This window comes from Oceanibaculum pacificum, from assembly GCF_001618175.1.
GTDB classification, from domain to species: Bacteria; Pseudomonadota; Alphaproteobacteria; order Oceanibaculales; family Oceanibaculaceae; genus Oceanibaculum; species Oceanibaculum pacificum.
Genome location: NZ_LPXN01000103.1, coordinates 1 through 42,959 on the forward strand (window position 1 = coordinate 1; position 42,959 = coordinate 42,959).

The following is a 42,959-nucleotide window of genomic DNA, read 5'->3' on the forward strand; positions in this document are numbered from 1 at the left end:
GGACATTCGGCATCCTCCACTAAAGCTAACCGAGACAGTGCAATCGAAACAGATGGGGCAGGGACTACTTTCTGGACGGTTGGACCGGCAGCGCCACTCTACCGGTTAGCTTTTTCCATTGGTCATTGTCTATGAGCGTCGAGCGATAGACCTTTAGCATCGAGCACCCAGGTAGAGACTGCAAAGTTTCCTTTACGATAGGAACCAACGGCGGCGCGAGCCAAGGGCTGAGTGTGATACGGGTTATCGAATTAAGCCCAATTGGTACGGCATAGGTGGAGAGCTCTTCGTCCTTGTCGATATAGACCGCCCGGTACTCGCTCTCGTCGCCATACGGCCAACGCTTCATGAACGGCAAACGCTCAAGATCCACATTTGCCATTTTGCTGATTTGCGCGATCAGTTGGTAGTCCACCATCTGGTGACGCACACCCTCAGCGCAGTTGAAGGCCGAACACAGCTTCTCGCCGTCGAACTCTAAGCAGACTCCGTCCGCCCCATGGGAAAAAATCTGCCAATGGTGATAAGTCTCCTCTCTCACCGCGAGACAAATTGCCAAGATGGTCTTTGCCTCTTTTATCCTCTTGTATTCTGCCATGAAGAAAGCATCGTTCCTGTCGTCCCATGTAGCAGGGCTCAATAGCGTCAGGCATTTGTTGCGCAGGATGTGCAATGCCGATGCTAGATTGGTGTAGCGGCGATAAGTTCGCTCAGCCATCTTGCCTCCTAAAGCGCGTCTCTATGTCGATCGCAGCCAGCTGACCGGCACGAGCTTGATGTTGTCCCGCCACCGCTCGACCGTGGACTCACGGAACCAGTCCTCGAGCAGTTCGACATGGTCCATCACGATGATCTGCATGTCGGGGTAGTGCTCCACGCAAGAGTCGAAGAGAAGTCGATATAGCCTGGCGACGGCGGCTTGGTCCTCATCACTCTTGCCGTCAATTTCCCCGACGTCCCGTTCGGGCGGATAGTGCACCTGCGACGGCTGATCAAGCATCAGGAACGCTGGGACTGGCCGCTTTCGGGCCCGGAACAGGCCGTGGATTGCGAGGTGGGCGGCAACATGGTAGCCGACCCAATTTTCACCGCTTCCGATCTGCGGAAGGGCCAAGGGACCATCGATCGTGTCTGCGACCACGGTGAGGTTCTTTCGGTCGAGCCGCAGCGTATTGTCGCCATGCTCAAGGTCGAGCAAACGCGCGTATTTGGTGAGATCGCGCCCCACGAGGCCTAATGCGGTGGTGAGTCGTTCCTCGAGCGCCTCCAGGTCCAACAGCTTTTCCAACTCGGACACCTCGGCTCGGGCCCGCGCGATCGCCAGCCGGATGCCCTCGTCGGAAGTGATAGTCCGCGCATTCTCGATGTAGTAGCCGATCCGGCCAGCAGTACGGGCCTGTTCGGTGAACTGGTCCTGCTCAATCCTGAGCCGTTCGTTTTCCAATATCCGAGTGAGGATGTCTGCCTGGACGCTCTTCAGTTGTTCGTCGAGGGAGTTCCGGCGCGCCTCAAGCTCAGCCTGCCGGGCTTGCAGGCGCGGATTATCTCGGCGTACTGACTGCAACTGGCCCTCAAGCGCTGTGAGCGACCTGCGAACCTCGCTGACCGACGGGATGGGCGTGGCCAAGTGGCTGTCGCAAAGCGGACAGGTTTCAGCGTCCCCGCTGTCGTCGGCAAGCAGACCGATCGACGCCAGCCTGGCTTCCTGTTCTCGGGCCTCGACCTGAAATTCCGACGCCTCGCGTTCGAGCCGTTGAACGTCGGCAATCTCCTCGCGGACATCTTGCATTTCGCCGCGGAGACGCCGACGGCGATTCTCCAGATCTGTTAGGTCTGCGGCCGGGTCGTCATTGAGGGCGTAGGCGAGTTCGCGGGGCGCCGCAGCGGCGGCCAGAAGCACGCGCAGATCGGCGGGTGTGTCGGCGAAGGCACCCGCGGGCAACAGGCCAACGCGCTTGGCTTCCTGAAGAAGCGATTGGGCAGTGCCAGACGCCTCATTCGCCAAAGCACGAGCTTCGGCGTAGTCGCGTTCGAGCTTGCGCAGGCGCGCCCGAGCCTCGTCGTAGCGCTTGCGTTGCAGGTAATGGTCCTCCCCCATCGCGCCGACGAAATACGGCAGCGTGTCTTTAATGTGTGAGGGGATGAATTGTTCACCCTGGCGATGAAAAAGCAGGCGGCGATTGGCTATTTCATCTTGGGCTTGAAGGCAAAAGAAGATCGCCTGGCTGGCCGAAGCCTCCAACGGCGCTCGCATCGATCCGGGTTCGGGAACATGCGTGTTCTCAGCTATGCCCAACACCATCGAGAGCTGGGCGCGCAAGCCATCGGCAGTCACGTTCTTGGTGAAAGGCTCCAGGGTGTCCGGGAAACCTGCCACTCCACGTTCGAAAAAGATGTCGTCGCTTGCCTTGCCGGCCGGCCCTGGATTGCGTCGGGCGATCAGGATGCCTTCGCCATCTCGGTCCAGAAGGATAGCGAACCAAGACACGCCGCGTCGAATCTCGCCCTCGGGAATGGTACACTCACTGCGACCCCAGCAGTAGTCGACGATGTCGAGCAAGGCTGACTTGCCCGTCTTGGAAGCCCCGGTGACGATATTCAGCCGGCCGAGGACAAATTCGATGTCGCGGCGCTCGCCGGCATGGGAATAGATCGCGATGGCTCGCAGCTGCAGGGTCACGGCGTTACACCCATTGTCTGTAAGATTTGGACCGGCGCACCTTGGTTGGCGAACCACCGGCCGAGCAGGCCGGCAGCGCGGCGAATGTCGTCGACGTCTGGTGTACTCGCCGCCGTCTTCACAGTAAGCCTCATCGGTTTCTCGCCCGTTCGCAGCCCCCCGGCGCCGACCATTAGGGCCCTGTGTTGTGCGAGGAAGAGCATGGCTTCGCGACTGATCGGTCGAAGGCGCAGGGTCCGCTCCGGCAGATCGGCGAGCAATGCCTCATTATCTGCCGACCATGTGGCGAAGGTCGTATCGGCCCTGCCGGGCAATACGGCAAGAGTTGGTAGGTGCAGGACTAAAGGCAGAACCAAAAACCCCAAGGGAAGCGGAAATGCCGCGGCACGAAGCCTTTCGTATTCCTTTGTGGCGCGAGCGATCAACTCGCCACAGAAGGCCGGGTTGAGAAGCGCCGCTTCCTCGGAGGGGCGATCGCGCCACACTAAACTCCAACGCGAGGCCATGTTTAAACCTCTTCAGCGACGCAAGCCGTCTCATAGTCCGGATGCCATCCGACGCGGAGGTCATTGGCCAGGATATGGTAGGAGCCGACTGTCAGGAAGCGTTGGCTGACCGTTCGGAAGGGAAAGCGGGCGTCCGCCTCCACCCAGCTGTAGAGTTCCTGGCCGGCTTGACGACACCCCTCATCGGTCTTTTTTCTGTCGCCAATCTTGTCACGTATCTGCTGAAATCGGGGCTGCCACTCCTCGATGAGCGTCAACTCGTACTTTGCGATCTCGCCGTCGAACACTAAGTGCTCGCGGACCCATTTTGACCGCTGGGTGAACGCCCGGTAGTAGTCTCGCTTGGCGTATTCGATGCGAGTTTCACCAACGCCGATCACCTTCAACTGGCGGACGAAGGGGCGCCCTTCGTAGTCGGCGATCTCGTCAGTGGTAGGATCGACATGTTCTTGATCGGCGACCAGGACGTCGCGCTTCAAGCCATCACGGATGTCGTCAAGCTTCCCCTCGACCTCCAACACCGATATGGACTCTGCGGGGTTGGCCATGAGGGCCTTGCATACTCGCGGCCACCACCAGCCCTCCAATCGCTCGCGGGCTATTGCGGCTTGGCCCCGGGGCGCAAGCATGCGCAGGTCCTTCTCGATCACCTCGCCCAAATCCGTGACCAGCGGCTGATTATCTAGGATCTCGATCGAGCTTAGGAGCGAAATACGCATGGTTGGACCGAGCGTCAGGAATGCCGCGTAGGCCGCCTTCAGCTCTTGATTGCCCCCCGCTTCCGCGACCGCCCCGAGCAGGGCGGCGGCCGCCTTAGGGTCACGTGCTTTTCCGGCCGAGTAAGCTGCAGCCGGACGCAACATGGCAGCTGCACTATCGTCAGGCGCTGAGCCCGTGGTTACCAAAGCTAGGCGGGCACGCGCGGGGAGGGTCGGATCTTTCGCGGCAGCTTCACTCCAGACGCGCAGTGTCTTCCAGAGGTCGACACTCTTGTCCGTGAGACTGGCGATATGATCGATGTGGTGCTTCGCCTGAAGGAGCTCTAGCGCTGTCCCATTCGCTTCGAACGAAACGTCGTCCAATCGTTCAATTCCCACCTCCACCCCAACATCGACGTTCACGTACTTCAGGCACAGAGCTAGTGCTAAGCGGGCCTGGTAGAGATAGCCCGCAGCGGATGGAGCTGCGCTGAACTTAGTGGATGGTATGGTCAAGCAAATACCCCTTGAGGTGAGAGCTTAACTATTTTCGCTTGAACAGCAATCTCACTATTGTGACTGCTGCTCGGCAGCGAACTAATCGCTAAGGCTGGCGCTAAGCAATCAGGAAGGCTAAGACCTGCGGCGACCGAAGGTGCCGTTGCAGCAACCAGGATAGGAGCACGAGGGCGTTTTTTCGCGCCGCATAGGTTGACGAAGTTGAGGAAGCGCTTGAACAGTTTGAAACTCGTCCAATGTGGGCCCCTTGCTGCCATTGCCTCTCGTCTCCATCCGAGCGATCACTTTGTGCTACGGCACAGTATCGAACCGTACGAAGAATTCCTTAGCGTGGTCGATGATCTGGAACGCCTTCTCAAGCTCCTTCGGCACAGGAACATAGATGCGATCCGCTGTGACAATCGTCGTGGTCCGGAACATCGACCCGCCAGTTTCATGCGCACCGAGCGGCTCTCGTAGCTCAACATCGTAGTAGAGGCTTAGCTCGCCGGTCGCGTCGGTGAAGATGTAAACAACACGGTGTGACCCCCATATTACCTTAGTGGTGTGCGGGAAATGGAGAAACTCTCCTTCTCGCTTGTTCAAGCGATCCGACAGCGCCAGAAACATCTGGAAATTATTCAACTTCGGATGAGGGTCTGACACGGTCAGTACCTTCATATCGGTTTTCACTTCCTCCTTCATTATCGGAGGCGCTGCTTCAAATTCATTGGTTGCAGGCGGGGCGGTTACCGCGTCCGCTTCTATAATTCCCGGAAACTCCTGTTCAACGGTCCCGACTTGGTCGCGGCGAACTTCCTGGCGCTGGATGGAAGCCCGCCCACCACCACCAACCGCGCGCACGACTTCCGAGAATTCCACCTTGCCTGCGAGGTAGTCCGCCAAGAGAGACTCCGCTTCCCCGAAGTCGGAATAATCGACGCGGAAGAGCTCCTTGTTCTGCTGTATTCGCCGGAAGAGCGCGTCTCGACCTAGCTTAGTTGATGAGGGAACGTGGTCCCTGATCTGCTGATAGAGCTGCTCGCGAACAAAATCCTGGACAAAAGGATCAAAGGCTTCACGCGCAGAACGGTAGAATTCGAGGACGACTTTCACGGCGGGCATGTCGCGTGCGATAGCCACCCGCAGCGTGTCTCCCTTTCCGTCTACCTGAAAGGCGACTCCGTGGCTGATCGTGGCAAACTCGACTTCCACGTCTGGCATCAGGTACTGGTCGAGGAGCACCGCCCTAATGCGAATAAGGAATACAGTTTCGTCGAAGCCCAGCTTGCTCGCCGCTATTCTGTCGACAATCGGCTTGTCCGGCACTTCCTTGACTTTGGCAATCTCGTTTAGGTAACGCAGCTGCAGTTTGCGACGCGGGTTCGTCTGGCTTACGTGGAAGAGGTTGGCCTGCTCGCTCGCAAACCTCTTCAAGATCGTAGGGTCACGCTGGCTATAGAAGAGTTTCGATTTACCCGGCTCATAGGTGGCTACCTGGTTGAGTTTCACATCCGGCTTTTCCGGAAGAACTGTAATCCGGACGTTGCCCGCAAGCGCGATGCTGCCTTGGGCAAGGATATACTGCTGAAATTGCTGGTTCTGGTCGGCGTGGTCTGTCGGCGCCAGATCCGCTGATACCGAGGACTCAATGAGATTGAGCATGTTGGTGACGTGTTGAATGCTCTCCCGGCTTAGCGCCTCGCGCCCAGCCGTAGGATGCAGAATGTCGAGATTGACGAAACCGCCAAAACCGTACTGACCTGAGAGCGGTATGGGCGCCAGACCAAACAGGTTTCTGAATCCGAGTGTCTGGCCGCCCTGTTGAACCAGATAGAGTTCGCCTCTCAGCGGGTTTCCGCTTAGCGTCAGATTTGTCAGCCGTACGCGAACGCGAGACTGAGCGTTGACGGCGGTCTCCAACGTTCCGCCGTAGTTGCCGCCGGACACGCCGCGGGTCTTGATGACCTCGAATGCCGTGTCGTTTCCGCCAAGCGCTTCATCGAAGGTCTCCTGGCTGACCTTTGTCTCGTTGACGAATACAGGTGCCGGCAGGAAGCGCACATATTGTCGGAGGTAATCGCAGGTCGATTTCTCATCAATGGCAAACGACGGATCAAGTTCGGCTGTGATCGTCGTGCCAGGGCCACGGGTGTTTACCACGCGATCAAAGGTGATGCACTCCTGCGCGATCTTCAGGTCTTCGCGCCGTGCGCTGCTGACGAGGGTTTCCGTTGCATCGATGTGGCGCGTTTCAACACTGAGTGACGTACACACTCCGAAGTTGGCTAGTGCTCCGATGCCGAACGTTCCGATGACTCCGGATTTCTGCGCCAGTTCGGAACGTTTCCCGCTCGACCCGGCTTTCCAAAAGTTCTGACGCAGAACCTCTTCCGACATGCCGATGCCGTCATCCTCGACCTTCAGCACGCCGTTCCCGACGGTAATCTGAATGCGGCATTCCTCGACTTTCAGATCCTGCGCCGTGCAGCGCATGAGGATCGCGTCGTAAGCGTTCTGTACATTCTCCCGAAGGATCGCCTTCGGAGAATCGTAAATTTCAGCCGACAGAATCTGGAGGATGCGACTGGTCTCAACATCGAACATTATGCGTCCGGTTGCGGTCATGAGAGCCTCCGGGCATATTTGGTACGAACCTCGACAAGGGCGGGATCAACGGAACTGGCAATGAGGGACATAGCCAAGACCTCGGCCAATCTGACCTTGTCTTTCTCCGCCCACAGCGCATCCATCAATGTAATCGCCTCGATCTCGCTTTTCGGTGGATCGAAGTAGCGAATGACGGACGCCATGTCGTCCATGTGCCCGAGGCATTCGAGAAGCAGCCTACGGGCCAGCGGCTCACTGGTGAGATGGGGCACCAGAAGTGCCACTGCCGCGTCAAACCGCTTTTCGTCAAACAGCTTCTGCGCCTCGATAAGGGCGACGGTCCTGGAATCGTGCCGGCTCAAAGGTGCAGGTGGCGGCTCAAACGTGAACTCATGAAATGTCGAAGCCGTCGCAGGAAGCGGCCGCGGCCCCCAAATCGGTAGCTGCAGATTGTCATTCTGCATCTCTCTCAGATGCAGCCGGCCTCGCCGGTTCTCCACATCGATTTCTACCACGTTGTATGCGCGGCGAAACCCGAATGCGGCACCGCCGCAGAGTGTCCCGGCGCTTATGACAGTGATGCGCCGATCAGGGCCATGACGGAAACGCGTGTCCAGGAATTCCGGCTTATGCTGATGGCCGTGAAAGCCAAGACTAATCTCACGATCGATGAGGTTCTGGATGATATCCGCATCCATGTAGTCCGACATGGAGGGTGAGCCTTCGGTGTTGTGGTGCCACGTCGCAACACGTAATCGCCCGTCAAAGGACCTGTCTCTAAGATGCTGACCGGCGCTGCCTATACAATCAGGATGAATGGCACCCTGCCGGTTCAGGAGGTCGTTATTGTGGCAGCTGGAGAACGCGACGACGGTCATACCGAATGACGGATAGTCGAAGAAATCGATCTGCTTCGACGAGTCTGTCAGATAAGTTCGCTTGCCCTGATAAAATTCATTGTAAAACTGAGCGAACGCCTCAAACCGACGCTCGTACATCGCCGGATCGGCGACCTCATGTAGCTCAAGATCGGGCCAAGACCACCTCATTCGCGTGTCGGGCATGAACAACTTCCCGACAATCTCTCGCTTCCGATCAGCCGCGATCGGTATAGCCGCTAGACTGCGCCGAAAGTGATAGTCACTGACATCGTGATTACCCGGTATCACGATGACCCGTTCCCTATCGCCGGCAACAAAGCTCTTCGCCAGCCGGTCGAGAAAATCCAGGGCCTCGTCGTACTGGCGCTTTAGCTTGCCCTCCGCATCATCGGCATCGTGAAGGACGCCTTGAACAACGTCGCCACTGACGAGAATAAGGTCGGGCGCTCTGATGGGTGTTGCCTCCGACTCTACGTAGCGCTTCCTGTCATTCTCCAGCGAATCTAGGAGAGCGTCGTTTCGGATAGGGTTGTCCGGATCGCGGTGCAGATCTGAGATGTGTAGGATGCTGACTATCACGAACGACACCCTTATTCCGGTCTGTGATGAGGGTTGTACTATGGCGCCAAGTCTGACCACAGATCTCCGTCGAAGTGTGAGCAATCTAACGCTGACCATGGCAGATTGAACGCGATTCGGACAGCCTTGCGTAAGATTGCTATATCGAGACGACGCTTGGACTATAATGATGTCCGATATCAATATTCAGGTTTCCAAAAGCCGCGAGTCAGCTCTCGGCCCCAAGGCCTCCAATCATCGGCGCTATACGGCAGTAGCCTCATGGTGCGCACTCTTTGAGAACAGTGCTTCCACCATTGCGCGGTGTGCGCTCGCGATCGTCTCCCCTTCGATCCCCAGCCGTTTCCCATAAGCTTCACTCATCGCACTCATGAGGCCGGTCACGTCCGGGCTCAGTAGCTCGGCCTTGGTCGGCAGCGTCAACAGATAGGCGAGCTCGGCGAGCGGCTTGACGTATCGGGTGAGACGCTTCCGTTCGCAGAGCAAGACCGGTGCGGTGAGACAGGCCTGCAAGCACCAGTAACAAGTCGCCCAACATTCCAGGATGTCGTCAGGGACCTGATCGTGTTCCCCGATCAGGTAGAGGTGGCGTATGCCGGGGTTCTTGCCGCCGAAGATCTCGAAAAGCGTACGGCCGATCACGGTCGGCCAGCTGTTCGGATCGCCTTCCGGAGGCAGAACCTGCAATCGCGAACCTTTGGCTTTAGAGTCTTTCGCTGGTGCTACCGGAATTGCGGCCGTGCAGACGATCATCAGCAGTGCCCGCAGGCGGATGACGTCGTGATTGTCGAGTGCGCCGCTTTTCCTGCGTTCTCTGATTCGCTTGCTGAAGGCAGCTACGGCGGCAACGATCTGCTCCTTCGTCGCCTTTTTTGTCGCCGCAGTCCTTCGATACTCCGCCCGCTCGCGCTCTTCTTCTTCGCGCTGCGTCTTCTCGGTGTCGAACTCTTCACCGGCATCGAGCGCAGCCTGGCCATCACCGGTCTCATCGCCGAGATCGAACGCTCTGGCCGGCATGGGAGATTGGTCCTCTTCCTCGTCCCTTTCATCGGCGTCCAGGCCGATCACCCGGTTGAGGAAGCTGCGCACGATGGAGATGTCGCTACCGGCGAGGCTATTGTGGGGGAGCTGGTTTTCCGTGCGCAGCCTTCGCCCGGCGATGAACTGCTCGTAGCTGAGCGTCTTGTATGCGGCAGCACCGCCTTCCTCGTCCTTCCGCGACTTCGGGATCGAGATGGGTTTTTTGCCCGATGGCTCACCGTGTTCGATCTGCTCGAGAACACCCAGCACGTCGAGGAGCATCAGGCTCGTTTCAGTCTCGTCGTCCAGTTGGCGTAGAGCGTTGTCGGCCTGACGGGAGGACGTTTCCCGGACGACCGCACGCAGGCGATCGATCAGCGTAACGATCGATGGTGCTGAGACCCGCCCATTCTCGTGCTGAACCCGTGCGAATGCCGGTCGCTCTTGCGTTTCGCCTATCTCGAACCGCTGGGTCTCGCCGCTGCTGGTGAGCGGCATGAGGCGGCACGGCATTGGCTTTCCATGCTGGTCGAGGAGAGTGATGGTGCACACTGCCGGATCGAATGCGTCTGCGGGGTGCCAGGTGAGCGTGTCGACGCGGCACTCGAACCTGCCTGGGTTCAAGGCCGCCAGCTCGCCCATTGGCAATTCCTCGGCGAGGTCCAGGTCCGGTAGAGTGGCCGGATCGAGTTGCCGCTCGCTCGTCAGAATGGCATCGAGGCCGAGCGCATCGGCCATGGAGCCGGGCGGGAGGCGGCGATAGAGGCATGCCTCTTCGTTCGATCCTGCGAAGTCCGCATCACCGAGCGCGGGTAGCGTGCAATTCGCGCTGCCCACCAGTACGTGATCGGCAGTCGCGGTTTGAGCTATGATCGCTTTCGCGTGAATGAAGCGGCCTTTGCGAAAGTCACCGCGGTCGTACAGGCGCATCACCTGAACTTTGCCGAGCGCCCATTTCGGAAAGACGGTGCACTCGGGATCGAGCAGAACCGAGACTTCGCCGGGGGAGAGGCGCTCCGTCAGGTAGGAAAGCGCAGCAAGGTTGGGGTCCCAGTACGGGCTGATGACGATAAGACGCTCGACCGGCTCGCTCACCAGGTCGGTGAAGCGCTGGCCGATGCCCGAAGTCTGCCCGGTGGTCAGGAGGGCAGCGAGCGTTCCGTCGGCGAGACCGACTGGGCCGGTTGCCGGGGTGGCTTTGGCGAGCCAGGGGGCGCGCGTGAGCATCCAGTCGATCTGAGCCGCGGTCGCCTGCTGATCTCCATTCAGGAAGCGGGAGAGATATTGCCATCCCGCAGCGACGAGTTGCTGTTCGCCCGAACCCGGTTCGTCGGACATGACCATACCGGCGAGTTCGAGGTTTCCGCCCAGGCCTGGCGTCGTCAGGTTCGCGGAACTGACGATCAGACGCCCACGGCGGCGGCCGGCTTGCAAGAAAAGCTTCGGATGGAACACTCCCGGCGCGCCGATGCCGGTGATCGTGTAGAGCCGCCCTGCATGGTGGGGCAGCGCCGATGCCCCGCAAAGCGCATGAGTGAGCATGCGTCCGTCGGCGAGTACGAGGTTGTTGCGACACCCGGCGCCACGGAGGCGCGGCAGCACGATGTTTTCATAAGCATCGAAATCGATCCCGAAACTGGTCGCTATGCTCGTGTGAAATTCCTTGTCGGCGAAGCGTTCATAGAGCTTCATGCGGCACCCGCCGCTGCCGCGCCGTAATCGGTGAGCCCTTGGTCGCCGACGAGGTGAATGTCTTTGAGGAATGTGATAGCGGGGCCGAGGCGCGGGTTCGTGAAGACGGGACCATCCTTCCCACGCAGCCTGAGCTTCCCTTCGTCGCGCTCGATCAGGAAGGTGTAATCTCCAGCCCGGAGCTTTTGCAGGGCGACCCATAAGTGCCGCTGTACTATGCGTTCTTCCAGAAGTCTTGCCAGCAGCGCTTCGAAGGGATCGCCCGTGTGTGCTTCAAGGAAACGGGTTTCCGTCAGCAGGGAGTGAAAGGCTTCCGGTTCTGGATTAAGCAGGGCCAGGACGGTGGCGATGTCGCGGTCTTCGTCGTACACCCGCCTATGCAGGATGGCCAGAAGCCTCATCGCATTCCAGGCGATCTCCGGTGGACAAACGCTCGTGTCGTTCCGCCCGGCGCGCTTCATGATGGCAACGGAGAATGAGAATTCTGAGCGGTCGTCGTCCGCTGCATAGGCGTTCGAGGCAGGAAGAGTGGAACCGACGAATTCAGTCCAGTTTTCCGGCTTCCCCGGAGCCGTCTCCAATATTTTCTCGACGCACAGCGGGATCAGTCGCGACAGAGCGATGCCGGCCGGGTATTCGGCGAGAGTATCGAGCGTGAATTTGAGCAGCGCCTCATAGGCGACGTGGCAGAGATCGTTGGCGTGATAGATCCACCATAGCCGTCTTTGCGCCTCGAGCGCGGGCGTTTCGAGATCGAGCACGCGGCCCTTCTGATCGCAGCCAGCGAACAATATCCAGCGTATCTCCTCGGGATTGGGGGGGCGCCCGAGCAAGGCTGCGATTTTTAGGATCAGCAGGAGGCTGTCGCGACGGGAACGCGCTCGGCAGTAGGCGGGATCGAAGGGGCCGAGCAGGATCTCCTGATAGAGATCGCGCTCGTCACCCGAGAGCGCGATCTTGGATGGAGCAAGGGGACGGAGTTCGTCCAGCTCGTCATTCGTGACGTCGCCACGTTGCACGATTTCATAGAATTCCCTCGCCCGGTCACCCGCGCTACTCTCGAAGACGGCTGCCAGTCGCTCGCCAATCTCCTTGCTAGGCAACGGAAGTTTGTGTTCGTTCGAGGGGGCGAATATGCCGATCTCGAACAGCTGGCTACGATAGGCTGCGCCATAGGCACCCCAGGCCTGCTTCAGGTAGTAGTTCTCGCCGCCGGGCTCCGCCGCCATTGCGAATTCGATGAACCCACTCTGGTTCGGGTCCAGGACTTTCTGCGCCCATTCGATGCCGGCGACGCCGCCCTCGCCGCCGTGCCGGTAGGCGATCAGCGCATAGAGCGCTTCCGAGCGGCGGATGAAACGCTTCCAGGACTCGGGGTTCGTGTCGCCGATCTTCTGCGCGTAGGTGCGGCAGAGCCAGGCGTAGAGTCCGTAGTAACGCATCCGCAGCGTCACGTTGCTGATACCGGGAAGTAAGGTTTGGTACAGGCTGACGCTGCTATTTTGCATCCCCAGCGGATCGAGGCCGTTCTTCGTCCTGTACTCGGTCCACACCGGGTAGTTTAAGGCTGTGTGTTCCTCATCAGCCATTGGCGACAACCTTTCCAGAGATCGTCCCTGTGTGATCGATGACGTCGTCGGGCCGCAATGGGTGCTGACCGCGCGGTCGTCTGGAGACAGAAAGGTGTGGGTCTGCGATCCATCCTTCCAGCCGATCGACCGTCTCGGAGACGCCAAAGTGATCATCGCGCTGCCGCCATGCCCACGCTGCCTGGACGGCGCAAAGCAGGGCGTCGAGATGATCGGCGCCGGGGTCTTCGCAAAGGTCGTCCGGTGCGTCTATATCGAGGCCGTAGCGCCGTGGCGCTTCCTCGCGGAGGGCTTGCAGCAGATCACGACGGGCTTCGTGTTGATCGGCGGTCTGCTTTTTTCGCGTGTCGTTCTTGTAGCTGCGGCGGCCTATGAATTGGCGGGCGAGTACACCGGGATAGGCTTCTACGGCGATACGCTGCGGATCGCCGTCGTACTGGTGGGGAATGGTCACACCTGAGGCCAAAAGGCGCGGGGCGCCTTCGAAAAACATGAGACCGACGGGAACGCCGTAGAGCTTCTGGGGGCTTATTGAACCCGCAGCCTTGTCGGTTGCGCGGCGATGTTCCTTGTCACCTGCGATCCGATGCTCCTTATAGCCGTTCAGCGCCTCACGAAAACCGGTGCGGCCAAGGTTGCTTGCATGGTTAACGTATGCGGCCCAGGTCGTGGGCCAGCCGATGGTCTCGATGAAGCGGCGAGCCTGGCCGAAGGGAAAGTCGATCCCGGCGATCCACGGGCCGGGCTTCGCGAGCGCTACCTCGAAACTCTCGTAGTCAGGCCATTCCTCCAAGGACTGCATGCGGAGGGCGTCGTCCTGGAGCGTGCAGTGAATACAGGTAATCGGCTTGCGCCGGAAAGGTCGGCTCGTGAAGTCGATGCCCAGAATATTCATAGTGAAATTATACCCATGGCACGGGCAGAGTTCGAGTTTTGTTTTGCAGCGGGCGCGTTCGGTGCAGTGGACTGCTTACAGTCACACAAATGTCTACTGCGGGCGCGAAGCTGCTGTCGCCGTACGCGGACGAATGACCGTTTACGGCAGTTCGTAACTCAACTGCGAATGACGTACTAAGTCGACTGCTGAACGGCAGATGATCGACTGGCGCCGTCTCAAACCGGACAGGCCGGTATCGGCCCACCTTCCAATTCACACTTAGAGCCCTGGAGAATAAGGATCATCCAGAGGATGACGAAGGTGATGCCTGTGGAGCATCTTTGCCGCAGGCATCGGGACATCCGTAGAGGAAGCCGCCAGATCGAAATTCAGTATCTCAAGGGGGGGCGAACCCCCGCCAGGAGCATATTCAAGGGTGAGGAAGATGAGCCTCGCAGCGTGGACTGCGAGGCTCATTTGGGAGCGCCGTACGTTAAGTCCGGTCGTGTACCGGCGCGAGGGGAGCAATCCTCTTGGTCGCATCAATGCCGCCCTGAGCGGACTGCTTGGACGTATAGACTTCGGAGTGACACAGGGTTTCGCCGTTGGCGGCTTTAAGGCGCCAGAAGTACCCGCCTGCGTTCGCGCGGAGAATTTCAAACATGTAGCTGGCCCTCCTTGGGCCGAAAATGAGACCCGTCCGAAGCGCCGGGTCATTGATCTTTAAACAGGGGCCAGCTAGGGTAATGGTGTTCAAGCATGCCTAGCGGGCTTCGGCCCCTGGTATTTGGAATCCGGCTGATCGGTTTAGGTCAGCCGGTTTTCCATCCATTTTGCCTTCGGGGTCAGATACGGCCCCTTCGGCGGAAGGTCGTCGGGGCTTGCCGGCGGAACTTCAGGAAACAGCTTCCTATCCTTTACTTCAGCGACCCGGGCCGGATTGAACCCGAAGAACGCTGCGATATCGTGATGGCGGTCGCCCCGCTTAATCATTCCCCGAATGAGCGCCGCGTCGCGCTCGGTGACTGTAAGGCCACTCGGCCTCGCACGTACTGTCATAGACTTCTCCTTCTTCCTGAATGTCAGCCTCTTGGGCCAACGCCCCAAATATGGTGGAGGCTCGCCAAGCATGTCAAGATAAAATCTAATTTTTTTAAACCGTAGTAAGATACGATTTAAACATCATTGACTAAGTAGCGCGCTACGGCTATTTTTTGGAAATGAGGAAAATTACAAAATCAGCCGTTCCAAGCCATCTCGGCACACGCCTTCTCGATGTTGCGGAGGTTTTTGCCGGGCTTGGAGTGTCGCGCGAGGAAACCGTGGTCCGTCCGGGCGAAAGACTGCCGGTTATCGGCGTCCGTGATCTCCAGGATGGTGCTGTGGCTGCGCGAGGTGCACTGGACACCGTCGGCTTCTCATCGCTCACCAAAGCTGCGAACTATGCGGTCCAGGTTGACGACGTCCTCCTCACCGGTCGTGGGACGCTGCTGAAGTTCGGTCTCGTGGGAGCTGAGACAGCAGGAGCTATTGCCAGTGCGAACATCATTGTCGTGCGCCCCGGCCCCGATGTTAAGGGCGGTGCCCTGTTTGCGATCCTGTCGAGCGACGTGTTCCGTCCAAAGATCGAAGTTCTGCGGAGAGGGGCGACAACACTGCTGTCCCTGTCGCCGAAAGACCTTGCCAAGCTCGAAATCAATCTGCCGCCGCTGGCTGAGCAGGAGCGCATCGCCGCCCTCGTTAAGGACGCGCAAATCGCCTACCGCACTGCCCTGGAGGCCGCCGAAATCCGCCGCTCACTCGCGCGGCGTCTGATTGACGCGCGCCTGTTTGGCGATAACCAGAACCATTGAGGAAAACATGGCCAAGCTCACACGCACCGAACTGGAAAACCATCTCTGGAAATCCGCCGACATCCTGCGCGGCTCCATCGATAGTTCCGACTACAAGATCTACATCTTTGGCTTTCTTTTTCTAAAACGGCTGTCCGATCGTTTCGAGGAAGAGGCCAAGGAGGCGATCCGGCAGGGCCTGCCCGAGGCTGTTGCCTACAGCGACCCCGATGAGCATGAGTTCTTTCTGGTTGAACGGGCGCGCTGGTCGTCGATTAGCAAGCTGACGACAGACATCGGAGATCACCTTAACAAGGCATGTGCCGCTATCGAGGACGCAAATCCCTCGATTGAAGGCGTGCTGGCCAATATCGACTTCAACTCCGAATCGCGCCTTGGCGATGCCAAGAACCGCGAAGGCGTTCTGTCCCGTCTGATCGACCATTTCTCACGCATCGACCTGTCCAATGCCTCTCTGTCCGAGCCGGACATGCTTGGACGCGCCTATGAATACCTTATCGACAAATTCGCGGACGATGCAGGCAAGAAGGGTGGCGAGTTCTACACCCCCCACCATGTCGTGCGGCTGATTGTCGAATTGCTCGACCCCAAGCCCGGCATGCGCGTCAGCGACCCAACCTGCGGCTCAGGCGGCATGCTGGTTCAGGTCGCGGAGCATGTGGCAAAACTTGAAGGCAAGCGGCTGGGCGAAGCGCTCAACATCACGCTGCATGGACAGGAAAAGAACCTTGGCACCTGGGCCATCGCCAAGATGAACCTGCTGCTGCACGGGCTTCGTGATGCAAGGATTGAAAAGGGCGATACGATCCGCAATCCGCTCCTGCTCGATCAGGACGGCAACCTCATCCTCTATGATCGCGTGATCGCCAACCCGCCCTTCTCGCTGGATAGCTGGGGTGCCGAGGATGTGTCAGGCGACACCGAGAAGACGAGGCATAACCGCTTCATCTATGGCATTCCCCCTAAGAACATGGGTGACCTGGCCTTCGTTCAGCACATGGTGGCGACGCTCAACGCCAAGGGTGTGTGCGGCGTGGTGATGCCGCATGGCGTATTGTTTCGTGGCTCGGGCGATGGCCGCATTCGCGAGGGGATGCTGAAAGCCGATCTGTTCGAGGCCATCATCGGCCTGCCGGAAAACCTGTTCGCCGGCACCGGCATCCCCGCGACTGTTCTGATCCTGAACAAGGCGAAAGCACCCGAGCGCAAGGGCAGGGTGCTGTTCATTCACGGCGCGAAGGAATTTGGGGAGCGGCCCAAGAAGAACATCCTCGGCGAGGGCAACATCACGCGCATCGTCGCCGCCTTCAAGGCATGGAAGGATGAGGACCGCTTCTGCCGCGTCGTCGATATGAAGGAAATCGAGGAGAATGACTTCAACCTCAACATCTCCCGCTACATCGACACGCTGGAGCCTGAAAAGCCGATTGATGTACAGGCTGAACTTGCCAAGCTCTGGGACGCTGAGAAGGCACGGGACGAAGCGGCAGCCCGCATGAACGCCCTTCTCAGGGAGATGGGTTATGTCGGGTGAAGTGCCAAAAGGCTGGCGCGAGGTGCGCATAGGTCAAATCGCCCGAGAAGTCTCCATTAGAAACCACGGAAGCGACAACATTCCTGTCTTGAGCATGACAAAGCACCGGGGCTTTGTCCGCTCCAATGAGTATTTCTCAAAGTCTGTACACAGTGAAAACACCGAGCAATATAAGATCGTCAAACGTGGTCAGTTTGCCTACGCCACGATCCATCTGGATGAAGGTTCCATCGACTATCTGAAGAACGAGGACATGGGCTTGATAAGCCCAATGTATACTGTTTTCGAAACCAACCCTGAAGAGATCGATCCTGTGATCGCCCTCCGAAAATTTAAGCAATTTGCGCTGAGTGGCCGCTTCACCCCCTATAGTAATGGTGGTGTCAATCGTAGAAAATCGATTCTATTTAGAGACCTTTCTGCTTTCAAATTTGCGCTTCCCCCGCTCACTGAACAACGCGCGATTGCAGAGGTCCTGGGAGCGGTGGAGGAGGCAATCGCGAATACCGAGGCTTTGATTGAGGCGTTGATCGCCACAAAGAACGAGATTTTGGAAGATCGCCTGAGAATTTCCACTCAAGCCGGGTGGGAAATTTGTCGATTGCGCGATGTCGCAACAATCCGAACCGGGATATCCAAGAGCAAAGATCGGCAGTTCAAAGACCCGCTTTCAGTCCCGTATTTGCGGGTAGCAAACGTCCAGGATGGCTATCTTGATCTTGAAGAAATTAAAATGATCACGATCGAGCAGGTTCAGCTTGGGCGTTATTCTCTGCAAAAGGGAGATGTTCTCTTCAACGAGGGAGGCGATTTCGATAAACTTGGTCGTGGATGCGTTTGGTCTGGTCAAATATCACCCTGCGTTCATCAAAATCATGTTTTCGTAGTGAGGTGCAAGCCCAAGCTCAACCCAGAGTTTCTTGCACTGTTGGCGGCCAGCCGAAAGGGCAAAGCTTATTTTCGTCTTTCGTCCAAGCAAACAACAAATCTTGCGTCGATAAACACGAGTGACCTGCGTTCATTTCCGGTCCTTTTGCCTCCGATGGACGAGCAATTGAAGATTGCGGCTATCGCTAAGACCTTTGATCAACGAGCGACCGCAGAGAGGGCAAGTCTTGCGCTGCTCGAAGAGATGCGTTCTGCTCTCGCTCAAGAACTCCTTTCGGGTCGGGTCCGTCTCCCGGACAGCATTATTGCGCGGCATCGCGGCAAAGCTGGGCAAGAGGCATGAACGAGGCCAGCGAACAGCTTGAGCGCGACTGGGTAGAGATGCCGGCGACGGACCTGCTGCGGGTGCTGTTCGACTATAAGCCCTTGTCTCCAGACGACGTGCGGCGGTTGCGCGACGGGCTGGCAACCGAGCCGGTCCTGACGGTTCGACTTACTGAATGCCTCAAACGTCTTAATCCATGGCTTGACGAGGAAGGCGTTCGCCGTGCTGTTGCTGCCGTCACGCGCGTGACGGCCATCGATGTGATGGAGGCCAACGAAAGGGCCTATACGGCCCTCACCTATGGCGTGACGGCCCCCCATACGGAAGGCGGCAGGCGACAGGACCGCAATGTGCGGTTCTTCGATTTCGACGATCCATCCGCCAACACATTCGAGTTCGCCCGGCAAATCGCCATCAAGGGTGCGCGCCAGGACATCATTCCCGATATCGTCGTTTACGTGAATGGCCTCCCGCTCGCGGTGATCGAATGCAAATCGCCGTTATTGGCCGACCCTATGGGCGAGGCCATCCGTCAGTTCCGGCGCTACGAAAGCCGGGATGAATTCGCCGGGCTTGGCGCACCCCGCTTATTCGAGACGGCACAGATTTCCATCGCACTGGCGCGCGACGTGGCCAAGTTCGGCACGACGCTAACCCCAGCCCGGCAATGGGCTGAGTGGAAAGACCCCTATCCGCTCACGCTCGATGCGCTCTCAGCACAACTGGGTCGAACACCAACCGGACAAGACATCTTGCTCGCCGGGCTTCTTTCACCGGCCAATCTGCTAGACCTCATCCGCAACTTCGTGGTGTTCGAGACCATCGACGGGCGGCGGATCAAGAAACTGGTGCGCTATCAGCAGTTCGTTGCCGTCGGCAAGGCGATTGAGCGCATCAGGACCGCAGCCAGTCCGCAGCGCCGTGGCGGGGTCATCCACCATACCCAAGGCTCCGGCAAATCACTCACGATGGTGTTTCTGGCGACCAAGCTCAGACGTTTGCCCGAGGCCGAAAACCCTACCCTGGTCATCGTCACGGATCGAACCGACCTTGATGACCAGATCACCGGACAATTCCAGCGTTCAGGCTTTGCCAACCCCATCCAGGCCGAAAGCGGGGACGCGCTGCGTAAGGCTCTGTCGGGCGGCGCTGGAACGACAGTTCTGACGACCGTACACAAGTTTCACAGCGCCGTGCCGAGACGGTCTTCGGTTATCTCCGAGGCGCGGAACGTCTTTGTCATGGTCGATGAAGCGCACCGGACGCAGTATGGCGCGCTTGCCGCCCGGATGCGGGCCGGACTGCCCAATGCCTGCATGATCGCCTTCACCGGCACGCCCATCGACAAAAAGGACCGTAACACCCGCGAGGTGTTCGGCGACTATCTGCACCGCTACCTCATCGACCAGGCTGTAAAGGATGGTGCGACCGTCCCGATCTATTACGAGATGCGCGACGCGCAACTGCGAATCGACGGGCGCGATCTCGAACGGGATATCCGTGCCACCTTCCCGGAACTGTCTGACGGAGAGATAGAAAAGCTGAAGCGCGGCATGCGGCTTCAGGAGAAGCTGGCCGGCGCGCCGGCCCGCGTTGAGGCCATCGCCAAAGACATCCTCGCGCACTATCGAAGCACCATCGAGCCGAACGGCTTCAAAGCGCAGATCGTGACAGTCAGCCGAGACGTCGCCGTGACCTATGTCGAGGCTTTGCGGCAGCTTGGCGCGCCCGAATGTGCGCTGATCATGTCCGCATCGAACAGTGACAGCGCCCGGCTGCAAGCCCATCACCTATCCAAGCGCGACCGCGACACCTTAATCGGCCGTTTCAAGAAGCGCGACGATCCACTAAAGATCCTGGTCGTATGCGACATGCTGCTGACCGGTTTTGACGCGCCGGTAGAGCAGGTCCTGTATCTTGATGCGCCTCTGCGAGAGCACACGCTTTTGCAGGCGATTGCCCGCGTGAACCGCACCGCTGACGGCAAGACCTATGGGCTGGTCGTGGATTATTGGGGGGACAACCGGCGCATCGCAGATGCCCTGGATATGTTCTCCGAAGAGGACGGCATTTCCAGCGCGCTCCGCCCGCTGTCCGAGAAGGTCCAGCTTCTTGAAAGCCGGCACCGTGCGGCCATTCGGCTCTTCGAGGGCATTAACCGTCAGGACGATACGGCATGCATTGAACTGCTGCGTCCGGATGATATCCGCGCCAAATTCGAGCTCGACTTCCTGCGTTTTGCTGAAGCCATGGATATGGTCTTACCTGACCCCAAGGCATTGGAAGAACCCTATCCATCGGACCTGAAGTGGCTATCGCGCATTCGCGTTCTCGCCCGCCGCGCCAACCACGAAGAGCCGTTTGACCCGAAGGACTACGGCGCAAAGGTCGGCGAGATTATCACCAGTCACCTCTCGGTAACCGGTGTCCAGCAGTTGCTGGTAAAGTTCGATATTCTCGACCCGGCCTTCCGCCCACATCTGGAAAGCCTGCGGTCAAGTGATGCAAAGGCCGCCGAGATCGAACACGCCATACGCCAGGAAATCCATGTCCGCAGGGACGAAAACCCGACGGCATATGCCTCGCTTTGGGAACAGTTGGAGCGGATCGTCAATGACAGGCGGGAGGCTCGCATTTCCGCTGCCAGCGCTTTGACCAAGCTGGAAGCAATGATGGGGCAAGCCGCAGATATCCGCTCTGGCGCGTCGGGCAGGAGCGACGGCCTCACGGGAACAGCTGTCGCCATCCTTCCCTTCATTGATGCCGATTTACCCGATGCGGAGCGCACCCGGAGTGCAGCCAGCATCACCAAGGCACTCGAGGAGTATGTTGACGTTGTCGACTGGCACTACAAAGAGGACGTGCAGCGACAGATGCGCAGATCCATCAAGGAGCAATTGCGCAGCCTGGGATTGGCCCCGGACAAGGTTGAAGCCACGACGGCAAAGATCATGGATGTCGCCCGCGCAAGGTATACAGGATGACGGACGCAGCTCAGCATTCCATCGTCTTTGGCGGCGAAACCTTCGATTTCCTGATCGAGCGGACATCGCGCCGGAAAACCGTGGCAATATCTGTCGGCTTCGACGGGGTGCGCGTGCTCGCACCATCAGACTTGGACGATGACCGCGTCCTTGGCATCGTTCGAAAGAAAGGCGCCTGGCTGCTTCGCAAACAGGCAGCGTACCGCGAGCTTGGGGGACAGCCGGTTGCAAAGGAATTTGTCAGTGGCGAGACCTTTCTCTATCTCGGCCGTCAGTATCGCCTGAAGCTCATTCCCAACGAAACCGCCGTTGTGACCCGGGTTACCGCGAGAGGGTCAGCTCTGGTCGCGCCGGTATTGCCGAATACTGATGCATACGTTCAGCGCGCCACTGTTCGCAGTGGTCTCAGACACTGGTATCGCGCCCATGCGCTTCAGCATTTTCCAGTCCGTGCGCGAATGATCGCAGAGACGCTAGGCATTCCGACACCGATCGTCAAAGTCGTTGACCAGTCCAAACGCTGGGGAAGTTGCGATGCACGGGGACGCATCCGCCTAAACTGGCGGTTGGTCATGGCACCAATGCCCTTAGTGGACTACGTTATTGCCCACGAGGCTTGTCATGTTCTTGAGCACAATCATTCACGGCGATTTTGGCGGTCATTAGAAACGATCATGCCGGACTATGAAGATCGCCTGAGAAGGCTTGATCGAATGGGGCACCAGTTCATTTGGTGACGGCCACAGGTATGAACGACGAGTTGCTGCTTATGGATATGGCCGTAGGTTTGCTCCCGTCGAATGGCGCTACTTCGCACCGGCAAGGTCCAGGCCAATGTGGGCTCGGCTGACATCACTCACCGGTGAGGGCTGAGGCTGTGCTCGCATAGGCAGACTCGTCACGCAGCCTCCTCCAGTCCGCCGAGAAACTTCGCCATCAGGTCGGCGACCTGACGCTGCCGAAGGGTACGCAGGTTCCGCAGTTCATCGTCTGCTTCCACATTAGCGTCATTGTCCTCGAAACGTGCGACGGCAACGGGCCCGTCCCGACGGTAGGATTGATCGGGCTTATCATGGATGAAGCGGAGCCTGAGCTTCGCCAACGCCTCTCGCACGGCCTCAGCGTGCGTGCCCCCCAAGGCTTTCCGGAAAGCGTCAATCGCCGCATCCAGTCCACCGGGGTGATGTTCAAGGCAATAGACGAGATCGTGCGCGTCCTTGCGCGCATTTCGGTGATCGAATGCGAATGCCTTCAGACAGGTAAAGCTCACAATGTTGGCGTAGCGAACCGTCTCGGTTGCCAGTCCCGCGCCATCAAGTAGCTCCGCAGTCAGTTCGATCTTGTCGTGCAAATCGAAGACCATCGATGCGTGTGGGATATTGAGTGCAGAGACATTGCCTTCAGTCGGCAGCACCTTGACCTTCCCGCCACCCAGTTCAGGGTGCTCGGCGAGAAATTCGAGGATCATCGTCGCGCCCGTCTTTAGTCGCGCCTCCCACCGCCACGAAACCTTCACGCCTTTCTCATTCGTGCCTCGCTCGAAGCCCATCGCATGGAGGTTTTCCTCCAAGGTGCTGTAGGCTTGGGTATCGGTGAGGATGCCGACATCTACGACGACATCGACATCGCCGGTGCCGGCATGTTGAGGCACCTCGGGCGGTCGGGCAGCGACGAGGTAACGCGGCGTGAGGCCGCCGACGAGGAATACTGAGTCCTTCCAGGGCCCGAAGCCGCGGAGCAGCGTGACGAGCACACGCTCGCACGCTTCGGTTACGTCACCATCATAGGCGGCCATGGTCCTGGATTTGGTCATTATCCTGCCAGACGCTCGGATCGAAGATGATCGGCCATTTCCTTCGCGCGGCCGGATCCCTGAAGGAGATCGAGATAGACCTGAACTGGCGGTGCGTAGGCAATACCGTCGATGCGCTCGCCGATTACGATGTGCTGTCTACCGGCCTCCTCGATCACGCCGAGGTTCCAGCCTTCCGAGACAGGTCGCGCCTCAAGGCGTGAGAGGGCCTCATTTCGCGCACTTCCACCTTGGATGCGGCATTTGAGCTGCGAGATCGAGGAGAGGTAAGGCGCATAGACCTGCGCCGCGGCTTCCGCCGTGACCGCATAGCGCGCGTGCGCATCCCGGCATGCGTCGTCGAGCCGGCGCGCAATCTGTGCTGCGTCGCTGCCCGGAACATAGTAACGCTCGATCCGCAGCGGCTTCTGATTGACGATCAGGCGGGACCATTCGTCGAGAACCAGCCCTCGCTCGCGTAGGCGACGTAGCTTGGCCGGCCCCGCCCCCTCGACCTCAAGCCAGTCGCGGCGCTCCATTTCAGTCAACGTTTCCGATGCCGTCGCTGGTGATACGCCGGTATCTTCAGCAAGCTCCTTCACGCTTACCCAGTTCGGCGCCGCTTCGACGACCGCCTGGACGACGCGCGCCCGCTGACCTTGGAAGATCGAGCCGAACGCTCGATTCGCTTTCTTGGGCGGTGGGCGATCTATCAGGACATAAGCCCTCGCCGACGGGATGAAGAGCGAACCGCCGGGGTCGAAATAGCCGATGCTTTCCTGCTGCAGCACCTCGCGCGCGCCTTTCGAGATTGCGCCGGCGATTAACATTGCTACCTTCTCGACAGACCCGTTCATTCCATCGAGATACTCGCGGAGTTGCCAGATTTGCTGGCGCACATCCCTCGGGAAGAGCTCGCGCTTTGCCTCTACGACCAACTCAAAATTGTGGTTGTTGAGGCTTACGTCCAGGAGACCGTCAGGGACATAACGGCTGCTAATCCGGGCCTCACAATTGCGCTGGCGCACGGACGAACCCGGCAGCGCCGATATGGCGCGGCAGAGTTCATTCAGCAATTCATGCTCTTTGACCTCGATGTTTTTTTGCATATTTGATGTCCAGTGAATATCGGATTAATAGCGAATATTCAGGGAAAATGCAATATTCATTGACCAGTAAATTTGAGAGCCACATTTTGCAGAGTCACGGAATATTGCCTCTGATCCAGCCAGGGAATTCCTGCATGATTATGCGCTATATCCGATATGGCGATATTATCGGAAACAGCGCATAATCATGCAGGATGACAGAGCTGGCCCGCACCCCAAAGCAGCTTGGAAGCATCCTTCAGCGCGCCCGTAAGAAACAGGGGCTCACTCAGACAGAGCTTGGCGATCGGGCCGGGTTACGACAGGAAACCATCTCCCTGATGGAAACCGGCAATCCCGCGACAAGGTTGGAAACACTCCTGTCGGTCCTTGCTGCCCTTGACCTGGAATTCAGGATTGCCCCGCGCACGAAAGGTCGCGATTCTGACATCGAGGAGATTTTCTGAGGGCAGGTGTGGCGCCTGGGGAATTCCGCGTCCTGGGTTTCCAATACATGTGTCTGAAGGAGTCGACATGCGCGACCAATATGCCGGTGATGTCTCGGATTATCTGAAATTCAGCCTGCTGCGCGCGCTTGTCCGGGAGCAGGCGCCACTGGCAGCGGAGGGTGCCGCTGACCGCCTTCTCGGAATCGCCTGGTATTATGTGCCCGGCGATGATGGCAGGCCAGATGGGCGCCATACTGAATATCTGACCGATCCGTTGTGGCGGGCGCTGGACCCGGGCTTGCATGACGGCTTGCGATCCCTGCCGGCACGAAGCCTCGCCGCCCTTGAGGCTGCGCCGATCTGGCCGGAGGCGACCCTGTTCCACCGTATCCCCGTTCCCGGCCGGAAGCAGCGTCAGGTTTGGCACGCTGCCAAGGCGGAATTTCTGGACACTGCAGATCTGCTGTTCCTGGACCCCGATAATGGCATTGCCGCTGCCGGCGGCGCTGCCGGACCCAAGCACACTTCCATGGCCGAGATCGCCGCGTTGCGGCGCACCGGCCGATGCCTGGTGATCATCACATTCCCCGGCCGGAGGCCGCATGCGGAGCTGGTCGATGAGCTGCATCACCGGCTGAGAACAGAGGCCGGGGCAAGCGCCGTCGCCGCACTGCGCACCAATGTCTGCGTCCCGAGTGCGCCCGGCGAGAATGTCTGCTTTTCCAAATTGCGGCGTACCACGGAATGACCGGCTTGGGGGGCGAATCCCGAACGGCAGCTTGTCGGGCGTTCTCGCCAGAACCGGACAGACGGCTTCCGGCCCATTGTGGTCTTTCAGGAATGGATTGCCGGTGCCCAGAATCCGACGTTCCTGATCGAATGGATGGCTCCTCTAGACGTGGCTCTATGACCATAATCGTATAGGTGGTGCCGGGGTCGTCCATCTCATCAAGTCAGATGTATTGTCGTTCGCAAAATCACCACAGCAGCAAGCGTTGTCCCGGCATGCCCTTGTCATCGTACAGCACATGGACGTGGATGACCGCCCAGCGCTTGGTGATGCGGCCAATGAAGCGGAGCGGCAGATCCTGCGGCGCTCTCAGCGTGTGCTGGCGCAGGCGTTCGTCCATCATCAGCAGCGGACACGCCACCATCTGCAGCCCGACCATCTGGGAGAGCCCCCATCGCATCGCCCTGGCGTTTGCGTAGTGCACGCGGGACAAGGCGTCATCGCAGATGACGGCGCGTTGCGGCATCTGGTTCAGCAATTGTGTGACGATATGCCGAGGGGCCTTCAGCGGCAGCGGTGCGGGCTTCCGGGCGTCCCTGGCCCCAGCCTGGCTGGGCATATAGAGAACGACGCCCGCTTCCCCTGTCGAGGGTGCACGGAACCGCACGGGTGCCGAGTAACGTCCCTCTGGTGACTGGGTCAAGACTGCCTCCCTGCGCAGCCCCGACCAGTCGGGATGCTGCCGTTCAGATGAGACCTTTCTATATCCTGATCGCCGTCCTTTACCGGCAAGGGCAAAAGCATTAACCGGATGCTATTCGAAGTACTCCCTTCGGATTTTTAATTATGCCTTCCATAAATAAATGGCCTGTTATTTTTAATATTTTTTTGGAACTAAACTTTAAATTGAGTGTTAAGCACTGTTTTTTTTGCCTTTCGGTTGTCCAAAAGAAGTACCTCTAAATATATAATAAAAACTAATCTAAATTAGTTCATCTTTTCTTACCTGGAAATATGCTGCGAATAGTTAAGACACCCCCGAAATCGTGCCGATGGTTGACCTCTGAATTCTGGGAAAACGTGAGAAGCATGAGAGTCAATAGTTGGGAAAGAGACGAAAGATATCGTCAGTGTAATGTGCAGTCCAGATCAGAATAGAATATGGGAAGCAAAGAAATGTTGAAATTAATGCTGCTGGAATCAAACAAGCTGTTCCGCGAAGGTCTGAAGCGTCTTCTCTATGAATCAGGGTTTGATGTCTGTGTCGAGGAATCAACATTGGCTGGTGCGCTCGATGGGCTCGTGATCAACGAAAATCTTGATCTGCTTTTGTTTGATCCCTGCGAATTGCCAGGACAAAGCGATGGAGAATCGAGCGAGCTCTATCTTCAGCTGCGCCGTGCCGCCCCCAATACCAAGCTTGTGGTCCTCACCACCCGTATCTGCCCCCAGGTATTCGGCACTGCCCTGGAATCGGGTGTTGATGGCTTCCTGCTGAAGAACATGTCGGCCGATGCGCTGGTCCGGTCACTCCAGCTGGTGATGATTGGCGAGAAGGTATTCCCGACCACTCTTGCGGCGGTCCTGGTGTCGGGTGGTTTCGGGGCGATTTCCGCAGCCCGCACGGCCCATTCGATGAAGGGCTTGTCCGACCGGGAAATTCAGATATTGCAGTGTCTGCTGAACGGCTATCCCAACAAGCTGATCGCCAATGAGCTGCATATCACGGAGGGTACCGTGAAGGTGCATCTGAAGGGCATCCTGTCCAAGATCAATGCCCGCAACCGCACCCAGGCCGCCATCTGGGCGATGAACAATGGCCTGGGCGCGTCACCGTCACCTTCCGCGTGATGGATGTCGCTCGCGGGGGGCGGGGGAGCGGTTACTCTGCAGGCCCCAGCGAGGCGAGCTGGCTGATCCAGGCGTCAATGCTCGGTGCGCGGCTGTCCATGGGCGTTACGCCGGCATGAATGGGCAAGCCGACGGGATCGATCATTCCGACCCATCGGGAAAAGGCATGGGAACTGGCAGCAATGCCATAGCCCAGCCCGGCCGGCCGGAATGACTGGACCAGATAGGGCTGCACAGGCGAACTGACAAACGCCTGGCCGCTGGGGCCGCGCTCCACCGTCACCAGCGCGCCCGAACGATCGCGCAGCAGGTTTGTGGGCGTGCTGTTGCGCAGCTCCTGGTTCAGGATGGCCTGGCGATAGGCGGTGCTCATGCCAACGCTGCCGCCGCCGCCACCCAGCCCCCCGCCGCCGACGGAAATGCCACCGCCGCCGAACCGGAAAGGCTGGTTGTTGAGGCCCTGGGCCTGGGCGCCCGTGGGTGCGAAAACCCCGGCGATGCCGGTCGTTACCAGGCCAGCCATCACGATGAAGAGTGGGAGAATCCGTTTCTTCGCCATCATCGATCTCCTTAATTGCTCTGATGCGTGCTTGCTTTTATGTAGCCGCTCGGCTCCGGGATGCGATGCAAATTGCCGTCACTACCTCGTAAGAGTGCCCGTTTAAGAGTGACCGTCCCGCTATCGCTTATCCATCATACGTGATTATCCAGCAGCCGGCGCGCGAGCTGCGGCCGGTCCAGGGTTTCACGGCCGGGCTTCAGATCGGGATGGGGGGCTACGCCCTGCTGCAGGGCGAAAATCGCCGCCGCCGTGCGGTTTCGCAGGCCCAGCTTGTTCAATAAGGCGCGGACCAGCATTTTCACATAAGCCTCGTTGCGGTCGATAACGCCGGAAATCTGGCGATTGGTGCCACCGGCCAGAACACAGCGCAACACCATGATCTCCGTCTGTGTCAGTCGTTCCAGCCTTTGCCTTTGCTTGCTGCGGAACGAGTCCATCACCGTGGCCGGCAGTGTCAGATAGCCGGCGCGCGCGATGGAAAGCGTTGCCGACAGGCGGCACATCGGCTGCTCGCTCATCAGGATGCCGTGAAACGGGCAGCGCCGTTCGAACAGCTTCGGCAGATCCTGTTGCCGGGCGAGCGCTACCACCAGGCGATTCGTCAGCGCCTCGGTCTGTGCCGGGGAAAGCGGGCGTGCCGCCCGCAGCAACTCATCCGCATCGACGAACAATACGTCGGCCATCAGCGCCGCCTCGGTCCAACTGCCATCATGACCGGGACGCCGGAAGTCGATGACAGTCAGCCCCTCCGCACCCAGTTCAAGCATCAGGTCGTAGGCGCTGTCTTGTCGACGTGTAACGACGAAGGCTGTCGGTGCTGCCTTCATGCCAACCACCCTCAGGTTCAGGTGTGGAGCAGATGAGCCTGCTCTACATGGGCCAATGTACCAATTCTGCCTCAATTAATTGCATGTATCGATACACTATTAAGGTGTAAATGTTATTAATTCAGAATTATAAGTAGCAAAAAACTGTAAAACAGCCGTTATTTATTTTATAAAAAATAAGTAAATACCCCAAAAGAAATAGAATTTTCTATTTGTGTCTTAAATTACCACTTCTACTCGCATCTCTTTTTTGCGGTCTGATCGTATCATCACTTCATCGCTATTCGGACATGTGGCCGGGTCAATCGTCATCCTGCCGTCCGTTGAAAAAGGGGATGAACCCGTGAAGACGCAACGAATTTTAATGGCCATGAGCATGACGGCTCTTCTTGGTGCCTGCCAGGCCAGTGCCACGAAAGATCATGTCGAGCCAATCTTCACCGCCCCGGTGACGAACAACTCAACGCCCTATACGCGCTGCCTTGCCTCCCTGCAGAAAGTCCCGGGCAATAATCTGCCGGTCTTCGCGGTGGGCGAGGTGTCCGACAAGACCGGACAGATCGACCGGGAAACCTATTCCCACGTGTTGAGCCAGGGCGTCTCCGAAATGGTGATGAGCGCCCTCTATAAGACGGGCAAGACCCGGCTGGTGGAGCGCTTCGATCTTCGCGTGCCGCTGGCCGAGATGAAGATGTCCGAGCAGAAGCTCACCAACCGCCCGCTGAACACGGCGACGCGGCCGATCCGGGCCAGCGATTTCGTGCTGCTCGGGGCGCTGACGGAGCTGAATTACAACATCGTCAGCAGTGGTGCAGGCCTCTGGGTCGCCGGTATCGGCGCCGGGGTGCGCACGGTCATCATCAATGTCGGCCTGGATCTGCGGGTGGTGAATTCGCAGACCTTCGAGGTCGGCTACGTCAGCACGCTGCAAAAGCAAATCTACGGAATTGAGGTCGAAGCGAACGTCTTTCGTTTCTTCGGCACACAGCTCGTCGAGTTCGATGCGGGTCGTATTCAGAACGAACCGCTTCAGCTGGGCGTGAGGTCCGTCGTTGAGATGGCCGTTTACCAGATCATGACGGAGTTTTTGGGTCTTCCTCGGGATGAAATGTGTTCGCTCGAAGAGACCAACCAAATGGACCGCTACCTGGAAAACCGTACAGCTAAGGAGAGTTAACTATGACTAGCAAATTCAAAGGCGCCCTGCTCGCAGGCGCATCCGGTCTCGCCGTTGCGTTCGTTATGACGGCACAGCCGGCCCAGGCTTTCGACAAGGTTGACTGGACCTGGAATGCCGACGTGACGCAGCGTGTTCGCGCCAATGTCGACATCAACATCGCCCTCGACCCGACGGGTCTGGCCATGGTGGAGGATCTTCAGGTCTCCATCGGCGACCTCACGGCCCGCTCGGTCGTGAACGGCGTGAACAACAACCAGCCGAACACCGGCGGCACTGGCCCGCAGGTCGTCGATCTGGGCATCCTGGAATTCACCGGTACCCGCGATCTGCAGTCCGGTGAAGTCACCAGCACGGGCATTGCGACTGACGTGGCCAACGAGAGCACTTTCTCCAATGGCACCGTCAACACTCTGGGCGACGGCGTGACGATGAACTTCGACCTGGGCACCATCACGGTTGCTGCGCAGCCGGGTACTGGTTCATTCAATGCCCTGTCTGACCTGCCGGAAGTTATCAGCGCCGCCACGGCGGTTGCCAATAACACCAGCATCCAGGCCGATACCTCGGTGCAGCTGCACGAAGGCCAGTTCGCCATGGGCAGCAGCAACGTCAGCGACTCTGATGCCAACAGCCTGGGCGAGCTCGGTGTGGTCCTGGCCAATGGGGACGTCAATTCCAACCTGATCGGCGCCGCGCTCATCGGCACCGGTGCTCTGACCGGCGCCATCAAGCCGGCCGCCATCAGCGCCGTCTCGTCTGTGGCGAACGTGCTGAATGCCTCGGTTGACAGCGCTGCTACCGCTGTGGCCAACAACCTGACCGTGACGGTGGAAGCCGTTGGCGACGATCGCGCTCTGATCGCCGACGTCGTCCAGGTCGCCATCGCGGATGTGTCCGCGACGTCGTCCGTCAGCAACCTGAACGTCAACAGCTACACCAATCTGGGCCGTCTCGACGCCCCGATGGTCAGCTCTGTCGCCAGCGCGCTGGGCAACAACAAGTCGATCACGGTTCGTGCCCCGGTGGTCGTCGTTACCCCGTAAGGCCAACACAGGGAACGGGGGAGAAATCCTCCGTTCCCTCTTTTCTTTCAGGAGGATGATATGTCCAGAATTTCCCTGCAGCCATTGCGCCTTGCCGGCTTTGCCGCGGGTCTGCTCATCGCCAGTACCGGCGTCTCGCAGGCCCAGCAGATGGGCAAGGCCGCCTGGGACTTCACGCCCCGCTCCACGTCCTTATCCGCACAGTTCGATTTTCAGGGCCGCATGACCGAGACCGCTGCCGCCATGGGGGCGCTGCAGCAATATGTGACGAACTACAATTCCAGCTCCACCTCGATCGGCAATCTGAACGAGATCAACCAGATCCTTTCCGAAGGGTCAAACGGCTATCTCGACACAAATTCCCTTCAGGACAGCAACGGTAGCCAGGATTCCGCAGCGGATACCGATGTGAAGATCGACAATTCCCTCAGTGTCGTGCGGCGACGCGAGCCGGGTACGCCCCCGCAGCCCGCCGTCCGTTAACCAGCCGAATAATCAGGAGAGGAGAAAACCATGCGCTTTATCGCCAAATGCCTGGGCCTGTTTGCGGTCATCGCCCTCATCCTGGTGGCTACATGGGAAACCCGCGCTCAATCCACCGGCCCAGGCAAGGCCGAGGCCGACAGGATCGTCCAGAACCTGATCATCGCCGCCAAGCAGGGCGATCCGCAGGCCCTGTTCACGCTGGGCAGCCTGGTTCTGACCGGCAAGCTGCAAGGCGAGGCGCCGGCCAAGGCCGTGCCGATGTTGACCGAGGCCGCCAATCGCGGCCATCCCGACGCGGCCTTCGTCGTCGGCATGCTGTATTACAAGGGCACCATCGTGCCGGGTGACAAGCAGCGCGCCCAGCAATATCTGAAGATCGCCTCTGGCAAGAATCACCCCGAGGCGCAGAACATGTTGGGCCAGATGCTGTATCGCGGCGACGGCATCCCCGCCGACCCGAAAGCGGCTCTGGCCATGCTGCAAAAAGCGCAGCAGAACGGCTCCGACGCGGCGGCCGTCAATCTCGGTACGCTCTATGTCGAGGGCAAGGGCGTCAAGCGCGACCCGGCCAAGGCGCTGGCGTTGTTCCGGCGGGGTGCCGAGGCCGGCCTGCCGGGCGGCCAGTATAATCTCGGCTGGATGTATCAGCAGGGCGAAGGCGTGAAAGCCGATCCTGTTCAGGCGGCGCAATGGTACGGCCTGGCGGCAAAGAGCGGCTATCCCTCCGCTCTTTACAATCTGGGCCTTCTGCATCTGCACGGCGCGGGCGTTGCCAAGGACATGGTGGAGGCGATGAAGTTCTTCATGCTTGCGGCCGCCAGCAACGAGGATATGGCGGTGAAAAGCCGGGCCAGTGGCGCAGTGCGCGAGCTGGCGGGTGCCCTTGGCGAGACCCAGGTCTCCGATGCGTCCGAAGCCGCCAAGATGTGGGCCATGCGCAACCAGTGGGCCCAGCGGCAGTAATGCCCTGCGGCCCCGGCGGGCGCCCCTGTGGATGACACAGGTGGGCAGCCCCGGTGAAAACAGCAGCGCCGGCTCCCGCGGTACTGCTGTTTTTACTGCGTTTAGGGGCAAACCCTACCGCAACAGCGGCCCGTCATGATCGAGATAGGTCGCGTCGAATCCAGCCAGTTCAGCCAGGGCATCGATATTGTGGAAGGTCACCCGGCCCCTCTGAAACGTGACCAGACCGTCGTGGCGCAGGGTTCGCAGGACCCGGTTCACATGCACGGCGCTGAGCCCCAGCGCATCGGCAAGAAGATACTGTGAAAGCGGGCAGTCAAATCCCGTCCGGTCGCCCTGACCCACCAGCATCAGCCGCGCGCTCATTTCCAGAAGGAAATGCGCCATGCGCTCTTCGCCGTTGCGGCGGCCGATGCTGACCAGATGCTCCACCACCATCGCCTCATCGCGCGATGCAGCCCAGAGGACGGCTGTCGCCAGACGCGGCGCGCGCTGGAAGGCATCCAGCAAATCTGTCGCCAGGATCTCCGACGCTTCGATCTTCGTGACGGGTTCGACATTGTGGTCCGATGTGCGGAACAGGATGCTGCGCAGACCGAAGAAATCTCCCGGAATCTGGAAATCCACGATTTGCCGTGTGCCGCCTGGCAGCATCTTGTAGGAACAGGCCCAGCCCTTGGCGAGGACATAGGCAGACTGGTCAGACTGTCCCTGATGCACCAGATCCTTGCCGGCCACAAACCGGCGTCGTCGGCGGTGGAGCGCCTCCAGCGTTTCCAGTTCTGTGTCGGTAAGCAGCACGAAAGAGCCAAGCTTTCGGGCAAGAGGGCTGTCTGCGATCTGCATGGGTTCCTCGTCGATAACGAGCGCTATCATTGAGTCGCCCTTCCACAGCGGGCGACCCTGCCGGAAAAAGAACCTGACCATCCTGCTCTGAAGCAGTTAATCATATTTTTTTTCTGCCATTATGGCGATGCGATTCAGGCGCAATCTGCGCATCTTCGTAGAAAGCAGTACTCCAATGTCCTTACTCAACGATGTATCCGGGACGGCAGCGCTCACGATCTGCGAGTCGCTGCTGCTGGCACTGAATGATCGGAAAATCCTGCCCGAGACCGAAATTGTCGGAATTCTTGAGGACGCCGCAGCGGCGCATGCGAATGTGCCGGATACTGACCCGAAGTCGGATCTGCATGCGGCCGTCGTCATCCTGATCAACAATATTCTGGCTGGCGGGAATTCCGTTCGCCGCCGCTGAAATACGGCGACAGGGCGCCCGGATGACAGCAGGCTTTCGGCCCTGGAGAAGGTCATGACGGGTGTGGGCATCGCGTCCCTTCTGATCATCTGATGCCAGAGCTGCGCGACAGCGCAGTGTTGGATTGCGTTCCCTACGCGCACGACTGGTTGCGCCACGCGCTCAGCGCCGTATGTGTCGGCTCGTCGAGCCTGATAAACACTCGTTGAGTGTCTTGTCTTCTAGCGACTCCGTCCAGCTCGCGCACTGATGCAGGTTAGCTGTCAGCCCGCATGGCGCGCCAACTCGCACTCTTGACTCCTCAAGAACGGAAACAACACAAGCTATCCCTGACGAAAATTTACAGGCTCAATTCGATAATAATCAGATAATCGAGCTGACCTAGCCCAACGGTCTGCACTGCCCCACGGATCGAACGCAGTTTGCCGATAGAGATATCTCTCCCTCGCTCAAAGCTACTCTCGGTGGATTCACGCCCCCGCAACCAAATTAAGCCCGCAATGTCATAGACTTGCGGGCTTTGGCGTGTCTGGGCCACAGCCCCGGCCGGCCGGCGTGGAAGCACTATGGAAGCAAGCGGAAGAGGAAATAGGAGGGGTTGGTGCGCTATTGATATGTCCCCAGGGTGGGCAGAGTGGGGCTAAATGTAGACATTGCGGCCTCTGCCAATAGCTGACATTTGCTAATTAACTACGATGTGTTGCCGCGTTTATTCGCAAGCCTACCCTTTCGGTTGCGGCGCGAATCTAGAATGTTACTCCTGATGCTCGTCTACCGGTGAGGCCAGCATTGCAATCAGTTTCTCGCGTTGCTTCGCAGCCCACTTAAGGAACAGCGCCCCTGTGGGTGTCGCGAACATTGGCTTCACGGTTTGCAGAAATGTCTCGTATTCGTCTTTCGGGAGGCAGCTCGCTCCCCACAAAAAGCGCTGACATGCATCCCATTAACAACAACCGCGTTCGGCGGTATCTCACCGACGTCGTGGGAGCCGAGGAGGCGCAGGTATTTACCTGGTATCGTCACTGGGTGCAGCAAGGGCTCTCCAGCCTCGAGGAACAGCTGGCGCAGCGGCCGGTGCAGTTCCGGTTCTGCTTTGGCGGACAGCCCGGCCTGGCCGATGCCTGCCTCGTTCCGCAGATAGACAATGCACGGCGGTTTGACTGCGACCTGTCGCCCTATCCCCGCCTAGTGGCGGTCGATGCCGAGTGCCGCACCCTTGAGGCCTTCAGGCAAGCGGCGCCGGCGATGCAGCCGGATTATCCAGAAGAATGAGGGCGCCCTGACCTAAGCTCCGATGAGCCTGCGGCGGATAGAAGATGACATTCCGAACTTCTTTATGGTGGCCCCGGCCTGTATGGGCGATGCGGCCCCACCACCGCCTTCGTCCGTGCCATGCCCTGAGGTCGGCCCGCTTGTGGCCGCACGCATTATTCCGTTCGGGGCATGTCGTAGAGCTTCTCGATCAGCGGTGCGATCAGGGAGAGGGGCGTATCGATCAGGCCGCCATCCGCATTCAGGTAGTCTCGCAGTTTTTCGCTGAGCTGGACTACCCGGCTTCCGGAAATGCCTATGGCCAGCAGGGTCTGGCACAGGATTTCCGGCTCGTCCGGAATATAGCGGCTCAACCCCATCAGCGCCTTGGGCGCCACCGGGTCGGCTCGCAGGCACAGGATACGTGACGCGGTGGGGCGCATGTCCAAATCGTGGCTCGCCGCGCCGTTGAAAATGCCGAACAGGGCCAGAGCCGGGGCGGGCGGTATCTGCAGGCTGAAGCTGATGAACATCTCATCCTCGGCATTGATCGCCAGCGCCAGCACATTGCGTCCGATCCGCTGCAGGGCGCCGGTCATCACCAGCAAGCCATCCGGCAGGTTTTCCTCATAGCGCATCGCCATACCGGTTCCGGTATCAGGCGTTATCGTCAATATGCCAACTAGAAGCCAGCCGCGCCGGCTTGGCGCCCAGGCCTGGGAGATCGCCAGGTAACGGCCGGCCAGATAAGCCGGCGGCCGCGTCGTCGAGGATGGAGCCGGGGCAGGGATCAGGGATGCGGGCTGTATCGTCCGGCTTGCGGGAACAAGGGCTGTTGCCTGGCCCAGTTCCTCGGCCAGCGCGCCGCGCCGGGGCTCGATCATGGCGCGGAACTCGGCAAAACTGCAGTTGCGCACAGCCTCCCCGGTAACCGGCAGGTCGAGCAGCCGGGCGATGTCCTCGTAGATGCCGGCATCGCGCGGGCTAGAGCGGCCCTGCAGCCATTTATAGGCGCGTTGCGGGTCATAGCCGGTCTGCGGATTCAGCGCCTTGAAGCGGGCATACATCTCCTTCTGCGTTGCACACCCGGTGATGATCTGAACCAGACGAAGCTTCTGTTGAAAATCAATACTCATCGGCACCTGGTGGTCAAAAGGCAAAGTTGCACGCGATTCCAATTTCCAAAATTGGAATTTGGAGGGTGGCACCTATGAGCGTGATTTCAAGTAGAATAATTTATGATTGGTTTCTCGGTATATAAATTTCTGTAATAATTTCTAAAATAAGAGTGATTTTCTGCTTTGCAGAGAGCGAGTGAAATCCCTGAATAATGCGCGGTTTTCAATATAAGATTGATCGCATGAACTGGTAATTTTATCTTTTTTGGAAGTGCGCTTTTCTTCTTCTGCAAATTCTCCGTTAATCCGCGCCATGAACTGAACTGCGGATTCCTGGGAGACGCGCACATGGCCACCTATAGCGTCGCAACCGAAGCGGAGCTGCGCGCCGCGCTGGCTGCCCAGCAGAATGGCGACAGCATCATTTTCACCGCCAATATTTCGCTGGCGACGGACGATCTGCAGGCGGTCACCACCGCGCTCACCGTCGATGCCGCCGGCTTCACCCTGTCGGGCGGCGCGCTGCGTATCGGCGATGGCGGCACGGCCGGCAGCCTTACCGGCGGCGTGGGGGCCGCGGCGACCGGATATAGCGGCACCATTGGCGATACCGGCAGCGTGGGCACCGCATCGGCGGCGCTTGCCGGGGCCGGTGCGACGCTCGCCATCGGCACGGGCAGCACCGTTACCGGCGGCACCGGCGGGGCGGGGCGCGCGCTGGTTGCCGGGGATGCGCAGAGCGTCACAAGCACCACGCTGGGCATCAATGGTAACCTGGATCTGGGCGGTCAGGGCTTTGCCCTCACCGACCAAATACTTGTGAGGCTTGGCTTTTTCCACGCCGCCAATCCGCTCAGTTTGAATGGTGAAACTCTTGCGTCCCTTGCCGCCGCGATTGCGGCCCATATCCCGACCATCTCGGTCAGCGCCACCACCACCGGCATCAACGACACGCTGACCATCAGCCAGGGCACGACGGTCATCGAGACCATCACCTTGGCGAACAATATTGGCACCCCGATGTCGGGTCTGGGCTTTGCGGGACCGTTCCCCCAGGTGATCGCGCCCTTGTTCGAGGATGGCGGCGTCGGCGGCACCGGTGCTTCGGGCGCTGCCATCGCTGCTGCGGGCGCGGGCGTTTTCGAGATTGCCGGCACGCTTCGCGGCGGTGTCGGCGGCGCCGGCGGTGGCACGCTGTTCCGTAGTGGCGATGGCGGTACTGGCGGTGCCGGCGGTGCCGGTATCAGCCTTGGGGCCGGCGCCTCGGCCACCATCACCAATTCCGGCACGATCGAAGGAGGTGTCGGCGGCGCGGGGGGCGCTGGTCCCGTTGATGGCAGTCTCGGTCATTCTGCACAGCTCGGCAATGCCGGCGCCCATGGCGCGGGCGGGGTCGGCATCACCGGCAGCGGGCTGACCATCACCAACAGCGGCACCATTGCCGGCGGGCTGGGCGGGGACGTCACGACGCGCGCCAATGCCATCGACTTTACCGGCGGCACCAACACGCTGACGCTGGAGACCGGCTCCAGCATCACCGGCAATATCGGCCTTGCCGGCGCGCTGGAACTGTCGAGCGCCATCACCATGACGATGGCCAATGTCATCACCGGCACCGGCGCGCTGGAGAAGACCGGCGCGGGCGTCCTGACGCTGAGCGGCGCCAATACCTATACCGGCGGAACCACGGTGTCTGCAGGCACGGTGAAGCTGTCGGGCGGCGTTGCCCTCGCCAATGGCGGTGCGGTGACAATCGCCTCCGGCGCGGTGCTGGATATGGACGGCACGACGGAAACCATCGGCACCCTATCGGGCGCGGGCAGCGTGTCGCTGGGCGCGGGAAGCCTGACCACCGGCGGTACCGGCGCCACCAGCTTCAGCGGCGTTATTTCGGGCAGCGGCGGTATCGCCAAGACCGGCACGGGCACGCTGACGCTGAGCGGCGCCAACAGCTATACCGGCACGACGATGATTTCGGCCGGCACGCTGGCGGTAACGGGATCGCTGGCCGGCGCGTCAGCCGTCACCGTGGCGTCCGGCGGCACGCTGGGCGGCTCCGGCACGGTGGGCGGCGTGACCGTGCAGAGCGGTGGCACCATCGCGGCCGGCACCAGCCCCGGCATTCTGAAAACCGGCGACCTCGCGCTGGATGCGGGCGGCACCGCCAGCTTCGAGCTAGATGGCACCACCGCCGGCATTCAGTATGACCAGATCGATGTCACTGGCACGGTCGACCTCGGCGGCGCCACGCTTATGCTTGAGATCGGCTATGCGCCAGCCAGCAATGCCAGCTTCATCCTCATCGAGAATGACGGTGTGGATGCCATCACCGGCATTTTCGACGGACTGGCAGAGGGCGCCACGGTCACGGCCAGTGGCTACAACTTCACGGTCAGCTATGCGGGCGGTGACGGCAATGACGTGCTGCTGACCTACGCCGCCCCCACGCCGCCCCCGGCTCCAGTGCACGATTCCGATATCGTCCTCATCCATAACCAGCCGACGTCGATCCGCCTGACCGGCACCGGCGGCAACGACATCCTTTCGGGCAATATCGGTAACGACACCATCAGCGGCGGTGCCGGCAACGACATCCTGTCCGGCAATGATGGCAATGAGTTCATCGATTTGACTGGCGGCGGCAACAATTGGGCGCAGGGGAATCGTGGCAGCGACACCATTATCGGCGGTGCCGGCAGCGACACCATCCGCGGCGGCAAAGGCCATGATTCGATCAGCGGCCAGGGTGGTGACGATGTGCTTTACAGCGGCCAGGGCAATGACACGCTGGAAGGTGGGGCCGGCGCCGATCTGTTCGTGCTGAAGGGATTCGATCCGGCCTTCCCCGGCGCGGCCCTGGCGCCGACTATCCTCGATTTCCAGCCAGGGAGCGACCGTCTGGCAGTGGAGGGGGCTACCCTGGCGGAACTACAGGCGGCTATTGCCGGCCAGACCGTCACCGACAGCGGCATCATCCTCTCCGTCGTCGGGGCCAGCATCACCCTGCTCGGCATCAGTCAACTCACCGCCGCAGATATCGACGCCGCCTTCTATGCCTGAGGCGGCCGGTGTCCTTCAGCCGAAGCGCGTGCGCCGTCCTGTCCGGTATTGTTCAGGTGCCATTGACGGGGAAATAGTCATCGGTCGGCAGCATGCCTGACATTCGTCTGCGATAAGCAGCCATTTCGTATTGGCCCATGGCTAGATCCCGCATAGGACTTTCGCAGAACGAATGGTTATTTATTTATGAGATGAGTATGAAGTGGTATTTGAATTAATTCAGATTCAGTAGAATTTATTCCAAAGACTTTGAAGATGGAATGTTGTAGGAGGATTTGTGAAGAAGGTCAATTTTGATCATAATTCATCAAAATCGACCATAATTCACTTGAATTGATCATTATTCATTAATTCTCTGTTTATTTTTAACTTCGTATATTCCCCGCCGGCAAGGCTGATGGATTGTCGGCCTGCATGCTGAGATCGTGCATAGGGGAACAAGAAAATGAACGTAAAGCCGGTCGTCGAGGGACGCTCAACCACATTGATCGTGACGTCTGCGGAGGATTTCGCGGACGGCAACGCCGCTACTTATGAGTTGGATGCCTCGGATGGGGCAGGCCTAACCCTGAAGGAGGCGCTGTACTGGGCGCAAGACGGCTACACCATCGTCTTCGCGTCGGACGTCACGCAGATCACGCTCGACAATCCGCTGGAGATCAGCAAGCAGGTTACCATCGATGGCGGCGGCACCGTGTCGATCACCGGCAAGGGAGTGCGGGTCCCCGTTGGGGTCGCCGACGACAAGGGCGGCGCCGTGCTGCAAAACATCATCCTCAAGGACATATCCGTCGTCGGCGATGAAATCATCGACAATAACGGTGTCCTGACCCTGCGCAATGTGACGATAGAAAACGCGATCGTCGACGTTACGGCAGATAACGCGACCGGCTTGGGGGTGGCCAATTTTCACAATGGCACGCTGTATGTGGAGGGCCTAATGATCAGTGGCACCGCGGTATCTACCGAAGGTGCTTCTTCTGCCGCGTATGTCATGCGCAACCAAGGCGTGATCCACGTCGCGGAAGGCGGGCTGACGCTGATCGACAATACCAGCCAATCGGACCAGTCAGCGGCGAATACCTTTTTCAATCTCAGCTTCGCCACGATCAATGTTTACGGTGAAGATCTCATTCAATTCACCGGCAATCACGCGAACGAAATACCGGACAATGCGATTTTCAATGCGCAGCCGTTTGCCGCCTCGGATTACACGCCGCCGAGCGGCGGGGCCGATGCCGGCGGCGTGACCGTCGATTTCACGGAAGGCGACGCGGCGGTCCTGATCGCCGAGGAAGCGACCATCGTCGACGAGGACAGCGCCGACCTGGCCGCACTTACCGTCACGCTCGACAGCGTCGATGACGGCAGCAGCCTGTCCATCGACGAGGATGCGCTCGCGCAGGTCAATCCGGCGATTGCTGCCGCCTATGACCCGGCGACGGGGATATTGACGCTGACCGCCGCCGATGGCGCTCCCGTCGCGGACTTCGAGGCGGCGCTGCGCCTGGTCGCCTACGCAAATGCGGGCGACGACCCGCAGAATCGCAGCATCAGCATCGTGGCGACCGACATGGAGGGGGGCGACAGCGAGCCCGAGATTGTCACGGTCGCGGTCGCCGGCGTGAATGACGCCCCGACGCTGGAGGCCGATGGCAGCACCGGCCAGACGGTGGGCGCCGGCCTCACCAGCGGCGGGGTCGCGCTGTTCGACAACAGCGTCATCGATACCGTCGAAGCCGGGCAGAAAATCTCCGAAATCCTGCTGAAGGCCACCGGGCTGGCCGATGGCGCGTCCGAAATTCTCACAGTCGACGGTACGGATGTGGCCCTGACCGACGGCAATAGCGCCGGGCCGACGAGCAACGGGCTTGTGATTGAGGTGGCGCTCTCGCACGGCGAGGCGACGGTCAGCATCCTCGCTTCCAGCCCGGTGGAAGTGCAGACCATGGCCGACATCCTGGACGGCATCGTCTATCGGAACGAAGCGAGCGCCGCCACCGGCAGCCGTGACTTCAGCCTGACCGGCATCAAGGACGATGGCGGCACCGATGATGGCGGCGTGGATAGCAGCCCGCTCAGCGACATCACCACGTCAATCGAGATCAAAGCGGCGCCGGTGATCAGTCTCGGCGGCGGGACGCCCAGCTATGGCGGCATGATCAAGAACGGGCAGGACGTCCCTTCCGACAGCCTGACCCAGATCAACAATCTGATCGTCAGCGACGACGGCAAGTCGGTCTATGTCGGCAGCTTCTATGGCGTGGCGCAGTTCGACCGCGATACGGGTAGTGGCCAGTTGACCTTCAAGCAGATGCTGACCGATGGAGAGAATGGTCACGATTCCATTTTGAACAGCACGGGGCTGTCCCTGTCGCCCGACGGTCTCTCCCTCTATGTGGCGGCGAACAGCGATGGCGGGCTCAACCTGTTCGACCGGGACGCGGCAACCGGGGATTTGACCTTCAAGAGCGTCATCCTCGACGACAATGTTCCGTCGCTGCAATCGGTGCGGACGGTCATCGTGTCGCCGGACGGCGCGCATGTCTACGCCGCCAGCGGCTATGACGGAAACATCACCAGCTTCGAGCGCGACCCGGCGACGGGCGAATTGACCTATATCGGCTCCATCCCCGATATCCTGGGAACCTCCGCCTCCGAATCCCTGGCTTTCTCGCCAGACGGGCTGACATTGTACTCCGTCAGCTTTCATGAAGACGCCATCGCCATTTTCACCCGCGATGCCGATACCGGCGCACTCACCCATGCCGGTTCCATCAAGCATGGCGATGAGGTGAACTCCGTTACCGTGGAGGGCATGGATGGCTCGACCGCTGTGGTCGTCTCCCCCGATGGCGAGCACGTCTATGTCGCCAGCAACAACAGCAGCACCATTGCCGTGTTCGACCGAGGCGGCGATGGCAGCCTGAGCTTCAGCACCGCCATCTATAATAATGGCCCCGACGGTAATATCGGCTTGATGTTCCCGAAGAACCTGACCATCTCGCCGGACGGCGATTTTCTCTACGTCGTCTCCAACGGCAGCAGCGCCCTCACCATTTTCGCGCGCGACGCGGCGACCGGGAATCTGACCTATCTCGACCACATCACGGACAGCCCGGCGACCGATGGGCTGGGGGGCGTGGGGGCGGTCGCCATCTCGCCCGACGGCCGCTCGGTCTATACCGGAGGCTATACTGATCAGGCCATTGTCACTTTCAGCAGCGGTGTGTCCTTCACGGAGAAGGGCGGGGCAGTGACGCTGGTCTCGGATGTCTCGATCTCCGACAATGACAGCGTCACCCTGGATCAGGTCACCTTGACCCTGTCCGCCACGCCGGACGATTCAGCCGAAAGCCTGTTCGTCGATGGCGATCTGCCGGCCGGCATCGTGGCCGATTACGAATCGGGAACGCTGACGCTGTCGGTCGCTGGCGGCGCCAGCCTAGCCGATTTTGAGCAGGCGCTGCTGCTGGTCAAGTACGACAATACCAGCGCCAACCCGACCACGACGGCTCGCACCGTCACCGTGGTGGCGACCGATGGCGACGGCACGGAGAGCGCGCCGAGCACGATCTCGATTGTCGTCACGGCCGTGAACGACGCGCCGGTCATCGCCGGCTTCGGCGGGTCGGATACGGCGGATAGCCGCGCGGTGACGATCTCCGCCGCCAGTGCGGGCATCTTCGTCGATGCCGGCACCCAGGCGAGCTACAGCGATGCCGACACCCTGTCGCTGGACGGGGCGGAAATGGAGATCAAGCTGACGGCCGGCAAGCAGACCGGCGACGATCTCTCCTTCGATGGAACGGTCATTTCCATCGAAGGCGACACCTCGCCCTACGATCTCGTTTATGATGATGGGCACCACGCGGTCACCATCGGCCAGATCGTCGGCGGCGGGTCGACTTTCTCCATCACTTTCAACGACCACGCGACGGCGGAGGCAGTCGACGCGGTGGTGCAGAATTTGCGCTTCACCGCCACCCTTGCCGGCGAGCGCAAGATCGGCATCACCATGACGGATAGCGATGGCGCCATGTCGGAGCAGGCCGTGGTGACCCTCACGGTCACCAATCCGCCCACC

34 protein-coding genes are annotated in these 42,959 nt (G+C 59.5%); 16 read left to right on the plus strand and 18 right to left on the minus strand.

The window, feature by feature from the left end; translation table 11 throughout:
• Positions 1-64: 64 nt before the first annotated feature.
• From AUP43_RS08900 to AUP43_RS08945, 11 genes are all read right to left on the minus strand, one after another.
• Complete coding sequence (locus AUP43_RS08900; protein WP_067555389.1) at positions 65-718, minus strand: hypothetical protein; 654 nt, start codon at positions 716-718, stop codon at positions 65-67.
• A 21-nt stretch (positions 719-739) separates the two neighbouring features.
• The gene (locus AUP43_RS08905) at positions 740-2,680 is read right to left on the minus strand and encodes a DUF3732 domain-containing protein (protein WP_067555392.1); all 1,941 of its coding nucleotides are present in this window, start codon (positions 2,678-2,680) and stop codon (positions 740-742) included.
• On the minus strand, positions 2,677-3,186 hold the full coding sequence (locus tag AUP43_RS08910) for a three component ABC system middle component (protein ID WP_067555396.1): 510 nt from the start codon (positions 3,184-3,186) through the stop codon (positions 2,677-2,679). The genes AUP43_RS08905 and AUP43_RS08910 overlap by 4 nt, the downstream gene beginning before the upstream one ends.
• Before the next feature lie 2 nt (positions 3,187-3,188).
• Entirely contained in the window at positions 3,189-4,400 is a 1,212-nt protein-coding gene (locus AUP43_RS08915; protein WP_067555399.1) for an ABC-three component system protein, read from the minus strand.
• Between the two features lie 294 nt (positions 4,401-4,694).
• Positions 4,695-7,010 (minus strand): ATP-binding protein, encoded by a 2,316-nt coding sequence (locus AUP43_RS08920; RefSeq protein ID WP_067555402.1) that lies wholly within the window; start codon positions 7,008-7,010, stop codon positions 4,695-4,697.
• Positions 7,007-8,452 carry a metallophosphoesterase family protein gene (locus tag AUP43_RS08925; protein WP_198154860.1) on the minus strand — a complete coding sequence of 482 codons (1,446 nt, stop codon included), beginning with the start codon at positions 8,450-8,452 and terminating at the stop codon, positions 7,007-7,009. Before AUP43_RS08925 ends, AUP43_RS08920 begins: the two co-directional genes overlap by 4 nt.
• 243 nt (positions 8,453-8,695) lie before the next feature.
• Complete coding sequence (locus AUP43_RS08930; RefSeq protein ID WP_067555409.1) at positions 8,696-11,164, minus strand: phospholipase D-like domain-containing protein; 2,469 nt, start codon at positions 11,162-11,164, stop codon at positions 8,696-8,698.
• The gene (locus tag AUP43_RS08935; RefSeq protein WP_067555412.1) at positions 11,161-12,753 is read right to left on the minus strand and encodes a hypothetical protein; all 1,593 of its coding nucleotides are present in this window, start codon (positions 12,751-12,753) and stop codon (positions 11,161-11,163) included. The genes AUP43_RS08930 and AUP43_RS08935 overlap by 4 nt, the downstream gene beginning before the upstream one ends.
• Positions 12,746-13,648, minus strand: coding sequence for a DUF429 domain-containing protein (locus AUP43_RS08940; RefSeq protein ID WP_084462670.1), 903 nt, complete (start codon positions 13,646-13,648; stop codon positions 12,746-12,748). Before AUP43_RS08940 ends, AUP43_RS08935 begins: the two co-directional genes overlap by 8 nt.
• Positions 13,649-14,123: 475 nt before the next feature.
• The gene (locus tag AUP43_RS18620) at positions 14,124-14,294 is read right to left on the minus strand and encodes a YegP family protein (RefSeq protein WP_084462671.1); all 171 of its coding nucleotides are present in this window, start codon (positions 14,292-14,294) and stop codon (positions 14,124-14,126) included.
• A gap of 143 nt (positions 14,295-14,437) precedes the next feature.
• Positions 14,438-14,689 carry a hypothetical protein gene (locus AUP43_RS08945; RefSeq protein WP_067555415.1) on the minus strand — a complete coding sequence of 84 codons (252 nt, stop codon included), beginning with the start codon at positions 14,687-14,689 and terminating at the stop codon, positions 14,438-14,440.
• A gap of 161 nt (positions 14,690-14,850) precedes the next feature.
• Here AUP43_RS08945 and AUP43_RS08950 point away from each other — a divergent pair, with 161 nt between their 5' ends.
• From AUP43_RS08950 to AUP43_RS08970, 5 genes are read left to right on the plus strand one after another with little or no spacing between them, the layout of a single operon-like run.
• A complete protein-coding gene (locus tag AUP43_RS08950; protein WP_067555418.1) occupies positions 14,851-15,483 on the plus strand; it encodes a restriction endonuclease subunit S in 633 nt (210 codons plus the stop codon).
• A gap of 7 nt (positions 15,484-15,490) precedes the next feature.
• Entirely contained in the window at positions 15,491-17,017 is a 1,527-nt protein-coding gene (locus AUP43_RS08955) for a type I restriction-modification system subunit M (protein WP_067555421.1), read from the plus strand.
• Positions 17,007-18,248, plus strand: coding sequence for a restriction endonuclease subunit S (locus AUP43_RS18625; RefSeq protein ID WP_084462672.1), 1,242 nt, complete (start codon positions 17,007-17,009; stop codon positions 18,246-18,248). Before AUP43_RS08955 ends, AUP43_RS18625 begins: the two co-directional genes overlap by 11 nt.
• Positions 18,245-21,214: a type I restriction endonuclease subunit R gene (locus AUP43_RS08965; protein WP_067555425.1), complete on the plus strand. Its 2,970-nt coding sequence runs from the start codon at positions 18,245-18,247 to the stop codon at positions 21,212-21,214. The genes AUP43_RS18625 and AUP43_RS08965 overlap by 4 nt, the downstream gene beginning before the upstream one ends.
• Positions 21,211-21,951 carry a M48 family metallopeptidase gene (locus tag AUP43_RS08970; protein ID WP_067555428.1) on the plus strand — a complete coding sequence of 247 codons (741 nt, stop codon included), beginning with the start codon at positions 21,211-21,213 and terminating at the stop codon, positions 21,949-21,951. Before AUP43_RS08965 ends, AUP43_RS08970 begins: the two co-directional genes overlap by 4 nt.
• A 161-nt stretch (positions 21,952-22,112) precedes the next feature.
• Here AUP43_RS08970 and AUP43_RS08975 read toward each other — a convergent pair whose 3' ends face one another.
• Both AUP43_RS08975 and AUP43_RS08980 read right to left on the minus strand, forming a co-directional pair.
• Positions 22,113-23,027, minus strand: coding sequence for a hypothetical protein (locus AUP43_RS08975; protein ID WP_067555434.1), 915 nt, complete (start codon positions 23,025-23,027; stop codon positions 22,113-22,115).
• Positions 23,027-24,115 (minus strand): MarR family transcriptional regulator, encoded by a 1,089-nt coding sequence (locus AUP43_RS08980; protein WP_067555435.1) that lies wholly within the window; start codon positions 24,113-24,115, stop codon positions 23,027-23,029. The genes AUP43_RS08975 and AUP43_RS08980 overlap by 1 nt, the downstream gene beginning before the upstream one ends.
• Positions 24,116-24,309: 194 nt before the next feature.
• Between AUP43_RS08980 and AUP43_RS08985 the strand changes: the two genes are divergently transcribed.
• Positions 24,310-24,561, plus strand: a complete 252-nt coding sequence (locus AUP43_RS08985; RefSeq protein ID WP_067555437.1) for a helix-turn-helix domain-containing protein — start codon at positions 24,310-24,312, stop codon at positions 24,559-24,561.
• Positions 24,562-24,628: 67 nt separating this feature from the next.
• Positions 24,629-25,291, plus strand: coding sequence for a hypothetical protein (locus AUP43_RS08990; RefSeq protein WP_067555439.1), 663 nt, complete (start codon positions 24,629-24,631; stop codon positions 25,289-25,291).
• A gap of 229 nt (positions 25,292-25,520) precedes the next feature.
• On the opposite strand, the gene AUP43_RS08995 is transcribed toward AUP43_RS08990, so the two are convergent.
• Positions 25,521-25,892, minus strand: a complete 372-nt coding sequence (locus AUP43_RS08995; RefSeq protein ID WP_067555441.1) for a hypothetical protein — start codon at positions 25,890-25,892, stop codon at positions 25,521-25,523.
• A gap of 557 nt (positions 25,893-26,449) precedes the next feature.
• Here AUP43_RS08995 and AUP43_RS09000 point away from each other — a divergent pair.
• A complete protein-coding gene (locus AUP43_RS09000) occupies positions 26,450-27,124 on the plus strand; it encodes a LuxR C-terminal-related transcriptional regulator (protein WP_232314968.1) in 675 nt (224 codons plus the stop codon).
• Positions 27,125-27,155: 31 nt separating this feature from the next.
• On the opposite strand, the gene AUP43_RS09005 is transcribed toward AUP43_RS09000, so the two are convergent.
• Together AUP43_RS09005 and AUP43_RS09010 are read right to left on the minus strand one after the other, a co-directional pair.
• Positions 27,156-27,686: a hypothetical protein gene (locus tag AUP43_RS09005; protein WP_067555453.1), complete on the minus strand. Its 531-nt coding sequence runs from the start codon at positions 27,684-27,686 to the stop codon at positions 27,156-27,158.
• Positions 27,687-27,817: 131 nt separating this feature from the next.
• Positions 27,818-28,513, minus strand: coding sequence for a helix-turn-helix transcriptional regulator (locus AUP43_RS09010; protein ID WP_084462673.1), 696 nt, complete (start codon positions 28,511-28,513; stop codon positions 27,818-27,820).
• A gap of 343 nt (positions 28,514-28,856) precedes the next feature.
• On the opposite strand from AUP43_RS09010, the gene AUP43_RS09015 reads away from it, so the two are divergent.
• The 4 genes from AUP43_RS09015 to AUP43_RS09030 are packed head-to-tail and all read left to right on the plus strand — an operon-like array spanning position 28,857 to position 32,185.
• Complete coding sequence (locus AUP43_RS09015; RefSeq protein WP_198154861.1) at positions 28,857-29,690, plus strand: CsgG/HfaB family protein; 834 nt, start codon at positions 28,857-28,859, stop codon at positions 29,688-29,690.
• Between the two features lie 2 nt (positions 29,691-29,692).
• A complete protein-coding gene (locus AUP43_RS09020; RefSeq protein ID WP_067555462.1) occupies positions 29,693-30,736 on the plus strand; it encodes a hypothetical protein in 1,044 nt (347 codons plus the stop codon).
• Positions 30,737-30,796: 60 nt separating this feature from the next.
• Positions 30,797-31,219, plus strand: a complete 423-nt coding sequence (locus tag AUP43_RS09025; protein WP_157089290.1) for a hypothetical protein — start codon at positions 30,797-30,799, stop codon at positions 31,217-31,219.
• A 30-nt stretch (positions 31,220-31,249) separates the two neighbouring features.
• Positions 31,250-32,185 carry a tetratricopeptide repeat protein gene (locus tag AUP43_RS09030; RefSeq protein WP_067555466.1) on the plus strand — a complete coding sequence of 312 codons (936 nt, stop codon included), beginning with the start codon at positions 31,250-31,252 and terminating at the stop codon, positions 32,183-32,185.
• A gap of 114 nt (positions 32,186-32,299) precedes the next feature.
• Here AUP43_RS09030 and AUP43_RS09035 read toward each other — a convergent pair whose 3' ends face one another.
• The gene (locus tag AUP43_RS09035; protein WP_067555480.1) at positions 32,300-33,031 is read right to left on the minus strand and encodes a Crp/Fnr family transcriptional regulator; all 732 of its coding nucleotides are present in this window, start codon (positions 33,029-33,031) and stop codon (positions 32,300-32,302) included.
• Between the two features lie 175 nt (positions 33,032-33,206).
• On the opposite strand from AUP43_RS09035, the gene AUP43_RS09040 reads away from it, so the two are divergent.
• Positions 33,207-33,443, plus strand: coding sequence for a hypothetical protein (locus AUP43_RS09040; protein WP_067555469.1), 237 nt, complete (start codon positions 33,207-33,209; stop codon positions 33,441-33,443).
• A gap of 933 nt (positions 33,444-34,376) precedes the next feature.
• On the plus strand, positions 34,377-34,715 hold the full coding sequence (locus tag AUP43_RS09045; RefSeq protein ID WP_067555471.1) for a glutathione S-transferase C-terminal domain-containing protein: 339 nt from the start codon (positions 34,377-34,379) through the stop codon (positions 34,713-34,715).
• A gap of 155 nt (positions 34,716-34,870) precedes the next feature.
• Here AUP43_RS09045 and AUP43_RS09050 read toward each other — a convergent pair whose 3' ends face one another.
• A complete protein-coding gene (locus AUP43_RS09050) occupies positions 34,871-35,872 on the minus strand; it encodes a hypothetical protein (RefSeq protein WP_157089291.1) in 1,002 nt (333 codons plus the stop codon).
• 288 nt (positions 35,873-36,160) lie between these two features.
• On the opposite strand from AUP43_RS09050, the gene AUP43_RS19575 reads away from it, so the two are divergent.
• Positions 36,161-38,872 (plus strand): beta strand repeat-containing protein, encoded by a 2,712-nt coding sequence (locus tag AUP43_RS19575; protein WP_067555477.1) that lies wholly within the window; start codon positions 36,161-36,163, stop codon positions 38,870-38,872.
• Positions 38,873-39,317: 445 nt separating this feature from the next.
• A partial coding sequence (locus AUP43_RS09060; protein WP_157089292.1) for a beta-propeller fold lactonase family protein occupies positions 39,318-42,959 on the plus strand: 3,642 nt, incomplete at its 3' end.

Bases quoted from the DNA above. Each gene is read 5' to 3' on its own strand.
- AUP43_RS08900 (WP_067555389.1), bottom strand. From the start codon at position 718: ATGGCTGAGCGAACTTATCGCCGCTACACCAATCTAGCATCGGCATTG.
- AUP43_RS08910 (WP_067555396.1), bottom strand. From the start codon at position 3,186: ATGGCCTCGCGTTGGAGTTTAGTGTGGCGCGATCGCCCCTCCGAGGAA.
- AUP43_RS08920 (WP_067555402.1), bottom strand. From the start codon at position 7,010: ATGACCGCAACCGGACGCATAATGTTCGATGTTGAGACCAGTCGCATC.
- AUP43_RS08930 (WP_067555409.1), bottom strand. From the start codon at position 11,164: ATGAAGCTCTATGAACGCTTCGCCGACAAGGAATTTCACACGAGCATA.
- AUP43_RS08935 (WP_067555412.1), bottom strand. From the start codon at position 12,753: ATGGCTGATGAGGAACACACAGCCTTAAACTACCCGGTGTGGACCGAG.
- AUP43_RS08940 (WP_084462670.1), bottom strand. From the start codon at position 13,648: ATGAATATTCTGGGCATCGACTTCACGAGCCGACCTTTCCGGCGCAAG.
- AUP43_RS18620 (WP_084462671.1), bottom strand. From the start codon at position 14,294: ATGTTTGAAATTCTCCGCGCGAACGCAGGCGGGTACTTCTGGCGCCTT.
- AUP43_RS08945 (WP_067555415.1), bottom strand. From the start codon at position 14,689: ATGACAGTACGTGCGAGGCCGAGTGGCCTTACAGTCACCGAGCGCGAC.
- AUP43_RS08950 (WP_067555418.1), top strand. From the start codon at position 14,851: ATGAGGAAAATTACAAAATCAGCCGTTCCAAGCCATCTCGGCACACGC.
- AUP43_RS08955 (WP_067555421.1), top strand. From the start codon at position 15,491: ATGGCCAAGCTCACACGCACCGAACTGGAAAACCATCTCTGGAAATCC.
- AUP43_RS18625 (WP_084462672.1), top strand. From the start codon at position 17,007: ATGTCGGGTGAAGTGCCAAAAGGCTGGCGCGAGGTGCGCATAGGTCAA.
- AUP43_RS08965 (WP_067555425.1), top strand. From the start codon at position 18,245: ATGAACGAGGCCAGCGAACAGCTTGAGCGCGACTGGGTAGAGATGCCG.
- AUP43_RS08970 (WP_067555428.1), top strand. From the start codon at position 21,211: ATGACGGACGCAGCTCAGCATTCCATCGTCTTTGGCGGCGAAACCTTC.
- AUP43_RS08975 (WP_067555434.1), bottom strand. From the start codon at position 23,027: ATGACCAAATCCAGGACCATGGCCGCCTATGATGGTGACGTAACCGAA.
- AUP43_RS08980 (WP_067555435.1), bottom strand. From the start codon at position 24,115: ATGCAAAAAAACATCGAGGTCAAAGAGCATGAATTGCTGAATGAACTC.
- AUP43_RS08985 (WP_067555437.1), top strand. From the start codon at position 24,310: ATGACAGAGCTGGCCCGCACCCCAAAGCAGCTTGGAAGCATCCTTCAG.
- AUP43_RS08990 (WP_067555439.1), top strand. From the start codon at position 24,629: ATGCGCGACCAATATGCCGGTGATGTCTCGGATTATCTGAAATTCAGC.
- AUP43_RS08995 (WP_067555441.1), bottom strand. From the start codon at position 25,892: ATGCCCAGCCAGGCTGGGGCCAGGGACGCCCGGAAGCCCGCACCGCTG.
- AUP43_RS09000 (WP_232314968.1), top strand. From the start codon at position 26,450: ATGTTGAAATTAATGCTGCTGGAATCAAACAAGCTGTTCCGCGAAGGT.
- AUP43_RS09005 (WP_067555453.1), bottom strand. From the start codon at position 27,686: ATGATGGCGAAGAAACGGATTCTCCCACTCTTCATCGTGATGGCTGGC.
- AUP43_RS09010 (WP_084462673.1), bottom strand. From the start codon at position 28,513: ATGAAGGCAGCACCGACAGCCTTCGTCGTTACACGTCGACAAGACAGC.
- AUP43_RS09020 (WP_067555462.1), top strand. From the start codon at position 29,693: ATGACTAGCAAATTCAAAGGCGCCCTGCTCGCAGGCGCATCCGGTCTC.
- AUP43_RS09025 (WP_157089290.1), top strand. From the start codon at position 30,797: ATGTCCAGAATTTCCCTGCAGCCATTGCGCCTTGCCGGCTTTGCCGCG.
- AUP43_RS09030 (WP_067555466.1), top strand. From the start codon at position 31,250: ATGCGCTTTATCGCCAAATGCCTGGGCCTGTTTGCGGTCATCGCCCTC.
- AUP43_RS09035 (WP_067555480.1), bottom strand. From the start codon at position 33,031: ATGCAGATCGCAGACAGCCCTCTTGCCCGAAAGCTTGGCTCTTTCGTG.
- AUP43_RS09040 (WP_067555469.1), top strand. From the start codon at position 33,207: ATGTCCTTACTCAACGATGTATCCGGGACGGCAGCGCTCACGATCTGC.
- AUP43_RS09045 (WP_067555471.1), top strand. From the start codon at position 34,377: ATGCATCCCATTAACAACAACCGCGTTCGGCGGTATCTCACCGACGTC.
- AUP43_RS19575 (WP_067555477.1), top strand. From the start codon at position 36,161: ATGGCCACCTATAGCGTCGCAACCGAAGCGGAGCTGCGCGCCGCGCTG.